Annotated in this window: 48 protein-coding genes, 1 other RNA gene and 3 pseudogenes (2 of these 52 running past the window's edge); 8 read left to right on the top strand and 44 right to left on the bottom strand. The window is 38.5% G+C overall.

Annotated elements, in window-relative coordinates; translation table 11 throughout:
- Window positions 1-245, top strand: the end of a protein-coding gene (locus ACDZ29_RS24110) for a hypothetical protein (RefSeq protein ID WP_370015104.1). It extends 397 nt beyond the left edge of the window; the window shows 245 of its 642 coding nt (coding positions 398-642); its start codon lies beyond the left edge, outside the window; it ends in the stop codon at window positions 243-245.
- Between the two features lie 54 nt (window positions 246-299).
- Here the strand turns inward: ACDZ29_RS24110 and ACDZ29_RS24115 are convergent, their stop codons facing one another.
- From ACDZ29_RS24115 to nirB (ACDZ29_RS24175), 13 genes are all read right to left on the bottom strand, one after another.
- A complete protein-coding gene (locus ACDZ29_RS24115; protein ID WP_289327317.1) occupies window positions 300-1,106 on the bottom strand; it encodes an ABC transporter permease in 807 nt (268 codons plus the stop codon).
- A complete protein-coding gene (locus ACDZ29_RS24120; RefSeq protein WP_289316363.1) occupies window positions 1,106-2,050 on the bottom strand; it encodes an ABC transporter permease in 945 nt (314 codons plus the stop codon). Before ACDZ29_RS24120 ends, ACDZ29_RS24115 begins: the two co-directional genes overlap by 1 nt.
- On the bottom strand, window positions 2,014-3,153 hold the full coding sequence (locus tag ACDZ29_RS24125) for an ABC transporter ATP-binding protein (protein WP_370017041.1): 1,140 nt from the start codon (window positions 3,151-3,153) through the stop codon (window positions 2,014-2,016). Before ACDZ29_RS24125 ends, ACDZ29_RS24120 begins: the two co-directional genes overlap by 37 nt.
- A 40-nt stretch (window positions 3,154-3,193) precedes the next feature.
- Window positions 3,194-4,300 carry an ABC transporter substrate-binding protein gene (locus ACDZ29_RS24130; RefSeq protein ID WP_289325129.1) on the bottom strand — a complete coding sequence of 369 codons (1,107 nt, stop codon included), beginning with the start codon at window positions 4,298-4,300 and terminating at the stop codon, window positions 3,194-3,196.
- Between the two features lie 13 nt (window positions 4,301-4,313).
- Window positions 4,314-5,321, bottom strand: a complete 1,008-nt coding sequence (locus ACDZ29_RS24135) for a TAXI family TRAP transporter solute-binding subunit (RefSeq protein WP_375088925.1) — start codon at window positions 5,319-5,321, stop codon at window positions 4,314-4,316.
- Between the two features lie 162 nt (window positions 5,322-5,483).
- Entirely contained in the window at window positions 5,484-6,860 is a 1,377-nt protein-coding gene (locus tag ACDZ29_RS24140) for a sigma-54-dependent transcriptional regulator (RefSeq protein ID WP_375088926.1), read from the bottom strand.
- 24 nt (window positions 6,861-6,884) lie between these two features.
- On the bottom strand, window positions 6,885-8,894 hold the full coding sequence (locus tag ACDZ29_RS24145) for a transporter substrate-binding domain-containing protein (protein ID WP_375088927.1): 2,010 nt from the start codon (window positions 8,892-8,894) through the stop codon (window positions 6,885-6,887).
- Between the two features lie 832 nt (window positions 8,895-9,726).
- Window positions 9,727-10,188 (bottom strand): hypothetical protein, encoded by a 462-nt coding sequence (locus ACDZ29_RS24150; RefSeq protein WP_375088928.1) that lies wholly within the window; start codon window positions 10,186-10,188, stop codon window positions 9,727-9,729.
- A 375-nt stretch (window positions 10,189-10,563) separates the two neighbouring features.
- On the bottom strand, window positions 10,564-10,884 hold the full coding sequence (locus tag ACDZ29_RS24155) for a hypothetical protein (RefSeq protein WP_375088929.1): 321 nt from the start codon (window positions 10,882-10,884) through the stop codon (window positions 10,564-10,566).
- Window positions 10,885-11,351: 467 nt separating this feature from the next.
- A complete protein-coding gene (locus ACDZ29_RS24160) occupies window positions 11,352-11,777 on the bottom strand; it encodes an OsmC family protein (RefSeq protein WP_289325135.1) in 426 nt (141 codons plus the stop codon).
- A gap of 312 nt (window positions 11,778-12,089) precedes the next feature.
- A complete protein-coding gene (locus tag ACDZ29_RS24165; protein WP_375088930.1) occupies window positions 12,090-13,709 on the bottom strand; it encodes a family 14 glycosylhydrolase in 1,620 nt (539 codons plus the stop codon).
- Between the two features lie 291 nt (window positions 13,710-14,000).
- Complete coding sequence (nirD, locus tag ACDZ29_RS24170; protein ID WP_289316353.1) at window positions 14,001-14,318, bottom strand: nitrite reductase small subunit NirD; 318 nt, start codon at window positions 14,316-14,318, stop codon at window positions 14,001-14,003.
- A 17-nt stretch (window positions 14,319-14,335) separates the two neighbouring features.
- Window positions 14,336-16,753 carry a nitrite reductase large subunit NirB gene (gene nirB / locus ACDZ29_RS24175; protein WP_375088931.1) on the bottom strand — a complete coding sequence of 806 codons (2,418 nt, stop codon included), beginning with the start codon at window positions 16,751-16,753 and terminating at the stop codon, window positions 14,336-14,338.
- Between the two features lie 195 nt (window positions 16,754-16,948).
- Here nirB (ACDZ29_RS24175) and ACDZ29_RS24180 point away from each other — a divergent pair, with 195 nt between their 5' ends.
- On the top strand, window positions 16,949-17,287 hold the full coding sequence (locus ACDZ29_RS24180; protein ID WP_289316351.1) for a MerR family transcriptional regulator: 339 nt from the start codon (window positions 16,949-16,951) through the stop codon (window positions 17,285-17,287).
- A gap of 271 nt (window positions 17,288-17,558) precedes the next feature.
- On the opposite strand, the gene cobA is transcribed toward ACDZ29_RS24180, so the two are convergent.
- The 4 genes from cobA to ACDZ29_RS24200 all read right to left on the bottom strand — a co-directional run bounded on the left by cobA (window position 17,559) and on the right by ACDZ29_RS24200 (window position 24,328).
- On the bottom strand, window positions 17,559-18,329 hold the full coding sequence (gene cobA, locus ACDZ29_RS24185) for a uroporphyrinogen-III C-methyltransferase (RefSeq protein ID WP_375088932.1): 771 nt from the start codon (window positions 18,327-18,329) through the stop codon (window positions 17,559-17,561).
- Window positions 18,330-18,480: 151 nt separating this feature from the next.
- Complete coding sequence (locus tag ACDZ29_RS24190) at window positions 18,481-20,631, bottom strand: molybdopterin oxidoreductase family protein (protein ID WP_375088933.1); 2,151 nt, start codon at window positions 20,629-20,631, stop codon at window positions 18,481-18,483.
- 112 nt (window positions 20,632-20,743) lie between these two features.
- Entirely contained in the window at window positions 20,744-23,065 is a 2,322-nt protein-coding gene (gene nirB / locus ACDZ29_RS24195) for a nitrite reductase large subunit NirB (RefSeq protein ID WP_375088934.1), read from the bottom strand.
- A gap of 57 nt (window positions 23,066-23,122) precedes the next feature.
- Window positions 23,123-24,328 (bottom strand): nitrate/nitrite transporter, encoded by a 1,206-nt coding sequence (locus ACDZ29_RS24200; RefSeq protein WP_375088935.1) that lies wholly within the window; start codon window positions 24,326-24,328, stop codon window positions 23,123-23,125.
- 578 nt (window positions 24,329-24,906) lie between these two features.
- Between ACDZ29_RS24200 and ACDZ29_RS24205 the strand changes: the two genes are divergently transcribed.
- On the top strand, window positions 24,907-25,449 hold the full coding sequence (locus ACDZ29_RS24205) for a ribonuclease H-like YkuK family protein (RefSeq protein ID WP_289325142.1): 543 nt from the start codon (window positions 24,907-24,909) through the stop codon (window positions 25,447-25,449).
- 162 nt (window positions 25,450-25,611) lie between these two features.
- On the opposite strand, the gene ssrS is transcribed toward ACDZ29_RS24205, so the two are convergent.
- The 5 genes from ssrS to ACDZ29_RS24230 form a co-directional block, all read right to left on the bottom strand.
- Window positions 25,612-25,798: non-coding RNA, 6S RNA (gene ssrS / locus ACDZ29_RS24210), on the bottom strand.
- Between the two features lie 114 nt (window positions 25,799-25,912).
- On the bottom strand, window positions 25,913-27,394 hold the full coding sequence (locus tag ACDZ29_RS24215) for a UDP-N-acetylmuramoyl-L-alanyl-D-glutamate--2,6-diaminopimelate ligase (protein ID WP_375088936.1): 1,482 nt from the start codon (window positions 27,392-27,394) through the stop codon (window positions 25,913-25,915).
- A gap of 342 nt (window positions 27,395-27,736) precedes the next feature.
- The gene (locus ACDZ29_RS24220) at window positions 27,737-28,987 is read right to left on the bottom strand and encodes an MFS transporter (protein ID WP_375088937.1); all 1,251 of its coding nucleotides are present in this window, start codon (window positions 28,985-28,987) and stop codon (window positions 27,737-27,739) included.
- 447 nt (window positions 28,988-29,434) lie between these two features.
- Window positions 29,435-30,316, bottom strand: coding sequence for a mechanosensitive ion channel family protein (locus ACDZ29_RS24225; protein WP_375088938.1), 882 nt, complete (start codon window positions 30,314-30,316; stop codon window positions 29,435-29,437).
- A gap of 20 nt (window positions 30,317-30,336) precedes the next feature.
- The gene (locus tag ACDZ29_RS24230) at window positions 30,337-30,729 is read right to left on the bottom strand and encodes a sporulation protein (protein WP_289335245.1); all 393 of its coding nucleotides are present in this window, start codon (window positions 30,727-30,729) and stop codon (window positions 30,337-30,339) included.
- A gap of 679 nt (window positions 30,730-31,408) precedes the next feature.
- Here ACDZ29_RS24230 and ACDZ29_RS24235 point away from each other — a divergent pair.
- On the top strand, window positions 31,409-31,942 hold the full coding sequence (locus ACDZ29_RS24235; protein ID WP_375088939.1) for an IseA DL-endopeptidase inhibitor family protein: 534 nt from the start codon (window positions 31,409-31,411) through the stop codon (window positions 31,940-31,942).
- Window positions 31,943-32,145: 203 nt separating this feature from the next.
- On the opposite strand, the gene ACDZ29_RS24240 is transcribed toward ACDZ29_RS24235, so the two are convergent.
- The 5 genes and pseudogenes from ACDZ29_RS24240 to ACDZ29_RS24260 form a co-directional block, all read right to left on the bottom strand.
- The gene (locus ACDZ29_RS24240) at window positions 32,146-33,150 is read right to left on the bottom strand and encodes a hypothetical protein (protein ID WP_375088940.1); all 1,005 of its coding nucleotides are present in this window, start codon (window positions 33,148-33,150) and stop codon (window positions 32,146-32,148) included.
- Window positions 33,137-33,484: a PadR family transcriptional regulator gene (locus tag ACDZ29_RS24245; RefSeq protein ID WP_375088941.1), complete on the bottom strand. Its 348-nt coding sequence runs from the start codon at window positions 33,482-33,484 to the stop codon at window positions 33,137-33,139. The genes ACDZ29_RS24240 and ACDZ29_RS24245 overlap by 14 nt, the downstream gene beginning before the upstream one ends.
- A gap of 157 nt (window positions 33,485-33,641) precedes the next feature.
- A complete protein-coding gene (locus ACDZ29_RS24250) occupies window positions 33,642-33,761 on the bottom strand; it encodes a hypothetical protein (RefSeq protein ID WP_375088942.1) in 120 nt (39 codons plus the stop codon).
- A 40-nt stretch (window positions 33,762-33,801) separates the two neighbouring features.
- Entirely contained in the window at window positions 33,802-34,314 is a 513-nt protein-coding gene (locus tag ACDZ29_RS24255; protein ID WP_375088943.1) for a glycerate kinase, read from the bottom strand.
- A pseudogene (locus ACDZ29_RS24260) lies at window positions 34,307-34,888 on the bottom strand (glycerate kinase). The gene ACDZ29_RS24255 and the pseudogene ACDZ29_RS24260 overlap by 8 nt, the downstream one beginning before the upstream one ends.
- Before the next feature lie 231 nt (window positions 34,889-35,119).
- On the opposite strand from ACDZ29_RS24260, the gene ACDZ29_RS24265 reads away from it, so the two are divergent.
- Both ACDZ29_RS24265 and ACDZ29_RS24270 read left to right on the top strand, forming a co-directional pair.
- Entirely contained in the window at window positions 35,120-35,242 is a 123-nt protein-coding gene (locus tag ACDZ29_RS24265; protein ID WP_375088944.1) for a helix-turn-helix domain-containing protein, read from the top strand.
- A gap of 126 nt (window positions 35,243-35,368) precedes the next feature.
- The gene (locus ACDZ29_RS24270; protein WP_375088945.1) at window positions 35,369-36,976 is read left to right on the top strand and encodes an FMN-binding glutamate synthase family protein; all 1,608 of its coding nucleotides are present in this window, start codon (window positions 35,369-35,371) and stop codon (window positions 36,974-36,976) included.
- A gap of 196 nt (window positions 36,977-37,172) precedes the next feature.
- Here ACDZ29_RS24270 and ACDZ29_RS24275 read toward each other — a convergent pair whose 3' ends face one another.
- Window positions 37,173-38,111 carry an MBL fold metallo-hydrolase gene (locus tag ACDZ29_RS24275; RefSeq protein WP_289325153.1) on the bottom strand — a complete coding sequence of 313 codons (939 nt, stop codon included), beginning with the start codon at window positions 38,109-38,111 and terminating at the stop codon, window positions 37,173-37,175.
- A gap of 234 nt (window positions 38,112-38,345) precedes the next feature.
- Window positions 38,346-38,939 carry a branched-chain amino acid aminotransferase gene (locus ACDZ29_RS24280; protein ID WP_375088946.1) on the bottom strand — a complete coding sequence of 198 codons (594 nt, stop codon included), beginning with the start codon at window positions 38,937-38,939 and terminating at the stop codon, window positions 38,346-38,348.
- Window positions 38,940-39,113: 174 nt separating this feature from the next.
- On the opposite strand from ACDZ29_RS24280, the gene ACDZ29_RS24285 reads away from it, so the two are divergent.
- The gene (locus ACDZ29_RS24285; protein ID WP_375091213.1) at window positions 39,114-40,232 is read left to right on the top strand and encodes an NAD(P)/FAD-dependent oxidoreductase; all 1,119 of its coding nucleotides are present in this window, start codon (window positions 39,114-39,116) and stop codon (window positions 40,230-40,232) included.
- Between the two features lie 210 nt (window positions 40,233-40,442).
- Here ACDZ29_RS24285 and ACDZ29_RS24290 read toward each other — a convergent pair whose 3' ends face one another.
- The 6 genes and pseudogenes from ACDZ29_RS24290 to ACDZ29_RS24315 form a co-directional block, all read right to left on the bottom strand.
- Window positions 40,443-40,937 carry a DinB family protein gene (locus tag ACDZ29_RS24290; protein WP_375088947.1) on the bottom strand — a complete coding sequence of 165 codons (495 nt, stop codon included), beginning with the start codon at window positions 40,935-40,937 and terminating at the stop codon, window positions 40,443-40,445.
- 150 nt (window positions 40,938-41,087) lie between these two features.
- Window positions 41,088-42,074, bottom strand: a pseudogene (locus ACDZ29_RS24295) (IS1595 family transposase).
- Window positions 42,075-42,260: 186 nt separating this feature from the next.
- The gene (gene glaH / locus ACDZ29_RS24300) at window positions 42,261-43,199 is read right to left on the bottom strand and encodes a glutarate dioxygenase GlaH (protein ID WP_375088948.1); all 939 of its coding nucleotides are present in this window, start codon (window positions 43,197-43,199) and stop codon (window positions 42,261-42,263) included.
- A gap of 328 nt (window positions 43,200-43,527) precedes the next feature.
- Entirely contained in the window at window positions 43,528-43,869 is a 342-nt protein-coding gene (locus tag ACDZ29_RS24305; protein WP_289325158.1) for a DUF3870 domain-containing protein, read from the bottom strand.
- A gap of 21 nt (window positions 43,870-43,890) precedes the next feature.
- Complete coding sequence (gene lhgO / locus ACDZ29_RS24310) at window positions 43,891-45,108, bottom strand: L-2-hydroxyglutarate oxidase (RefSeq protein ID WP_289325159.1); 1,218 nt, start codon at window positions 45,106-45,108, stop codon at window positions 43,891-43,893.
- A gap of 14 nt (window positions 45,109-45,122) precedes the next feature.
- Window positions 45,123-45,797: a GntR family transcriptional regulator gene (locus ACDZ29_RS24315; protein ID WP_370015130.1), complete on the bottom strand. Its 675-nt coding sequence runs from the start codon at window positions 45,795-45,797 to the stop codon at window positions 45,123-45,125.
- 323 nt (window positions 45,798-46,120) lie between these two features.
- Between ACDZ29_RS24315 and ACDZ29_RS24320 the strand changes: the two genes are divergently transcribed.
- Window positions 46,121-46,516, top strand: a complete 396-nt coding sequence (locus ACDZ29_RS24320; RefSeq protein ID WP_375088949.1) for a GyrI-like domain-containing protein — start codon at window positions 46,121-46,123, stop codon at window positions 46,514-46,516.
- 206 nt (window positions 46,517-46,722) lie between these two features.
- Here ACDZ29_RS24320 and ACDZ29_RS24325 read toward each other — a convergent pair whose 3' ends face one another.
- The 9 genes and pseudogenes from ACDZ29_RS24325 to fdhF form a co-directional block, all read right to left on the bottom strand.
- The gene (locus tag ACDZ29_RS24325; protein ID WP_375088950.1) at window positions 46,723-47,202 is read right to left on the bottom strand and encodes a DinB family protein; all 480 of its coding nucleotides are present in this window, start codon (window positions 47,200-47,202) and stop codon (window positions 46,723-46,725) included.
- Window positions 47,203-47,285: 83 nt separating this feature from the next.
- Window positions 47,286-47,858 carry a site-specific integrase gene (locus tag ACDZ29_RS24330; RefSeq protein ID WP_375088951.1) on the bottom strand — a complete coding sequence of 191 codons (573 nt, stop codon included), beginning with the start codon at window positions 47,856-47,858 and terminating at the stop codon, window positions 47,286-47,288.
- Window positions 47,859-48,339: 481 nt separating this feature from the next.
- Complete coding sequence (gene uvsE / locus ACDZ29_RS24335; protein WP_375088952.1) at window positions 48,340-49,311, bottom strand: UV DNA damage repair endonuclease UvsE; 972 nt, start codon at window positions 49,309-49,311, stop codon at window positions 48,340-48,342.
- Window positions 49,312-49,493: 182 nt separating this feature from the next.
- Window positions 49,494-49,997 (bottom strand): PCYCGC motif-containing (lipo)protein, encoded by a 504-nt coding sequence (locus ACDZ29_RS24340; RefSeq protein ID WP_289335226.1) that lies wholly within the window; start codon window positions 49,995-49,997, stop codon window positions 49,494-49,496.
- 420 nt (window positions 49,998-50,417) lie between these two features.
- On the bottom strand, window positions 50,418-51,521 hold the full coding sequence (locus ACDZ29_RS24345) for a GerAB/ArcD/ProY family transporter (RefSeq protein ID WP_375088953.1): 1,104 nt from the start codon (window positions 51,519-51,521) through the stop codon (window positions 50,418-50,420).
- Between the two features lie 23 nt (window positions 51,522-51,544).
- The gene (locus ACDZ29_RS24350) at window positions 51,545-52,735 is read right to left on the bottom strand and encodes a Ger(x)C family spore germination protein (RefSeq protein ID WP_375088954.1); all 1,191 of its coding nucleotides are present in this window, start codon (window positions 52,733-52,735) and stop codon (window positions 51,545-51,547) included.
- Between the two features lie 25 nt (window positions 52,736-52,760).
- Window positions 52,761-54,260: a spore germination protein gene (locus ACDZ29_RS24355; protein ID WP_375088955.1), complete on the bottom strand. Its 1,500-nt coding sequence runs from the start codon at window positions 54,258-54,260 to the stop codon at window positions 52,761-52,763.
- A gap of 458 nt (window positions 54,261-54,718) precedes the next feature.
- Window positions 54,719-55,240, bottom strand: a pseudogene (locus tag ACDZ29_RS24360) (DUF1641 domain-containing protein); the annotation flags it as partial.
- Window positions 55,233-57,671 carry the 3' portion of a formate dehydrogenase subunit alpha gene (gene fdhF, locus ACDZ29_RS24365; protein WP_375088956.1) on the bottom strand. It continues 525 nt past the right edge of the window, so only the last 2,439 of its 2,964 coding nucleotides appear in the window; the start codon falls outside the window, past its right edge; its stop codon occupies window positions 55,233-55,235. The gene fdhF and the pseudogene ACDZ29_RS24360, both read right to left, overlap by 8 nt.

The raw sequence follows: 57,671 nt of genomic DNA on the forward strand, positions 1-57,671 counted from the left end.
GTAAGATCGTATCTTTGGTGGATCCCGGGATCATCCATTTATTGTCTCAAGGAAGAAGAAAGGAGCATGACGATCGGGTTAAAAAGATGGTGAAACAATTAGATGGAAAGACAGAAGTGATTTTGCTTTCACAATATAGTATGGAGCATGTTGCAAAGCAAATTAATCCTTCTGTCCCTATCCTAACGGCCCCACTATTGTCTGCTAAAAGATGTTTGGATCACTTGAATGGAACGTTTAGATGAAATCAAAAACCGAGCTTAGACAGTATGATCCATTGGTCATATCCTTATATCCTTTTATCCGTTTGTATGATGGGAACCACCAAAAACTTTTCCGACACCTTGAATTTTTTCAAGTATGACGATTAGAAGAACTGATATGAATATAACCACGCTTGACACGGAAGCAACAATCGGATTGTAGGCATCCTGCATTTGCGAGAAAATCTCGATCGGCAACGTTCTCATTTCAGGTGATACCATAAAGAGTGAGACGGTTACATTATCAAATGATGTCAAAAATGCGAATAATCCCCCAGAGATTGCCGCGGACCCAATCAGCGGCAGTGTCACTTTCATGAATACTGTTAATGGATTGGCTCCAAGTATGGCCGCAGCCCGTTCAAGATTATAATCAAATCCACTAAGACCGGTTAATACCAGGCGCATTACATATGGTATGCAAATGACGATATGGGCAATCAAGAATCCGGCAGAAGTACCGGCTAGCATCATTGGTGTAAAGTACATTAACAGTGCAATCCCTAAGACTAATTGCGGTACACTTAATGGAGAAGTTAAAAGGGCCGTAATATATGATTTTCCCGGTATATCATACTTTGCGATGCCAAGGGCCCCCAAAGTTCCGAATATGACGGAGAATAGGGCAGCTAATGCTGCAAATTTCGCACTATTCAAAAATGCTTCCAAAAATTCTGGACGCTCCAAGATCTTGCCATACCATTGCAGTGAGAAACCATCTGCCGGAAAACTTGGATAATTGGCACTTGTAAAAGAAGCGGGAATAACGACAATGAGCGGGATCAAGATATAAATAATCGCCAACACGGCTACGGCAATCCGAAGGCCGCCAAACGTTTTCATCATCGGAATACCTCCTTGAATTTCCCTTTTTCAAACACTCTGGTAAAGACGGCTACTGATATGACGGTGGTGGCTAATAGAATATAAGAAAGAGCAGATCCGAATGTCCAATGCAGCAGGTTATTTATTTGATCATAGATGACAACAGGCATCACGGGCACATTGGCTCCTCCCATAAGTGCAGGCGTAACATAAGCACTCATTGACAAACTGAATACAAGAATGCAACCAGATACTATACCAGGGATACTTAGCGGCAATGTAATGGAAAAGAACCTTCTGAATGGGCTTGCCCCAAGTATGGCTCCTGCCTTATCCAGGGAAGGATCAATATTATATAGGCTGGCAACGATGGATAAGATCATGAAAGGTAGATATGCATTGGATAGTCCAATCACAACTCCGATTTCCGAAAACAATAGCTTCAATGGTGCATCTATTATGCCAAGGGCCATCAGGGTTTGATTAATCGTTCCATTAGGTAATAGCAAGAGGTACCAGCCAAAATTACGGACCACTATACTTACCAGGAGCGGTGACACGATCAAGAGTGTGATATACCCTCTGATCCGCGCTGAACTTTTGGCCATCGTCAAAGCTACCGGATATCCAAGAAATAAAGCAACCAAGACCGAATATAAGCTGATTTTCACTGTCAGCCACAAAGATGATAAGTAATAGCTATCTGAAAATAATTGTGTATAGTTTTTTAGGCTATAAACGGCATCCGCTCCTCCAAGATTATCAGTGGAGATGAAGCTTAAATATAAAATGTATAACATCGGTATGACGAAGAAACCAAATATGAAAAGTAGAATCGGCGTTAAAAGGAGTAATCCCGGCACCCAGACCTTCCTTTTCTTGATTTTAGGTTCCTTTTGCGGCTCAATCGGATTCTTTTCCCGTTCTATTTCTTGACTAGCATAACTTCTGATGGGCTCCATCCTATCAACACCTCACTTCCATTTTGCCATGATGAATCAAAAGCGGAAGTCAATACTTGTATACTTTTACTCTGTAATAGAACATTGATTTCCCATGAGGTACCAAGATAGTTAATTTGGCTAATCTTGGCACGATGGAAATCCAAATGTGATAAGGAGGTGTCATCCGCAGAAAAAATTTGCAGTTTTTCTGGTCTAATATAAAGCTTCACCTCATCTCCGGTTTTCAAATCATTATCATTTCCCATGATATTATCTGCGTCTACATGTGTGATATCAGAACCTATCTTGACTGACACTTTCCGCTTGTCCACAGCAGAGACATTCCCTTCAAAACAATTCGATTTACCGATGAATTGAAAGACGAATTCTGTCTTGGGATGATTGTAAATATCAGTCGGAGTACTGATTTGTTCAATTTTCCCTGCATTCATCACCACGACTCGATCAGACATGGAAAGTGCTTCTTCTTGATCATGGGTCACAAAAATGGTCGTTACGCCAATTTCCTTTTGTAATCGCTTTATCTCGGCCCTAAGTTCATGGCGCAGTTTTGCATCAAGGTTTGAAAGCGGTTCGTCCAGCAAAAGGAGCTCCGGTTCAACTACAAGTGCCCTGGAAATCGCAACACGCTGACGCTGACCTCCTGATAATTCTCTTGGATAACGATTCTCCAATCCTGACATTTTCACTAATTCAAGCGCTTTACTTATCTTCTTTTTTTGTTCAGCTTTACCGACCTTGCGCAGCTTCAAGCCAAAGCTTAAATTTTCATAGACTGTCATATGGGGAAAAAGTGAATACGTTTGAAAAACCATGCCTAAATCTCTCTTATAAGGAGGAACCTTCGTAACATTATTTCCTTTAATATGGACCTCTCCCCGGTCTGCATCGAGGAATCCTGCAATGAGGTTCAAGGTTGTGGACTTTCCGCACCCGGAAGGCCCAAGAAGAGTGAGTAACTCTCCTTGTTTCACCTCCAGATCAATACCATTCAGGACCACATTCGAGCCAAATTGTTTAAACGCTCCTTTTATCTCTACATCATTTTTATTTGACCCAACCCCCTGAACTGCCTCCAGGTGTTGTCTATTAATTTCCATATCTTTTTTTAATACTTCCATGTGATCAACACGCTCCTTATTATTTGAGTTTTTTCCCTAATTCAGGAGTAACCTCTTTCGCCCATCTGTCTGACACCTCAGCACGGATTTCTGCAAACTTGGCGAAATCAGGTTTGAATGTTTTATCACTTGCTTTAAGGCCGATTGACTCTTCATATTTCTCTGGGATTTTCATGCCTTCCACCGTCGGATAAAATCCTTTTTCGGAAATTAGTGCTTGTGCTTCTTCACTGACTACATAGTTGATGAATTCTAGGGCTTCTTTGCTATTAGGCGTATTCTTCACTAGACCAGCGCTGAAAGCTTGAAGCGGCACACCTTCTTTAGGCACCGCCATCTTAATAGGAATTCCTGAAACGGCTAGTTCACCTATGGAATAACTACCCATGACCGTTACGTCAGCAGCTCCCTGTTGGATAGCTGGCATCATTTGCGTTGAGTTTTTATAAAATGTATTGGAGTATCCTGCAAGATCTTTTGCCTTTTCAAGACCTGGTTCCATGTCTTCCGTGCTGCCGCCGTTTGCAATCGCCAGACCATTAAGGGTATTGAAACCCCAGTCATTCGTAATATCTGAAAATGCCGTTTTACCCTCGTAATCCGGGGAGACAAGATCATTCCATGATTCAATTGATTTTAACCCTTTCTTTTTAAAGGTTTCCGTATTATAAGCTGGTGCAATGACTAAGCCGAATGCTGGCGCGGCAGCATTTTCAATCGGAATGAATCGGGGATCCACCGATTTCATATTGGGAACATTGGACTCATCAATTGGTACGATCAGTTCCTTCTCCTTAGCGCGTATTACATCAACCGGTACAAAAAGGGCAACATCTATTTGCGGAGCGTTCTTCTGTAATTCCACTTTAGAAAGGATTTCACCTGATAAACCGGAAATATAATTAACAGTGATTCCCGTTTCTTCTTTGAACTTTGGAGCGATCACATCTCGGATGGCGCTTTCGATGACCCCGCCATTACCGGCTATCGTTATTTTTTTCTCCCCTTTTTCACCTGTACTCGTTTGAACAGATTCCCCCGGCTTTTGCGGAGTAGGATTACCACATCCCGCAAGTGCGATCAATGCGATTATCGATAAAAGACATATTAGTTTTTTCAAAGTCATTACCTCCCGTTTTTCATTGATTTTCAATCATTCCTTGTTCAGTAAAATAATTCATGGCCCCTGAATGAAAATCCATTGGAACTTGTTTGGTTGCTTCCTCTATTGAAATATCAGAAGCCGCCGGATGTGTTTGCTGCAGTTCAGGCAGATGTTCATATAATGTTTTCACAAGATTGTAAGCATGCGGGTCAGACATTTCCTTGTAGGTTACCAGGACATTTTTAATTGATATCGTTTGGACATTTTTTTTCATTCCCTTGTATGTATCTCTGGGAATTTCATTATGAGTATAACCTCCATATTGTTTTTGAAGACGTTCAATGATGTCCCCCGGTATTGGTATGAAAGTCAGTTCCGACTGATTGGATATGAAAGCGATTTCATTATTCGGGAGTCCCGAAGAAAAGAAAGCTGCATCAATGGTACCATTTCGTAATGCTTCTGCTGATTGAGAAAAAGAAAGATAGGATAAATTCAATTGATCGGTCGGCAAATCAGATTCTAACAGTATCCGTTCTGCAATAAGCCTTGTACCGCTTCCTGTCGTACCCACACTAATGCGTTTACCAACTAAATCTTCTAAGGAATCAATATCATTTTGTTTAGTAGTAACAATTTGAACATAATTGGAATATAGGGCCGTTAAAGCTCTTAACTTGGATTTATCCGTTTCAGGCAAATCAAGTACATCCACAGTGGTAAAACCAATTTCTGCCCGATGGCGGCTAACCAATTCAGTATTTTCGATGGAAGCATGGGTTACCTGGGTTCCTGAAACAGCTCCATTATATTTTTCATACATGTTTGACAATCTTTTTCCTAATGAAAAATAAACACCTGTCATATCTCCGGTTGCAATGATTAGCAGCCTATTATTTAAATCCTGTCCTTCAGAAGTTAATTGACTCTGAATCAAGGTAGTAGCAGGTTTGGGTATTTCCTGCTGCTCATTCATAAAAGAACATCCTGTCATGAAACAAAATAACAAAGCGACTTTTATAAAGAGTGCTCCATTTTTCATCGTGGCCCTCCTTTCTTAATGTACTTAGATGCAAATATCATGCCAAGTCGATTTTCTGCTTTAAAACGCAAATCCTGCCGATTTATTGTTTGGAATACCCGTTTAAACCGGCAATTTTTGCCGGTTCCCCAGAAAAAAATGCCGGTTCCCACTATAAGTCTTTTATTCTCCTTTTGAAATGAGCTTAATTTTATCCCGAAGGCTTCTTTCTGAAATTTTTAGAATTTGAGCTGTTTTTTGCCGATGATTTTTACAGTATTGAAGAGTGGCCGTTATAACTTTTTCCTCTATTTCTTTCATGGATATGCCAATAGGAATCCTGAAACTGTTAAAATCGTCGTCATTACCATCCGGCTGGAGAATGAACTTCTGTTCTTGAACATATTGCGGCAAATCGGTATCCTCCATGCTTTTCGAGTTTGATAGGGCAACAGCATATTCTATAATGTTACCAAGCTCACGGACATTCCCAGGGTAATGATAATCCAGTAGAATTCGACGTGCGGTTGCCGAGAACGTCTTATCTTCACGATTCATATCCCTAGCGTGCTTTTTTATAAAATAATCCATAAGGATCGGTAAATCTTCTTTTCTATCTCTTAAAGGCGGCATGGAGATGGGAATGACATTTAGCCTGAAATACAAATCCTCCCTAAATTCCCCTTCCATCACCATTTGTTCCAGGTTTTTATTGGCTGCACTTATAATACGGACATCCAGTGAGATTTTTGTATTGGATCCCAGAGGCGTCACTTCCCGTTCCTGTAATACCCGTAATAATTTGGCTTGAAGAGGAAGTGGCATTTCACTAATCTCATCCAGAAAAAGGATGCCTCCCTTAGCAGCAACGAATTTCCCTTCCTTCCTCTGAGTTGCACCGGAAAATGCTCCCTTCTCGTAACCGAACAATTCAGATTCCAGCAGCATCTCAGGAATTGCTGCACAATTGACAATCTGCATGGGGTTGTTTTTCCTTCTTCCTAGTGTATGGATGTTTCGGGCTACCAGCTCTTTTCCAGTTCCACTTTCACCCGTGATAAGAACACTTGAATCAATATCTTTCACTCTTTCGATCATTGAAAAAATACGCTGCATCGCCTTGCTGTTACCAAGAAAATTACCAAATCTCTTTTGAATCTCTAATTCTTCATGTAAAGTCTCCAATTGATTGGACATCTGTTTGAATTCGGCTGCCCTCATCAAGAGCAAAGAAAGTTCTTCTATATTAATTGGCTTTTCAATATAGTAGTAGGCCCCTTTTTTTATGGCCTCGATGGAAGTTTCTATGGATGAATAGGCAGTCATCATGATGATTGTCACGTTAGGTGCTATTTGTTTGATTTTCTGTAGGACATCAAGTCCACTTTTATTTCCTATTCTAAGATCAAGTAAAACAATATCAAAAGGCTGATTGTCGATCTTTCGAAGACCTTCATCCGGGTCCGTTGTTGTAACGACTTGATAAGAATCTTCCAAGGCAAAGCTAAGAGCGGTGCAAATAGCAGGTTCATCATCGATCACCAATACATGCATTTTCATATTACTCCTCCTCCTTCCAAGCTTCTATTCGATATATAAAGGTAGTAAAATGATGAATTTCGTTCCTGAATTAGGATAACTTTTCACATGGATATCTCCGTTATTTTCCTTAACTAGCCTATAAGATAACGTAAGCCCCAAACCGACTCCCTTTTCTTTATTTGTGAAAAAAGGTTCGAAAATATGGTTCAGTTCCTCCTGTTTCATCCCTTTCCCCGTATCGGATATGGTAATCCGCCCTGTCTTTTCGTTCTCTTTATCAATTGTGATTTTAATGTTCTTTTCCTCGGTTTCTTCAACAGCATGAATCGAATTTAACACCAAGTTTAAAAGAACCTGGTGAATTTGTTGTAAATCTATATAAAATATAAGGTCATCATCAATCGTCTGCTCGAAATTTATTTGTTTCTTTTCCATTATCACCTTATGAAAAGCAAGTAATGATATAAGTTCATGTGCGTAGCAATTCGTTATATTTGGCGGGCGCGGACGTGCATATTCAATTAAATCGGTAACGATCGCATTCAGTCGGTTTACTTCAGTAGGCAAGTGTTCCATTAGCACTTGTCGGAATTGGGGGTTATCATATTTACTCGGAAGTAAATCTATGAATGTTTTGATAGATGTTAAAGGATTCCTGATTTCATGTGCGACACCTGCAACTAGTTGTCCAAGAGCGTGCAGCTTTTCTTGTGTGACCAATTTTTTCTCCAATGTTTTCTTTTCAGTCTCATCATTCATGGAAAGTAAGTATCCGGTTTGCATTTCTTCAGAATTGAACATCTTATGCATCGAATAGGAAATCACCTTCTGTTCATTTTCCTCATTAAATACCAAGATCCGAAAAGTGCCCGTACGATTATCCTCATTCTGTTCTTGATTGAAAGCTTCGAAATTCTTCATTAATTGCGAATGATTCATAAGATTCAGAATCATTTCCTTGGAAATGTTGAGAATGTCCGAAGCCTTTGCATTGCAGCTGGTAATCATGAAATCGAGATCGAATGTTATGATTCCAGTATTGATATTGTTTAAGATTTGATCTTTGAACGCTTTACCATTTGCGATGTTTTGCCGTTGTTTCTCTAAATCCTTATTTAATAAATGTAATTTCAACGTCTGGTTATGAACGGATTTTTTTAGCTTCTGATTCCATATGTAAATGATTAGAAGGATAAGTGCTACCGCAGTTAAGATTATGATCAACCAGAATATGAATTGCTCCAGCCTGGCAATTTTTTGATTGGACTGTGGCATGACCCATTTATCGATTATCCCGTTGATATTTCGGTTTGCTTTAAGTTCTGTGAGTGTATTGTCCATCATGAAAAGAAGCGATTGATTCCCTTTTTTCACTGCTATCGTATAATCCGCGGGTTCAATGACTTCATCGAGAATGATGTAATTCTTTTCTTGGCGGAACTTTTTCAAATAGAAGCCTGCAGTCCATTTGTTTCCGATGAATACATCTGCACGGTTGTTCAATAATGTTAAAATACCCGAGTATTGATTCGAAACGGTCGTTAAATTTGTATTCCTCATATTGAGAAATGTACTGATTACTGGAGTGTTATGGTCAAGGACAACATGTGAATCACGTAAATCCGTTAACGTATGAATATCCTGTTTCCTTTTACTAGGAATGATTATTGATTGGGACATTGTAAAATAGGATTGAGTGAAATCAAGTTGGTTATCTTTTTCGGTATTATAGGTGCTTCCAACAATTGCATCAATTGTTCCATTACTTAAGGCTTTTTCCGCTTCTTGCATCCCCATCGGAATATATTTGAAATCTACGCCATTATATTTTGCTATTTCCTCCATTAAATCAATATTGATCCCTGTCAGCTCACCAGCTTCATTTTCAAATGAAAATGGAGCAAGAGCACTTTCTCCAGCAATTATAAATGTTTTTTGTTCAGCAAAAACAGCGGGAGACCATAATGTTTGAACAAAGAATATAAAGCAAAATATACTTAGTTTAAACAGCTGTTTTTTAATTAAGAGCCCTCCTTTTACGTTGAAATTCATGCAGTCAGTATTCCTCGGCTAAAAAACATCATGATAATAATACTTCTCCAATTACGACTTGAACCCTTTAAAATGTAAAAGTTTCTTAGGATAATCTGACACAATCCAACAATAACCAACAAAATGGGTATGTGTTTCTGAATGTATAACCTGTCCTAACCTGGATTTTGCATTGTTGGATTAAAATTAAAGTAGAGCTTCTTCTATTTCTTTTTCATGCTTAAAAACGCTACATTAGCTCCTTAACGAAATAAATATAAACCCAGCAACATTTGCTGGGTTTGCCAAAAAAAGAGCCAGTTGATTTCAGAAATACGCTCCCTTTCCGCCGACCGTCTGCCAAGTCAGTTATTCGGTAGGAGTGTCGCAAACCTCAATCCTATAAGGATTACAGTAAAAAAACATTAAGGGTTTTAAAATCATGGATCGGTGTGAGAGCATTCCGAACCTCCTTTTGTCTACAAACTAAAAAGTCACTATTTAGCGGCCTTTTTCAGTCTGTAGTTAGAAGAGCCAGTTGATTTCAGAAATACGCTCCCTTTCCGCCGACTGTCTGCCCAAGCCCTCCTCGCCGTAAGCGTCTTTGGGGTCTCGGCTAGCCAGTTATGGCAGGAGTGTCGCAAATTTCTTCAAAGTAAAAAACTTAAAGGATAAACTAGTCTTAAACAAGTTTCGAAATGAGACCAGCCTACAGTTTTTTCATTTAAAAAAAGTCCAGTCGATTGGAACGGAAAGCACGAGCCTCCACATGCGCAAAGAGCGCCGAGGGCGGACCGTCCGCGGAAAGAGGTGCCTGGAGAGTGGAGAGGAAATCATTTTCAAACCCTCAAGATTATTTTTCGTTTTCAAGGCTTTTTATCATTTGCCGTAACGCTCCCAGATGATAAGCAGAGTGGGCAATGGTCGCATTTACATTTGTCAGCCATTCCTCTAAATCGATTGAATCGATTTCTGCCAATAGAGTTACATATTCTTTATGTAATCCATCCCTGATTTCAACCCATTTCACCTCATCAACAGCAGCAATGGTCCAGCTTTCGCCCCAATCTTTTTCAAAGTCTGCGCCACTGATCATTGTGCGGATCACCCATAAATAATATCGTAGGTGGTCTGAGTGAGCAGCTATAGTCGATCCATTTATGGAAAGTGAAGCGTCTTTTGCGGTTAAACCATCAAGTGTCCCAAAAACCCCTGTATTCGGTCTTGATTCAGTATAATAGCTCCCATCATTTCCGGGTCCCTCAAACGTTTCTTTCAAAAGCGTTTTGATTGAACTCGCTAACGTTTCGCCCATCACAATTCCCCCTCAAGTGTTTTAATCAACTCCATTACTATAATACACTAAGACAAATCAATAATCGTTTTTATATTGTAAAATAAATCCAAACATTTCACGAATGAAAGAGTTACACGCTCACCGAAGCATTAGGAAGGTTAGGATTACAACGAACAAGAGAAAAACCTCACTTAAGTCTAATATTACTGGCTTGGATTAAAAAATATGATTAATTTTAATTATCGACAGCTTCCTTTTACTTTCGAGTACAGTTCAAACGCTAAGGGGAGGGTAATTATTAAATAACAAAAATAAGGCCATCTCCTAAATAATATGGACGGCCTTATTTTTATCAAATATGATTCATTCTTGAAAGCATGCCATGCAAAGCCATTAGTAGCTTTTCAAACGCTCCTCCAAGGACAAAATTCTAAACTTTAACTCTTGATTCGAGTCTAAGCCACCTATTACAATTTGGTTATCTTCCGTAATGGTGACATATCTGAAGGTCTCATCAGCGTGGATCTTTATTTTTGTTTCCAATGTCGTTTCCATTTTTGCAAAGACTTCATCTGTGTATTTAAGTGGAAGAAAATCATCTAATCCTTCGTCGGGGCTGCCGAGCCACTTAAACATGAAATCTTTCAATGAATATTGTTCAATCATCGATAAATGATTTTTAAAAATTAATTTGTCAATTGTTATCTCTTTCAACTTAACCACTCCTCAATAATATATAAAGTTTATATGGATAAACTCTTAACATCAAGGGTATTCCAATGACAAACGATTACATTTTGATTACTTGGTGACTAAATAAACCCATCTATTCCGATAAATGGTTCAGGACAATGGGATGTGAGCTTTCCTGAAAAACAATTTGAAGGTAAATATTTTCTTTACTGGAGAAAAGAGTTGATTATTTAATGTCCTAGGGAAATACGCCTTGTATTACCATTAAGAGGAATTGATTCTGCAGTTGTCACTTTTGTGCATAGCTTTTAATGTGACTTACTGAAATATTTTAATATTTGTTACCTCTTTACTGACTGTACAAACAAAAAGATTCATTCTATAAAACGTTCATTCCAGTCAAAAACAGCCTCCATTTCTTTAAGGAAATGAAGGCTGCTTTTCTTAAACGATAAATCTAATAACAATTTACTCATAAATGATAGTGCTTAAATTTCTTGTTTTCCTTTAACTCCATTTATTGAATAGCTCATTTTAATGTTGGCATTTAATGAGTGATATACTGAACAGTAGGTATTTTTCGACAATTGAATCGCACGGACCACTTTATCTTCAGGCAGTTCCCCCTCCAATAAATAGTGGATATTAAAATCGGTAAAACGTTTTGGATGGTTTTCTGCCCGTGACCCTTCTATTTCTATTTGAAAGGCCATTGTTTCAAATCGCATTTTTTTCAAAATCATTACAATATCTATTCCTGTGCACCCGGCAAGGGAATGTAACAGTAACTCTGTGGGTCTTGCTCCACTATTTTTTCCTCCTACTTCTTCGGCAGCATCGATCTTTATTTCATGTCCTGACGGAGTTGTGCCAGAAAAGGCCATTTCCCCTGTCCATGTAATCATTGTTTTCATTTGTATCAATTCCTCCCTTTCTTATTGTTTTGTCCTAAAAATAGTCCACATGTCTATTTAATGAAAGTACAGGTCAATTAAGTATTAAATAATATTTTCCCCATTATTTATCGAGGTTTTATTCATTTGGATAATTTGCTCAATTGGTACTTCTACATAGGAGATGGTTTTTGCATTGTAATCATTTCAAGAAATAGTAGAGATAACTTGTGATGAAAAGCTTTCAATACCTTATATTCTTCCCGCAATCCCTTCTTAGTTAGTCATATAAAACTTAAGACATCATTTCGACAGGATCCTATATATAACCATCTACCATGAAGTTTTATAGTTTCCTATTCCATTCAAAGGAGTTTTATAACTATTATTTTCTCCATCTTGCCAAGTAATATTGCCATTTTCATCTTTTATGACGAACTTGAATTCATAGTATCGATCTGCGGCTAAACGGAACGTTCCGTTCCAGCTGCCTTCTTTATTTTGTGTGAGTTTATATTCGTAATCTTCTGGATTCCATCGGCCTATTTCTCCTCTATCCCCAATTAAGTAGACTCCCTGTGTGGAAGGTACATTTTCAACTGTGAATGTAACTGGAATCGATTTGCCTTCCAATTTATCTGCCATCATCCTTAACTCATTTGTTGGATTTCCTTCATCATCGAATAAATATGACATCCTTAGCAAGGTAAAGCCCTCAAAATCATAGTTAAAAACCATTTCTGCTATATTGTCAAAGCCCCATTCATTATTGATCAGTGGGAGTGCGTTTTCCCCGTTTAATGAAATTCCTTTTTGATTGGCTAAAGTGGCAATATGTGTCACCAACGTTTTAGGAGCACTATATGATGGTGCATTATGTGCGTCTTGATCTCCCATTTCCAAACAGGTGAACGTGAGGGCCATATTGGATTTCTTAAACTGATTCAGTAGTTGGGAGTAGTTATAGTACCCTGCACTATATTCTGCTGAATGCGGCAGTACTGGATCGTTCATTTTCCAATGGACACCTGAGATTTTAGCTCCGATTGGTACGCCAAAGACTTCATCAAAATGTTTATGGGCAAATTTCGAGATTTTTGAAAGATGTTTTTCAAGTGCACCTTGATACCACTGCATGAAATCTTTTCCAAATTGTGTGTCGACTGCTCCTCCTCTTGTGAAAAATTCATCCCCGTTACCTGGCGGCTGAATCTCCCTCCAGTTTTTATAATTTTTGCCCCAAGCAGCATTTAATTTTTTTATCGTTGAATACTTCTCTCTCATGGTAAGCCTGAAATCCCGTTTCGCCCCTTCTGTATAAGCTTGAAGCTGTCCCCTTTCAGGATATTCCCAGCCATCTGCATTTTGATAGGAGGGATATCTTAGTTCCCCAGCTGGACCTGCACTTAGATATATTTTAGCTATTAAATCCTTCTCATCAGCAAAGTTTTTTGCAAAGGATTTGTACAATTCTTCGTATTGATCAGCTGTACCTTCCCACCAAGGAGCAAGTACCTCCTTATTCCAGAAACCACTTTCACTCTTGAATGCCATGTTTTCGGCAGAGTCTATATTCCAAAGCCAACTCGGGATGGGATAGTTACAATCATCTCCCACATTACCGCCGCATTGATGTGTAGATAAAATGGGCACCCATTTTAAACCGGAAGCTTTCACTGTCTCCCCATATTTTTTATAATAAGACCAATCAAATTGATTATCTTTTTTACTCTCGACCAATCCCCACCAGATATCTGTCGTTATTGCGTATACTCCATTTTCCTTCAACTGAATCAACTTTGCTTCAAATGCATCCCAATCTGTTATTTCACCCAATGGGGCCATCACATAAAGCTTGTAATCTGGTTTTACTTCTGCTGATCCGGGTGAAGTACTTGATAATGGAACGAAATACAGCATGAAGGTAAAAACGCCAATAGATAATTTTTTCATAAAAACGCCAACCTTTCCCCTATAACTTATTCAATTGTGGAAATTTTCGAACGTTATTGAAATCGCTTACTTGCATTCGGTCAATAAAGTCTATCCTTTACTAGAAAGTATATTTGTTTTGGAAATATTTATCAATTACTTTATGAGGAATACAGTCATTTGAAGTGAAAATTTAGTTCATAGCTCCTCAAAGAAAGAAAAATGGATAGTCCTATAAAAGACTATCCAGTAGCGGGTTATATTTATTCACTAATATTTCTCATTTTCTATACCAATGGTTTACATGCATTTTTATAGAACAATATATACATCCCCATTTTCTATTGCAACATTGAATGTCTTTACGCAGCCATTATCAGGTTTTTGGACTTCGCCATTCACGACACTGATTTTCCAGTCATGCATCGGGCAAAAGACGTGATCACCACTCACAATACCTTCCACCAGTACTCCACCTTTATGTGGGCAACGATTTTCAATAGCTCGGAATTCACCATTTGCTAAATGAAAAAGAGCAATTTCATGAGATCCTATCGTTACTGTTTTCCCCAGATTTTTTGGCATCTCATTTACTGTTGAAACCTTTATCTTTTGAAGAGTTTTCCCCATTTAGGATTCCCCCAAATTCATTTATTTGATATAACTGGAATTTTCACTTTTTGAAATAAATCGGTTTGGATCGCATTGCTCTCAATAATTTCTTTCCACGGTTCTTGCAATACCGATAAGGCCTCATTTAAACGTTGATTAAGCTCAATCCTTTTTTGCTTATCACCGATAACCGCTTTAATGGTATCGAACCCTACACGCTCAACCCAGACAGACGTTCTTTCTAAATAGTTGGCAGTCTCTCGATAATGTTGGATGTATGCACCTGTAATTTCGATTACCTCATCACTAGTTTTCACTTTGCATAATAATTCAGCAGCTCTTAAATGTGTTCCGCCGTTGCCGCCAATATAAATTTCCCACGCACCGTCAACACCGACAACACCAAGATCTTTGATACCGGATTCAGCACAATTACGGGGGCATGCCGACACAGCCATTTTAACCTTATGCGGTGTGCCTACACGTTCAAATTTCTTCTCCAGGGCAATGCCCAATCCAATCGAATCTTGAGTGCCAAAGCGGCAAAAGTTTTCACCGACGCATGTTTTCACTGTTCGAAGGGTTTTTCCATAAGCATATCCAGAAGGCATATCCAGATCGGCCCAAACGCTTGGAAGATCGTCTTTCTCTACGCCGAACAAATCTATTCTCTGCCCGCCTGTGACCTTTAGTAACTTAACATTATACTTATCGGCAACATTTGCTATTTTCCGTAATTGATCGGGATTAGTGACGCCGCCATACATTCTTGGCACAACAGAAAATGTACCATCCTTTTGAATATTTGCATGTAACCTTTCATTTACATAGCGGGACTCTTTTTCATCTTCATATTCAACAGGATGAATCATACCTAAGTAATAGTTCAATGCCGGTTTACACTTCGAACATCCATCACTTGTATTCCAGCCGAGAACATTCATGACTTCTCGAGTATGGGTCAAATTCTTTTCGCGTATTTCAGCAACAACCTCATCTCTAGTTAAAGTGGTGCAAGTGCATATGGATTCCTTTTGATTTGACTTGCTGAAATCATCGCCCAATGTAAGCTCCAGAATATCACCGACTAACGGCTTGCAACCCCCACATGATCTTGAAGCATTTGTGCAGCCTTTTACTTCATCAATACTTGTTAACCCTTTAGATTCGATAGCCGATACAATATCGCCCTTCGTTACACCATTACAGCCACAGATAATTTCTTCGTTTGACATCGCACTGACAAGACTAACACTGAGTTCTTCACTCGTTCCAGCTATTAAATATTCGGAAACTTCGGCATTTTTATTGATCATGCTCAAAAGGTTATTGCTTTCCTTTGTATCCCCAAATAATACCGCACCAGAAATTTTCCCATTTCGGATCATTACTTTTTTGTAAGTACCGTTCCATTCATTAAATTCCTTGATTGATTTGGCTTTTTCATCCTCGAAAATTTCCCCCGCCGAAAATACATCAACACCAGATACTTTTAACTTGGTAGACAGTACTGAACCCTCGTAAGCTTCGCCTTTAAGCCCGCAAATCCTTTTCGCTAACACTTTACCCTGTTCATAAAGAGGAGCGACCAATCCATACACCATCTCACGGTGTTCCGCACATTCACCAACGGCATAAATATTCGGGATTCCAGTCTCCATATAATCGTTCACAATAATTCCTCGATTGACAGGGATGCCGCTATTTTTGGCCAATTGAATATTTGGTTTGATTCCAACTGCCATGACCACTAAATCGGCGCTGATTTCCTCACCATCACTAAAGCGTAATCCTTTAACATCAGTCTCACCAAAAATCTCCTGCGTTTGTTTACCAAGATAAAAATTCATTCCCTGGCTTTCAAGTTCCTTTTGCAACATTTTTCCTGCTGTTGGATCGAGCTGCCTATCCATCAAATATTCCGCAAGATGAATGACATCAACCTGCATACCTAGATTCAAAAGGCCTCTAGCTGCTTCAAGACCCAATAACCCTCCACCAATGACTGCTGCCTTTTTATTATTTTTTGAATATTCAATCATTTTTTCACAATCTTCTATATTTCGAAAAGCTGTCACTCCTTTTTTATCCGCCCCATTTATCGGTAGAATGAAAGGAATTGATCCGGTAGCTAAAATTAACTGATCATATTCGACTTCACGATTTCCATCTGAGTATATGATTTGTTTAATTGTGTCGATATTCGTTACTTTTTCACCTGAAAACAGTGTAATATTGTTATCTTTGTACCAGTTCCAATCATTTATTGTAATATCATCTATCGACGTAGCACCTTGCAATACATTCGATAGTTGGATTCGATTGTAATTCGGATGTGGCTCACTTCCGAAGACAGTAACTTCATACCTTTCCGGTTGAATTTTCATAATTTCTTCTATACATCTAACTCCTGCCATACCATTCCCAATTAGTACCAATTTTTGCTTCGTCATGTACTGTCCTCCAATAAGATTTTTTTGAAAGGATTATGTATTTGATTATAGGTGACGGCAATATTTATAACAACAAGTGTGTTATATAATCTAACATGATTTTTGAAAATTAATAATTAATGTTAGTTTTTATTACAAATATTCAGAAAATTAGGATATAATATCATTATTGATCTAGCCTAAATCAAAAATGAGGTGATTTTCATCGTTCAGCCACAAAAAGATTCTTATATTGACAGAAAAGTAATTTCCATAGGAGTAGTAAGAGAATTAACCGGTCTATCAGATAGACAAATTCGGTATTACGAAGAAAGAAAACTCGTTTTCCCCGAAAGGTCTAAAGGAGGTAGCCGTAAATACTCCTTTTCCGATGTCAAGGCATTAGTGGAAATCGCAGATAAAATAGAGGATGGAGTACAAACCAATGAAATTAGACAGGAAAAAATAAAGGAAAATAGAAAAATCGAACAGGAAAAAATGCGAAAGAAAATGCTGCAAGGTCAATTAAATGCACACTTTGGCACACGTAATTGATTTATGCTAGCGCTCCGGAAATATTAGCCGATCCAATACGGTTTTTATAACCGTCAATAGTTAGACTTCCATAAACCCATACAGTACGACTGGACATGATATCATGTCCAGTTTTCAATTTTCATTGCAGTTGAACCATTCCCCTTTTTTGGATTAAAGAAGGGAAACTCAAACCCAAAAAAGGGACTATAAATACAGGACAGGAATCTCTTACAATTAAAGGGGAATTGACTAAATGCAAAATAACAAATATCCACTAATCATTCCACTTCTATGCAAACTCCTTATCTTCTTTCTTCTCTGAAAACCATGATAATTTATCGGATAACTTCACCACTTCTCCTATTACAATCATTGCGGGATTAGCGACCTGCTCTCGTTTAACAAGCTCCACAATTGTATCGATTGTGCCTATAACAGTTCGTTGAAAACCTGTCGTTCCCTGTTCAATGACAGCTATAGCAGTTTGAGGGTCCTTTCCGCAGGATCGTAATTGGTTACATATATAATGAAGGTTTTTAATACCCATATAAATAGCAATGGTGTCAACACCATTAGCCAAATGATTCCAGTGGATGTTATCAGGTTTGCCAGTCACGCAGTGTCCCGAGACAATTGCGAAGGTACTTCCCCAATCCCTATGAGTCACGGGAATTCCTGCATAAGCTGGAGCAGCAATTCCAGATGTGATACCAGGAACTATTTCAAATTGAATTCCGTGCTTTACTAGCTCTTCTGCCTCCTCGCCGCCTCGTCCAAAGATGAAAGGATCTCCCCCTTTTAGCCGAACGACCGTTTTTCCTTCCATTGATTTACTAATTAACATTTGGTGAATGTCCCCTTGAGAGACACAATGGTTTCCAGGTGCTTTACCACAATAAATGAATTCAGCTTCGGCCTTCCCGTATAACAGCAATTCACGATTTACCAATCGATCATACATGATAACGTCTGCTTGTTTGATACATTTGGTTGCTTTGACAGTAATTAATTCCGAATCACCGGGTCCAGCTCCAACAATATAGACCTTACCTTTTCCCATCCTTTTTCCCCTTTTTTGATAGTCATGAATAAGCGCCTTTTCCTTAAAACTTCATTGGTATGGAATACAGTCCGCTTAGGCTCTATCTTATTAGATTTTGATTAAACTAGATTTTGATAATTGATTATGTTGAATGGGAAGTAATCTCCCTTTAATTGGACATTATCTCAACTATGGGATTTACTTTTACGGCACTTACTTTAAAACCTGGCATTTTGCATGTCGGGTCTAACTCCTGTGAAACGAGGCGATTGACATTTTGTGAGTCTGCCCAATGAAAAGGAACGAATATAGTATCTTGACGAATAGTTTCTGACCATTTACTTCTTACAACGATACTTCCCCGTCTTGATTCAATTTTCACCAAGGTAGTATCTGGAATATGATATTTCTTGGCTGTTTCAGGATGAATTTCCATATATGATTCAAAATTTCTTGCTGCTAATGATGAGCTTTTTCTCGTTTGCACTCCTGTTAAATAATGTGACATGATTCTTCCTGTTGTTAAATAAAGTGGAAACTCCGTACATGGCTGTTCTTTTGGAACAATAGGCACATTATTAACCACAACCATATCTGCCTTTCCATCCGGGTGGGCAAAAGAAGTTTCGAACAACCTTTTTGTCCCATTATGGTCAAGGGTTGGGCATGGCCACAAAATGCCTCCTTCTTTTCTTAGACGATCATAGGTTATCCCATAATAATCAGCAGTTCCCCCGCGGCTTGCCACTCTTAATTCATTGAAAATCTCATTTGCAGATTGAAAGGAAAAATGCTCCCCTTTTCCAAGTGCTTTTGCTATATCACAAATTATTTGCCAATCATGCTTGACTTCACCGGGTTTTGAAAAACTTGCTTCCCGCAATGTTACCCGTCCCTCTAAATTTGTCATCGTTCCTTCATCCTCTAAATAAGACGATGTAGGTAAAATTAAATCAGCCAATCTAGCAGTTTCTGAAACAAGCATATCTACTGCTACAAGAAACTTTAATTTCTTCAAAGCCTTTTTGACAAAGTTTGCATTGGGATTGGAAACAACTGGATTAGAACACATTAAAAACATGCCGGTTATTTCACCTTCATTTATTTTCTCTATCATTTCGTATGCTGAGACACCTTTACGTGGCAAATCAGCCTCATCGATTCCCCATATTCGTGCAATATGTAATCTGTGTTCCTCATTTTCGATCATACGATAACCCGGTAGTTGGTCTGCCTTTTGCCCATGCTCTCTTGCCCCCTGCCCATTTCCCTGTCCAGTAATTGCTCCATAGCCCGAATTCACTTTTCCGATTTTACCTGTAGTGATGAGAATATTAAGAAAATTCCGAACGGCGGCAGAACCATCCGTTTGCTGCTCAACACCCCTTGCTGTAAAAATCATACCTGATTCTTCTTTCCCGAACATTGTAGCCGCTTTCCGGATTTGGTCGCTTGGAACCCCAGTCATCTCTGAAATTTCTTCCAACTCTAAAGATGAAACATACTCTTTAACTTCATCAAAGCCATTTGCACGTTCCCGAATAAATGTTTCATCAGTAAAACCCTCTTCGATAATTACTTTCAATAATCCGTTTGCCAAGGCGGCATCCATCCCTGGTTTTACTTTTAGATGTAAGTCAGCCAGTTTCGTTGTTGCTGTTTCTCGGGGATCCACAGCAATTATATACGCCCCGTTTTCTTTTGCTTTCTCAAAGTACGGCATGATTGTTGGCTGGCATTCCGCAATATTTGTGCCTGCCAAAATAATACACTTTGTGAACGGAACCTCTGACAAGCTGTTCGTTAGGCCCCTATCCATACCAAATGTTTGGCTTGCTGCCGAAGCAGCTGCGGACATGCACAAACGCCCATTATAATCTATATACTTTGTTTTTAAAGCTACTCTTGCAAATTTTCCAAGCAAGTATGCTTCTTCATTCGATATGGAGGCACTCCCGTAAACAGATAATGCATTTATACCATCCTCCGTTTGAATCTTAGCGAAATTCTCCTTAATGTGGTTTAATGCTTCCTCCCAAGAAATGCGAACAAATTCCCCATCTTTTTTTAATAATGGGTATTTAATTCGATCGTTATGCAAAGCATGTTGGTGTGCATTCATACCTTTAATGCATAAGCGCCCCTCTGAGGTTGGATTATCTTTTCCGATCGTCATATACTTTTTTCTTGTGACTATTGTTTGTTCCAAAAGCTGCATCTTACATTGCATGCTGCAAAATGGACATTGTGTATCATACCTTTTTTCTGATTGGACCTCCTGTTGCTTCATGCGGAAATACTTTAATAATATTTCAGTCAAGCTCCTCACCCTTTGCTCATGGATTTCTTTGGATCGTATTCATGTTACAAGCATTTACTCGTATCTCTTAGAAGCATCAAAAGGTACTTGCCACTTTAGTTCTTTCCCTGAGCTACGCCATTTCCAATCGTTGAGAAAGTTGCTGACTAAGTTCCTTATCAAACAATACTTCCCTTACATGAATTAAACCCACTCGTTCAATCCATTGCCAAGTCCTTTCTAAGTAATTAGCCGTTTCACGATAATATTGAATAAAGCCGATGATGATTTCAATTGCTTCTTCATTTGTCCCGGCTACACATAACAGTTCACCGGCACGCACATTACGCCCGCTGCTTCCCCCTACATAGATTTCCCAGCCCCTGTCAACACCCATAACACCTATATCTTTCGTTGTTGATCCTGCACCATTGTGCATACAAGCAGATATGCCCATCTTAATGCGGTAAGGTGTTAATAGATGCTCAAATCTTTTTTCCAGGTCTACAGCAAGTGAAAGGGATTGCTGTTTGTCACATTGGCAAACATGTTCCCCGATACATGTTTTGACGTTTTGAACGGTATTGCCATATTTCGAACTTAATGGCATGTCTAAATCAGCCCAAACACCTGGGAGATCTTCTTTTTTTACACCCATTAAATGAATCCTTTGTTCACTTGTTATTGCCACCTGCGATATATCATATTTATCAGCAACATTTGCAATTTTTCGCAAGTCTTTCGCATTCGTCATACCGCCGTACATTTGTGGGATAACAGAGTAATGGTTATCGCTTTGAACTGTTGCATTCTTTTGGTCGTTTATGAAAAGAGTTTGCTGTCTGGTCTCATACTCTGGATGAATCATTCCTAAATAATAGCTCAGGGCTGGCCTGCATATTGAACAACCTTCGTTATTTCCCCATTCCAGAACATCCATCACAGCTTGAACAGATGTTAAGTCTTGGAGCTGCATTTGATACACGACTTCATCTTCCGTTAATGTCGTACATGGGCACATTACCTTTTGTACATTAGCCTCATCAGAAAGATTACTTTGAATATATGCCAAAAGCTCGGTCACTGCCGGCTTACACCCACCGCAAGAACCGGAAGCCTTTGTACATTGTTTTACTTGTTCCACTGTTGTTAATCCTTTATTTTGAACGGTATCAATAATTGCCCCTTTTGAAACAGCGTTACAATTGCAAATGATATCATGATTTGCCATTGAAGCGATTAGTCCCTCAGTCGTACCAGGTGTTTGGAACAATGCACCCTTTTCCTCCGATGATACTTCTTGTCTCTTTAAAATCATATCAAGTAATCGTGTGCTGGCCTTTGTATCTCCATACAGCACAGCACCGATGATTTTTCTTCCTTGAAAGACCACCTTTTTATAAATACCATCTAATTCATCAAAGGTTGTGATTGATTTCGTTGTTTCATCACCTAGGAAATCTCCAACAGAGAATAACTCAACACCTGATACTTTCAACTGGGTCGAAAGAGCAGAACCTTGGTATCCCTGGCATTTCATCACACAAATGTGCTTTGCCAGCACTTCCCCCTGTTCATATAGAGGTTTCACCAGTCCATAGACAATGCCTTGATGTTCAGCACATTCACCAACCGCATAAATATTAGCGACGCTTGTTTCTAAATAGTCGTTTACAATAATGGCACGATTTATATCAATTCCGCTTTCTTTGGCCAACTGAATATTCGGTCTGACTCCCGCAGCCATAACGACTAAATCGGCTTCCAGCTCCGTTCCATCCTTAAAACGGACACGTTCTACACGCTCGTTACCGATTATCTCCTGTGTTTCCTTTTGTAAAAGAAAGTGCATTCCCTGGTTTTTCAACTCTTTTAGCAGTAAAATGGATGCCGTTGAATCAAGCTGCCTTTCCATTAAGTGTTCAGCAATATGAACAACATTCACTTCCATGCCAAGGTTTAACAGCCCTCTCGCTGCTTCTAAACCTAATAAACCGCCTCCAATGACGACTGCCTTTTTATACTTCCGTGAAGTTTCAATCATCTTTTGGCAATCTTCAATCGTCCGAAATGCAATAACCCCTTCTTTATCAACACCGGTAACAGGAAGAATAAATGGGACAGAACCTGTAGCAATTATGAGCTTATCGTAGTAAACTTCCCTTCTTTTGTCTGTTTTTATCTTTTGAGTCTCTTTATCGATTTTCACGACCGTTTCACCCGTGAACAATTGGATATTATGCTTCGTATACCAGTTTCGTTCATTTATCGCGATATCTTCAAACGAAGTGTTTCCTTGAAGCACAGTCGACAATAAGATTCGATTATAGTTAACGTGTGGTTCACTTCCGAAAATAGTAATCTCGAAAGCATTTGGATCATTCATTATGATCGCCTCAACGCATCGTAATCCCGCCATTCCGTTCCCAATTAAGACCAGTTTTTGTTTATACATTTTATCCCCCCAAAAAACAAGTAATGAAATAAGCCAATAAAAGTAGTAAACATGGTTCTAAATCTTAACTGAATTCTTTCCGAGTACCCAAGTTTTTCTCCATGAAAGCTGAGCTAGAACCAGGATTAGTAACGCCACGATTCCAATTACGGAAAATACTAAAAATCCTGTAGCGTATGTCCCAGTTATCTGTTTCAACGTTCCTAGTATGTTTGGAACCAAGAATCCGCCAACGCCTCCGGCAGCTCCTACAATTCCTGTAATGAAACCAATTTCTTTAGAAAATCGCTGTGGAACTAACTGAAAGACAGCCCCGTTACCCATACCGAGAAATAACATTCCGATAAACAGTAAAATCGTAACGGTAGAAAAAGAATAAAGAAAACTAATACCGAACATACATAATGTTAGTCCAATAAATAAAAACATTAGCAGTTTAATTCCACCTATTTTATCGGCAATAAAGCCTCCGACGGGACGAAAGAAACTTCCGGCGATGACACATAATGTAACAAATTCCCCTGCCCTTATTCGTGTTAACCCATATTCATCAACAAAAAAGATGCTTAAAAAGCTAGTGAACCCAACAAATCCCCCAAAAGTCACACTGTAGAGAATACAGAAATACCATGTATCTGCTATTTTAAATACTGTGAAATATTCCTTGAGCGGTTTTGCAGGCGGTTGAGATGGTGCGTCTTTTGCGATTAAAATATAAATGACAAACACGATGGTTAATGGAATCAAAGCTAACCCCATAACATTATGCCAGCCAATTGACTCTGCGATACGCGGTCCAAACAGGGTCGCAAACAGAGTTCCGCTGTTACCGGCTCCCGCAATGCCCATCGCAAGACCCTGCAAATGAGGGGGATACCAGCGACTAGCCATTGGAAGTGCTGCAGCAAAACTTGCACCAGCCACTCCTAGCAAAATCCCAATTAAATAGAGCTCCGCTAAACTTTCTCCGAATAACCATCCCCAAAAAAGTGGAATCATCGTAACAAGCATCCCGCCGATCGAGGTTTTCCGTGGACCGATGCGATCAGTCAAAAAACCAAGAACGAGCCGGAAAAACGAGCCTCCCAAAATCGGAATAGCTACAATCAAACCTTTTTCAGCTGGCGAAAGACCGAAATCCTTTGTAATATAGACACCGAGCGCACCTAATAATACCCAAATCATAAAACTAATATCAAAATAAAGGAATGAAGCTAATAATGACGGTGCATGACCGCTTTTTTTCAATTCAGTTATTTTCATTTTCATCTCTCCTATACTTTATTAATTGAATATTCGTTTATTTTACTCTTATAAAAGCGAGAATTCTTTGTTTATGTGAGAAAACATTACACACTTTTTTTGAAAGTTATAAAATTTGAGTACTTTATATTGGTTATTTGTTAAAATTTTAATAATTTCTATTAGGTTTTCTTCTATAAACATAACTCCGCCATAGGAATTGAATGATATTCGGGTCTCTAAGGTGATATAAAGTCACAAGCTTTAAGTATTTTCCAGTTAAAGACGAGATACACCAATCGAATACTCCAATAAGTTTTTTCGTAATATTCTCCTTACAAAAAAAGAGAAGCCTAATGCACAGGCTTCTCTTCGTTACAAACTCCTCATTCTTAAATCGCAAACATTACATATGTACAAGATTTAGCAATCATAAGCACATCTCATTGTTGAATTACCCTCAAATGATGACCGTCATCATTTAACGGCGGGTTCTTCCCACGGCACGAAACAAGGACCTCCTTCATATGATGTGTTATGAGCGGCATGTAGATATTTAATAATCAGATTATATCCGAGGAAAGGTTGGGTGCAATAATATGAAGCAAAATTCAATTCATAACATTCCATTTCAAAATCTTCAAGAAAAAAACATGTCATTCGAAGAGGTATTCGTTCATATTGTAGAATTCATGAAATTAAATCCATCCGGTAACTTTCGATTAATGGTTGGTACAGATTCGCAAGTACATAAAAAACATACGGTTTTCATTACAGGCATCGTAATACGGCAGGTCGGGAATGGTGTATGGGGTTGTATAAGGAAAGTGATGATCCCTAGAAGGATGCTGCATTTACATGAGCGAATTTCCAAAGAATTGTCGTTAACTGAGGAGATTGTATCCATGTTTACGGAGGAAAGGAAAAATCAGTTAATCGATATTGTCCTGCCTGCCGTATATCAAGGGGCAACGTTCATCATGGAAGGCCATATTGATATAGGGATTGGAAAGCGGAACAAAACCAGTGAGTTTGTAAATGAAATGGTAGCAAGGATGGAATCCATGGGAGTGGAACCGAAAATTAAGCCCAATGCCTTCGTTGCCTCAAGTTATGCCAACCGATATACAAAACAAGAGTGATGTCTCCAAAGAAGTAAATCTATGAACAATGGCATTTTCTTCAAAATACTTTTCGGTTTGGTTTTTCAGACTATAAAGCGGTACATGCAATTCATTTAGTGCATTAATTATTGGAAAAACCAAAAAACCGGCCTCGAAGCGAGACCGGTTTCAATATTAAAGATGTAAGCCGCCATTGCCGTACCCAGTAAGAAAGTTTTAAACCACCACTCCTCAAAGTGGGTGTTTGCAGAAACAATCCTGTTGTCCAAGTCAGTGACGAGGCATAACATTCCTGTTTCAATATAAAACTCCCTATTACAGCTTAAAGGTTAAAACTTTATTATCATTACGAACAGTGCAGCTTGTATTATTATATTACCGGAAATCCTCATATCATACAATGTTAATTATCACCATTAACTGGCCATTCAAATATAAAATGGCTTTCGAATGGGAAAGGAAAGCATTCGTTAGTATCAAATTATTGATCAAAATAACCGATAAAATCTCCTTGGTCTTTATTTTGTAGATATAATACCGTTTCTTTGTCAGAAATAGTAGGCAATCCGAAATTTTGTTCATACCTTTCTATACCTTTTCCTGTAATGATAATCCAATCCCCTTCCTTACCTGCGTGTATCGCCTCCTGGATGGCAAAAGTCCTATCTGGAATAACCTTCCCATTACCAGAAGAGTAATCGCTTTGCAGTTTATTGAGTGACGTTTCCATCACATCAATTCCCTCCGAATTCAAATCATCCATCGTCAAAATCGATACATCACTATGTTCCGATGATACTTTAACCATTTCTGCCCTTTTGGTTGTATCTCGACCACCCCGGAAACCAAAGATATGAAAAATCTTTTCCGCCCCGCATTCTTTGGCAGTTTGAAGCATGTGATGAATGGCATCAGCAGTATGAGCATAATCGATGACTATTGTCGGTCCATCTTCTTTCTTATACATTTCAAATCTTCCTGGCACACCAGAAAATTGTTTTAGTGACATGAGAATTTCCTCTTTTTTGATCGGAAACATCTTCGCTATGGAATACGCTGCGGTTGCGTTATATAAATTATGAAGTCCAGGTAATGGTAATTCAATTTTCACAAAGTCATGATGCTCATTCAATAAAATAAAGGGGGGCGTTGCGGTATTATAATTGGTGATCGTTAAATCGAAGCGATTGGATTTTCCAAATACATAGGTACTGACATTTTTCTCCCGTAAGTATTCTTGTAGTTTTTCTCCCCAGAAATCATCTCCATTAATAATCGCAAGACCATTGGGTTTCAATTTTTCAAAAAGCAGTAATTTAGCCAGGAAATAATCCTCCATCGTACCGTGGAAGTCGAGATGGTCATGATATAAATTCGTGAAGACACAGAAATCAAATTCAATTCCTTCTAAACGATATTGAGCTAAACCATGCGAAGACACTTCCATAATGACAACCATGTCCTTACTGACAGCCAGCAAGGAATTCAATTCCATGGTACCTGGAGTCGTATTATGGGAATCGACTTTGTTTCCATTGATAATATGCTGTATCGTACCAATGACGGAACAGGTTACCCCATTCTCTTCTAATATTTGTTGAAGCATATAGCTTGTTGTGGTTTTTCCGTTTGTACCCGTAATTCCTATCATTATTTTTTGATTGCTGGGATCCCCGTAAAACCTTTTCGCGATTGTTCCTAATGCTTTTCGACTGTTTCCCACACGTAGGTAAGGAACATCCAATCCCTTAATATCGCGTTCGCCTATTACAACCGATGCCCCTAGACGAATTGCATCTTTAATGTAATTATGACCATCGGCCTTATATCCGTTTACGGCAACAAAAAGGTATCCATTTTTTATTTCTTTAGAATTATCGGTTACCCCTGTGATAGATATATCTTCAATATCCTTCGGCAAATCCCAGTTTATTTCTTCTTTCATTATGTCTTTAAGGATCATTAACTTTTCTCCTTTATCATTTAAGCTATTCACCTATCTGTTGTTATAAATATGACCTTCAAAAATGCATAAGTAACAACAAGCCATTATTAGTATTTACCAGTAGTCTAAAAATAATTGTTTATCCAGAATTTGTTGTTGGTAAAAGTATCGCTCCGTTGAGTCTACCGGGATAGATTTTAACCTTGTCACAGAAAGAAAAATAGAAAAGCAGCCGGAATTGGCTGCTTTTTTTTGGTCCTATATGGATATAGCTAAGTTACACCCTTTTAAGTTGAATCGAGAATTTTTTTCTTTTATTCCCCAGTAATTCACTAGGTTACAACACTTTTTCCATGCCTATTAGTGAGTTTCCAGGGTTTGTGTTTCCGCCTTTTGATTGTACAATGGCAAAATGCAAACCATACCTAGAATAAAAAAGAATGCCGCGGTTTCAAAAATGGCGACGAGTGAAAATTGCTCCTTCAACACGCCTGCCGCACTCATAGTCAAAACCATCGAACCAGTGAATAATGGGCTTAAGATTCCATTGACCCTTCCAATGAACTCGCCTTCTGTCCTCTGCAATATCAATGTATTGATCCCTATTTGAATACAAGGCAGCATCAACCCATTAAAGAACTCGGCAGTAAGTGTTATCCAAAGATTTGTTGACAGCCCCATTACAGCCAATCCAATGGCATTCACAAGCATTCCTAAAGCTAATAATCTCTGAGGTGCCACCTTTTTAGCAAAAATCATCACACCAGCTCCGCCTAAAATCATACCGAACCCATTCACCATAAATAACCATTGTAGGTTTTCCTTAGGCAGGTGGAGTTGTTCGGTAACAAGGAATATCGAAAGCGGTTGAATGAAACCCAGTCCGAGCCCGGCGGCTAAAAAACATAAACCAAGCAGACTTAGTTCTTTTTTTCGCAACACGTAGCTCACTCCGCTTTTCATTTCTTGCCATAATGTTGTTTTTGCGGTTTCTACATCCAGTTCGCGATCTTTTGGAAGGAAAGCGAGTGCTCCAGCTGAAAGTAAAAACGCCAGGCCGGTGATTCCAATCGAGATATTGATTCCGAATGATTGGTAGGCAAATGTACCGAGAATCGGACCTAGAACCATAAATACTGCGAAGACGGTCTGATAAACTGACATCCCTGTCTGAATTTGACTTTCTGGTAAGTGCATCTTAAATAGCTTCATGCCTGATGGCTGAGAAAATTGAGAAAGTATCGCCGAAATCAACGTTGCAAAAAACACCATTTTCCAACTACCGAAAATAAGTGCGATAAGCACAGCAAAAACGGATATTGCACTTAAAATATCACACCAAACCATCGTTTTTTTCGGACTCCAGCGGTCAGCAAAAGTTCCACCAATAAATGAAAAAATGAAAATTGGTGCGAATTCCGCTACTGAAATCATTGAAATCGCAAAGGCATCACCGTTTGTCTTTTCCATGACGAATAACAAAACGGCAAAATTTCGTACCCAGATTCCTATTTGTAAAAACAAGCCTGAAAAGATAATGGCCTGAAAAACACGATTTTTAAATATGTTCTGTTCCTTATTACTTAATGGTAAAGATGTGTTTTTTTCCAATATAAAAACCTCCTGAGAAATTTCTGGACAGGAGGCAGTACAATACAAATTTAAAAAGGCAAAATATTCCTAATAGAAGGAACACAATGATCTTTGTTTGTATTTTAATGTACAGACTAATCCTATCCAGAAAAAAAGATCGTATTTATCACGCATTTTTTTCTTAAAGAATAGGATTAAATGATCATCGTTTCAAGGTCACCCTTCCATTTTATGTTAATTTCATAATAATCGATTTAATCTGATAAATCAAGGTAAAATCCATAAAAATAATACTTTTATTGGCGAGGCGTGTTCAATTTTTTGTACAAAAAAACGGACTTCCTTTAAAAGAAAGCCCTTTTATATCCTTAAGTTTTAAGGAAATGTAGCTGAGTAATGTTAGTGCCGTTTGTTACACTTCATGCTCATTATCTTCATGACCTCAAGCAAGTGTGATTCTTCTTTTCAGTTCCCCATCATACGTTCATGATTCTGATTTGCCTGTACAAGCAAATGGGATGATGGCATTAGAATTTGATGCTCATGTAAAGCAGTCATCATTTCAAACCTCACACTTCTTGCTGTTTCAAAGTAATGTTCAGGTTTAACAAGTCCGACTAAGCATAGTTCATATCCAACATATTTGAGATTCGGATTTAAATCCGTAATGCCAATGTATCTAAAATCCTCTTCAGGTGTACCATCCTCTAGCCTTAGCAGGGTTTCACCATACTTCTCATTGCAGATAATACATATATCTTCCAACAGCCGTTTTACCTTTTCAGGATTTTCTTGGTAACTTACTGTAATGCGCTCAATGATTCGCATTCTCCCTTTATTAAAATTTTGAATCGTCCTGATTTCACTGTGTGGGATTGTCAGTAATTTTCCTGACCATTCCCTGATCTGCATGAACCGGATACCGATTTCCTCTACGGTTCCGGAACTTGTCCCATTGAAAGTCACAAAATTCCCTACTCGGAATTCATTATCTGACAGCCTTACAAATCCCAATAAGATATCTTTAAGCATTTGTTGCGCCGCAAATCCGATAACGACCCCTACAATCCCAGCTCCAGCTAAAATTCCTTTTAGGTCTATGAACTGTCCAATAAGATAAATGAGGAAAATCGCAGCAATGCCATACCTAAGTGTAGAACGAGTAACCCCCTGTATCGTTTTTTCCACTTCTTCATCAAAAAAGGCGGACCTCTTAAAGAACCATTCGACCATTTTATTCAAAATATAATAAACCGCCATTAACAGTAATGCCAATATAAAAAGCCTCATTAATAAGAATTCTTCCAGGAAATCCAAAGCACGCTCAGTTATATTCAAGAAGTCCATGTTCCACCTACATTTCCACTTTATTCAGAATCGATTAAAAGCCAGTCGTCATCTTTGCCTATTATCCCTTTATCAAGTATGAGTCTCGTTTTAAGGCGATAGGAAACCCCTCGCTTATAAGGCTCCTCCAACGTAGGCAGACAAAAGTTAAAAGGAATTTCATTACTTTCCCCAGACTTAATCACACTTGAAGATAAAATGGTGCTCGTCTTAAGGGTATTTTCCATCCCTGTCGAATGAGTATCCATTATTAAATCACATTCAATTCTCCTTATTCTTTGCTCTTGTGTACCACCTTTAATCAAGAAATACCCATTTATACATTCACCAGATTTATACGTATTTTTCGGAAGGATTAAATCAATTTGTGCCGAACCTATCCCTAAAAGTAACAAAGATTTTCTAAGTATCAAAGAACACACTCCATTTATATTTATTTGTTTCTATTATCAACCCAAAAGTTCATACATTTCCTAAGTATGCATCACTACAAAAAAACCTTTACCCATTTTGGTAAAGGTTTACTAACATAAAATAGACCTTTACCCATAGGTAAGGTCTGGCTAACAACAATATGCTGCCAACAACACCGAGAGCTATGAACTCCGTAATGACGACATTGTTGTAAAAGCTACTCCCCTTAGGAGAATGTATTCAATTATATTGTTTATCATACGGTAAGATTAGAAAGGTTGTCAAACCTTTATTTTTTTATTTTAGGGTTCTAACCAGGAAATTTCAGTTCTTTGCACATATATTGATATAAATGAAAATATATTGAATTAACTTGTCCAGATATTGCAAAAGAATTAACTACTGGGTTTTAAATAGGCCAGTTAGTGGAATATGAAGTATGTAACAGCCGTTGTCCTTCCATATCACCATTTCATTTTACAACTGGATGAACGCTCCTTTCAAAAAGAATAAAGTGAACAATTTATGTATATTTAATGAAAACTAAAATTAAATTTAAAAATTAACAATATTTCTCTTTTACTTATGCTAATCATGTTGTAATATAAATGTAACAATTGTAATATTAATTAAACTTTCGTTACATAAGTATCCTATTAGGGATTGGGGAGATTAAGTATGAAAAAATTTTCAGGTATACTATTATCCATTATCATTCTATTTTTCACATTGAGTGCTCAAGTTACCGCACAAACCACATCACAGAATTTATCAAACGTAAATGCATTAAAGATAGCCGATAATGCCAGCAAACATTTTTGGAATGCATTACATGGGTACACTAATCGTTCATGTTCACAAAAAACATTCAATTATAAAGGGACAGAGTATTCATACCTTTGCCAAGAATTCAATACAAAAGCTAAATTGACTAACTACTTAGCAGAGACATTTACCAATAATGCAGTTGAAAAAGGCCTGAATAAATATAACTACATTACCCATAAAGGGAAATTAGCCCGTCCTATCGGAGACGGCGACAGCATGTTGGAGTGGAAAAAAGCAAAAATTAAATTAGTCTATCAAAAATTAAACGTAAGATCCTACAATTTAACTGTACCTACAGTCGACGGTGAATCAGTAAAAAGAACTGTAACATTTTATAAGTCCGGATCTAAGTGGAAAGTTAATCAGTTCGATGCAGTTCAATAAAAAAATGGGTTAAATGCCACACCTCATATGCCGTATAGTTAGCTATAAACTATATAACATATGAGGTTTTTTTGTTTCCCGCTAGTACTTGAGAAATACCCAGTAGTGCCTTCGTATCAGCTCACAGCCTTGAATTATCTCCCTCCCTTCCCCACTTACCAATTAAACCCTCATACAAAAAAACACAGCAAGGATGCTGTGCCTTAACGGATTTTTGCTTTTCGAAAGCCTTGATAGGAATCGTAGGCGGCAAAAAAGATTGTGATGAATATAAGCCCCCAGTAAATCGAGTTTTTCCATTCATCAATTGAATCATCAATTGAAAACAGTGTCATTTCGTATGCAATGAATTCCGGATTCAATAAATTCGGATTACTGATGATGATGATGAAAGTCAGAGTGGATAGCAGCTGGTAAATGGCATGGAAAAAAGCAAGTTTCAGAGTCCACTGTCTCAAGAATAATTTGTATATGGCCAAGATCACTCCAAAGATTACGACGCAAGAAACCTGCAGCCAATAGGAATTCAATATCTCTTGATTGAAAGAAGGTGTCACAAAAATGAGACTGCCATTTCTTTTTTCATAGACGCCAAGGAGGTTTGCTGCATTGAAATAAAGGGCCGCAAATACAGAAAGACCTAACAAACTTGCAAAGACCTCGATCATATGAATGGCCTTTTTCTTTGAAATGTTCGGAATATCTTTTAGGTTTTCCGGTGTCCATGGTTTCAAATCTTTCGTTAAAGGAGACTGGTCTTTTGAAGTATCCATGCGTTCTAAAATGGCAAATGAAAGCGTTAGCCAGAAAAACACTTGGATACCTGTACTGATGATACCTGCTATCGCTTTCCCGATTATGGTGAGAACCGCGTCCATAACCGTATTATCCCCCATATCCCGAAACGGATTATCCCCTACTAACCCGATTAGTGATATAACTGCAGCGATAGGCAAAATCATTTTCAACAGACTGATATATACATCATAATAACGTGGTCCAATCAGATGCATCGGACGATCGCGATAACCACTAGCCAGTGTAACAGGATCTCCTAATTTTAATAGAACCGCTTTTACATCTTGCTCCGTATGATTCTCCGGAAGCATATCTTCGATTGTTGACTGAAGCTCAAGCGCAATATCCTCCCGACTTTTTTCTGGCAGCCTGCGAGTCACTTCCTGAATATAAAGTTCAATCAGCTCCATCTTCTTCCTCTCCTTTTAATAATATATAAAGTTCTTGTGACGTTTTTTCCCATTCGTGCTTTAACTGAATGAAAATTTCTCCCCCATAATCACTTAAAGAATAATACTTGCGCGGTCTACTTTCAGAAGTATCCCAGCTGCTGGTCACCAATTCTTGTTTTTCCAGGCGGCGAAGCAAAGGATATAAAGTACTTTGATCAATGGTAATTCCCGACTTCTCTAAACGCTGGACAAGCGAGTACCCATACTGAGGGGTTTTGAGCTGACTTAGAACAGCTAGCGTTAAAGTGCCTCTGCGCAGCTCAGTTGTTAATGAATTCAGTAAATTGCTCATCCAATCACCTCTTCTCTATACTATGTGACGTACACCATACCTTATACTATGCATCATACACTATTTTAGTTCTTACACCAACATAAAAATGAAAATATAATTTATTGAAAGCATAAAAAAGAGAAGCGTTTTACGCCTCTCCGTTTGTCCATTATTACTATGTTCCGATTATTGTACCGAAAACGATTACAAGTCCAATGCTTGTCATCAGTCTGCCAAAACCGCCGTTAATTTTCTCCACAATCTGATTTAGAGGCATTCCAGAGGCAAAACTCACAAATAAAGTGCCTAGAAGTAACGATAAGAACGGATGAAGCTTACATTTGTTGTCGCCCGAACACGCAATAACCAAAACTATTCGCTGCCAAAAAGGTCCGCATTACTTGTTCAGCTGAAAATTCCAAAAATTCAGCTCCTCTTTCCATAGCTTCCTTTAAAGGTATTGGAGCTTTCACCAGACTATGAACACTTGTTATTCCATGATCATATAAAGCTTCAATACCAGTTCCGATTGATCCAGCCAAAACGAATACGGGAATACCATGCTTTTTCGCTTCTTGTGCAACTCCCATCGGTGTTTTTTCTGAAGCTGTTAGGTAATCGATTAGGTCCTCACCGGTAAAGACACAATCAGCATCGTATAGTTTTTCACCCAGTTTCGTATATTCCATAACAATATCTACGCCCCTTTTTGTTTCCGCATTGAAAAAAGCTTGAAAGGCACTACCGATTCCACATGCAGCACCAGCTTTATCATGCAAGTGAATGCCTGTCTTGACTTCCACTAAATCAGCCCATGATGTTAAAGCCTTATCTAGCATCTCAACCATGGCAGGAGTCGCCCCTTTTTGGGGATCCGAATACACTTGATGCCCCTTCCGGCCCGACTAACGGATTTTGAACATCCGAGGCAATCAAAAACTCGGAATCTGCTATTCTTGGATCAAAATCCTCCGTATTTATTTCTGATATGCGCGACAATTCGGCTCCACCGAATCCCAGCGGATTACCAACTGCATCAAATGCCCTCATTCCCAAAGCCTGGAGCATTCCAACGCCGGCGTCGTTGGTAGCGCTACCCCCCAATTGCTAAAATGAACTTTCGACAGCCATCATCCAATGCTTTTTGAATGAGTCTCCTGTACCGTATGTAGTAGTGATCAATGGGTTCAACTCTTCTGGATTGACTAGGCATAAACCGGATGCACTAGCCATTTCAATCACACATATTTCTTGATCCCCCAAGATTCCATATGCTGCCGGTATGTCTTCAAATAAAGGTCCTTTAACGGTCACTTCAACTTTTCGCCCGTTTGTAACTGTCACAAGGCTATCCATCGTACCTTCACCACCATCCGCTACAGGAACCAATTCTGTCTTGGCATCCGGCAGAGCCTTCCTCACCCCTCGCTCGCTTGCTTTCGAAAGCCTCTAATGCTGACAAACTTCCCTTATAAGAATCTGGTGCAATGACAATTTTCATTCTCAGGCCCCCTTTGAATTTATTTTAATATTTATTTAATTATAATCTTAGGGAATATGTTAATCATCGCCCAAACTAAATGAAAATTAGTATGACATAATGTATTTAATTTTTTAGCTATAATAAAATAATGGTCCCTCACCCTCCATGGTTTGAAACTCTGCACCATTTTCCTAAGTAACTTAAATATCGGGGAATGTGCAAAAAGAATGCATATAAATCGTAATTCCTTTATATACCGATTAAAAAAATCGTTGAAGGAAATTGTGAAATAAGACTGCTCATTTAAATTTTTTTCGTTTCTATCCCTATTAAGACCTTACATTGGAATTCTGTATAATTGATCGAGGTACCGAGTAGATTAACATTACATGATTTTTTTCCATATCAGGAGGGATTGGATGAGTGGTATCGCAAATATTTTAATAATCCTTGGATTTTCCATTATCTTCATCATCATCATTGTCTTGTTTTTCCTATTACTTTATATGATTTTCTTTGACCGCATGCAGAAGCATCATGCAATTTTAAGGAATTACCCAGTGCTTGGGAGGATACGTTACTTTCTGGAAAAAATCGGCCCTGAAATGCGGCAATATTGGTTTAACAGTGATAATGAAGGAAAACCCTTTTCCCGGGATGACTATGAACATATGGTGAAAAGTTCAAAATATTTACGAGATGTCATTGGTTTTGGTTCAAAACGGGACTTTGATGAAGAAGGTTTTTTTGTTAATAATAGCATGTTCCCAAAATTGGCCGAAGAAGAAAAATACGATAGAGAAACAAAAGTAACGACTAAAAGATACATTCTTTTGAAAGACCCGCTTTTCTCACAGCGAGAAGAACAATGGGGAGATGAAGAATCCTCTGCATTCTTATTGGATGATGAAGATGCCGTGATCATCGGCCCAAACACTAAGAATCCCTTTCGATTAAAAGGTCTTATCGGCATGTCCGCCATGAGTTATGGCTCTTTGGGGAAAAATGCAATCACTGCCCTGTCTGAGGGATTGGCCGCCGCAAAAGGCACATGGATGAATACAGGGGAAGGTGGACTTTCTCCTTATCATTTAATTGGGGGCGTCGATATTATCATGCAAATCGGTCCAGCCATGTTTGGGGTTCGTGATAGTATCGGCGAAATGGATTGGGATGAGTTAAAAAGAAAAAGTGAAATACCAGAAATCAAAGCATTTGAAATCAAATTGGCTCAAGGTGCCAAAACTCGTGGAGGACATATTGATGCTGAAAAAGTTAATCCCGAAATCGCTGAAATCCGTAAGGTCGTACCGTACAAAGCTATCGATAGTCCGAATCGGTTTCATCAATTCAATGACGTAGAATCCATGTGCGATTTTATCGAAAAAATCAGGGACCATACAGGCATCCCGGTCGGTATCAAAATGGTCATCGGTGGCAATGAAAGTGTTGAAGAGCTAGCTAGCTATATGAAAGAAACCGGGAAAGGTCCGGATTTCATTTCATTGGATGGCGGTGAAGGCGGCACGGGTGCATCTTATCAGGAATTGATCGATAGCGTAGGATTACCGATAAAATCCGCTTTGCCGATTTTAGTATCGACCCTGGAAAAGTACGGTGTCCGCAATCGGGTAAAAATCATCGCCTCCGGTAAATTGTTCACGCCTGATAGAATAGCGATAGCTCTTGCCATGGGGGCCGACCTTGTTAACATAGCTCGAGGTTTCATGATTGCCATTGGATGTATACAGACGATGAAATGTCAATCCAATGCTTGCCCTGTCGGGGTAGCAACCACCGATCCAGAATTGCAAAAGGCACTTGTCATCGATGAAAAGAAATACCGCGTGGTCAACTTTCTTGTTACCCTTAGAAAAGGATTATATCGAATCTCAGCCGCTGCTGGTTTGGATTCGCCCATTCATTTTCAACCGAAGCACATTAGCTATAAGGACGATAAAGGAATAGTCACATCCCTTGAAGATATCATGAAAGAAGTTAAGGGACTAATAGGAGCTAGACAATGAAAAAACCGCCGCCCAAATTGTGATGGGCGGTTTTTTCTTTATCAATTAAGGTAGCGCATGTAGCTGTATAATTTACAATATGATGTAAACCAGACCTCTTACTATAATAAATCAATTAGAATATGGGACAGTTTGACATTCGTTGTTAAATCAAAAAAAGCTCATATGATATGAGCTAGATTCAATGTTCAATATATCAAATGGATTGATAATACCATTTGCCATCACGTTTAAACTTTCTGCATTGGTCATTCAAAAGAAGGTATTCAAGGTGAGCCAATGTTTCACCAACAGCAAACCTAGTTTCGTGAATGGGTAGATTTCCAAATAAGATATTGCATGCACTTTTAACAGTAATCGGCTCTTTCATGTTTTCATGAATTACATGCAACCGGTCCTGATGGTGATCCAATAATTCAACAATTCTTTTATTGGCATTTTGAAATGGTTTCCCATGTGAAGGGATGACATATTCTACGTCCAACTTTTGAATTTTTTTTAAAGAAGTAAAAAACTCTTCCAATGGGTTGCTTAAACCCTTAAACCAATAAGAAATATTAGGAGATACCCTGGGCAATATATGATCTGTTGAGAAAAGAACACTATTTTCCTTATTGTATAAGGAAATCAGGCCATCTGAATGCCCCGGCGTGAAGATCACTTCATACTCATATTTGCCAAAACGTAGCTTCAATCCTTCGTCAAGATGATGATTAACAGTAGGATAGGGTTTTACTTGTGGCATAAAGCTGCTTTCGTCACTGGATAAGGCGACAGCTATTTCGTCTTTCATCCCGCATGCCTCATAATTTTCTTTAAGCTTATTCAGAGAATCCGCTTCCCAATACGTAGTTCCCGCATGTTCATCCACTTTTGTCATCCAAACATCTGCACTGGTTAATTGTTGTAAAGCTCCTGCATACCCGAAATGGTCTGGGTGATAGTGGGTGATGATAATATCGGTAATATCATGTTTTTCAATAATGGGGTTCCATATATCCCTTGTAGTGTTATTATTTAATCCCGTATCAATGATTGTCCACCCTTTTTCACCTTCTGCCAGGAAACAATGGACATGGTCCAGCCTAAAAGGCATTGGAATGGTAACTTGAGTAACTTTCAATTCATTCAGCAAGTATAACTTCTCCTTCCGATGTAACTATCATTTTCATAAATTCGAAATGAACAGATAGGTTTGTTAAATAAAGGTATATTATTAATCAATTCGACGAATTATTTGCAGTTCCTCTAATCATCATCTACATTTATGGCCAATTGGATAAATCTAAGAAGATTAACCAGTGGCTAAGGGCATGTATAAAGCTAAAGAAATAAAAAAACCGCCATCAATTGATGGCGGTTCCTCGTTTTACATATCTTCCTCGATTGTTTGAACAAGGATAAATAGAAAATGATAAATTAAATTGAAAGCTTGTTCCAGTGACATGTCCTCACGAAAACCTTTTACGTTATCCAAGGCAAAATTCACATCCCATAGCCCGTCACCCTGGTTAAACATTAAACTGAATGATCCAATGCCTTCTTGAAGTTCCTTTGTTAAATAGGTTTTTAAAACCTCTCCCATTTTTTTCTGGAATTTCAATCCGAACATCGCGTTATAAGTACCGAAAACATCATCCACTTCCAACGAAAGTGCCTCAACACCGATTAATTCAAACCATTTGGATTCAAAGTAAAGGAATTCTTCTTTATTATTTTTCAAATACCCGATCGGTTGTGATAAAAATGCAGAGTTCTCTTCAGAAATCAATTCTTCGCTCTCTTTATTACTACGCTCGATATAAGCATCAGTAAAACGGAATGCATTTTCTTTTTCCACTATTATGATATCATCTGCGATTAATTTATGCTTTTCTGCATAATCCCTTTCTTCTTTGAACAACTCAACCTTGTTTTCGATTACGGATTTCGATATGTATGATTCCATTTGTTTTTTTAGCATGTTATGTCCTCCTAATATCTTTTCAAGCTTTCGCAATTTCAATCATAGCATATTCAATACAGATAAAATAACTTTGTGAAAGAAATTACAATATCGGCTGTGGCAATCGTTTCGTGTCTTCGATATAGTAATGGTAAGCGTTTATATATATAAGAGAGAAATGAGATGTTAAATATGCAAAAAATCATTGTAGTTGGTGCAGGGATTCTGGGAGCTTCTACTGCCTATCAGCTGGCAAAAAGTGGAGCTGAGGTTATCATAATAGACCGCCAAGATGATGGACAGGCAACTTCTGCAGCTGCAGGAATCGTGTGCCCATGGATTTCGCAAAGGCGCAATCAAGCTTGGTATCTCCTTGCTAAAAATGGAGCTGCTTTCTATCCGGGTTTAATTGAAGAACTTGAACAGGATGGGGAAACGGAGACTGGTTATGCCCAAGTCGGGGCCATAAGTTTACATACAGATGAAGAAAAACTGATTGCCATGAAGAACCGAGCGGAAAAGCGGAAAGAAGATGCACCGGAGATCGGGACGATCACATTACTTTCTGCAGAGAAAACAAATGCCTTATTCCCGCCTCTTTCCAGTGAATATGCAGCAGTTCACGTGAGTGGGGCCGCTCGGGTCGATGGACGAGCGCTACGTGATTCCTTATTGAGGGCATCACAAAAAAACGGTGCGAAACTTATGTATGGTGAGGCTATACTTTCATATAATGGTGCACATGTTACAGGTGTAACACTTGAAGATGAAATCATACCTGCTGATAAAGTGATTGTTTGTGCTGGAGCTTGGGCACCGGAATTACTGAAACCACTGGGCCTGAATTTTCAAGTCAGCTTCCAAAAGGCTCAAATCATTCATCTGGAAGCACCAAATACAAATACGAATAACTGGCCTGTGGTCATACCTCCCAGTGATCAATATCTTTTGGCTTTCGATAATAATAAGATCGTTGCTGGGGCGACTCATGAAAACACGGACGTCTTCGATAACCGAATGACTGCAGGAGGGCTGCAGGAAGTTTTCAATAAGGCCCTGCATACCGCTCCAGGCTTGTCGGATAGTACGTTTGTTGAAGCGCGGGTCGGATTTCGTCCATTCACGCCTGGATTCCTTCCGGTTATTGGTCCTTTACCTAATTGGGAAGGAATTATCATAGCCAATGGTCTTGGAGCTTCCGGTTTAACTATGGGCCCCTATATAGGCTCCCAATTGGCAAACCTCGCACTTGATAGAAAAATCGATATCGATTTAGAAAAGTATGATGTAAGAGGTGCGCTTTTAACATAACTGCCAAAACATTACCTATCTGGCTAATGAACGTATTAAATCAACTGACCCTGGAACTTTCCTAGGTCAGTTTTTTTTAAAAAAAGGCTTTGTTAAGTAGTATTGTTGTTTTTTAGGTATAAAATATGGGAACGTCCGTTTTGGACGTTCCCGTTCTTATTCCATTAAAGCCCCCTATAATGGAATAACTGTAAAGCTAATGAAGCTTTTTTAAAAGCTGCGTTTCCCTACCCAAGCTCCTTGCATTTTACTAAGGAATACAATTTGCCCAATATGATATGCGTCGTGCATTGCTAAACTCTTCAGTTCAAGCACTAATGAATTATCTTCTCCAGGGATCTGTCTATACAAATCTTCATGTTCTGATTTTGCTAGTATTTTTCCAAGTTCACGATGAACATAAAAGTATTCTTGTTTTGTTTCCTTCCAATTTTCTAACGTCTCAGTTGGTAATCGAAATGTAGATTCATTATTTTCTGCCTGTGGTTCATTCGCTGTTTCACCAAGAAATCGCATCAGAAATCTCTTTTCATAGAAAAGTAAATGACAAACTAATTCCCAAATGGAATTCATTGCCCCATCAGCAGGTTTCCAAAGTGCCTGTTCAAAAGTGATATCCTGTAGTACTTTTTCAAGTGGTGGAAACCAGTCTTCTTCATCTAAGCAGCTTGCCCATTGTTGTAACAAAAGTGTCTTTACATCCATTTTCTATTCCCTCCAATTTAATCCCTTTAATAGATAATCCCTTTGGTCAAAATTCATTTGCGGCGTGTTGTAGATAGCTCACTAATTAAGGTGTCATGCCATTTCCTTGTTCAATTAAACTGGCCCTTTAACGGAACAATGAACGTTCCGTTATTTGGAAAATTCTGATAACCTTAGTTTATCATAAGTTGTGTTAACTGAGAAAGAACAACTGTCTAAAACCATTTTGGTTATCGTAAAGTTATCTTTTATATGTTTGATGGTGTCTAAGAATGGGAACCAGCTCAAATAATGGTCTAGATATTTAGTCGCTACACCATTAAAACGCTCCATCCAGCTCTTTAAACGGCTGTGATAACTATTCTGGATGTGAAAAATCCCTTTAACTCGCTCCCTACCATTTACTTTAAAGCGATGACGCTCAATTCCTTTTTCTTTGGCATAAGTCATAAACGCCCGCCAAGCATCCGTACATAGAACATTTTGTATTGATAGCTTGGAACCTAACGCTTCGTCCAAACTCTTTTTTATAATACGCCCTTTTCCTATTGTTTTGGAAAACGTTCTCTTTTGGCGGTCTCTGGCTACAAGAACGCATACTTGGTCCTTACTTATTCCTCTAAACTCCGAACTACCACCGCGTAACCTTGGTTTTCGACCTTGGATATACCGTTTTTCTTTCTCGGAATAGAGGAAATAGGTTTCATCCATTTCTACTATGCCTTCGAAAAGAAAAAGCGTCACATAATGAGCACCATTGAGTTAAGCTGATTTCCGAAGGGAATACCTTTCAATCATACATTCGATGAACTGAAGCCATTTACTAGGCATATGAGTTCTGTGAAGAGGAGTGTTCGTCATATCTGTGAATGTTTTACCGCACTCTTTGCAGCGGTATCATTGATGTTCAATGGTATTGATTGTAGTTTTTACCTGATATTTACCGAAGCGAATGACATTAGTGGATGGAAAATGGGTGCAGGTGTAGCCGTCTTTGTGTTTCTGTTCTGATACATCAGTGAATACAGACTCTGTTTATCCCGCACTCCCTAATGAGTTTGTGAAGAACTCCTTCAATCGCTGCTGGTCTCTTTGGCTAAGATTTCTGATTTGGTTAATTATGTCCGCTAACGCCATTAAAACTCACTCGCTCTCAGTAATTTTATTTCATTGTAGAACGAACGTTCGAGCAAATCAAATAACAACATTATTCTTTAACAAAGCAAAAAAAAGATAAATTCCTTTCCAACCAAAGGGTTGAAAGGAATTTATCTTAAAAATGTTATTTGGGGATGAAAAAACATTTTGGTTTACAAAATGAAACTATTGATTGAATCTTCCGCGCTGGCGAAGTAATTCACGGTTCAGGTTTGGATCTTTTTCAAATGCAGCGCGGCCGTGAAGCCAAAATATATTGTTGACGACAACTAAATCTCCAACAGGCAGTTCCAGTTCAAGTACACTTTCATCGTTTTCTAATGAATTGGATAAATCGCGTAAGTATTTGGCTTGTTCGATTGATTCAGGATAAACAAATTGATCGATAAAACATACACCAGGTTTGTTATTATGATTGAAGAAAGTCAATCTTTCAATTTCCTGATCAATGTTCTTGCTTTTTGGAGACTTATACGTGAATTTTTGGCTAGATAATGGATGATTAACATACGTATCAAGCTCTTTCCAATCGTCTAGGTGCAATAAACGTGATTCGCCACCGCGGGCATTTTGTTCGATCATCTTCATCATTAGTAACCAGTCAGTTGGTTCATCTACAAATGTTCCGTCCGTATGAAGTGTAAATAAACGATAGGCCTGACGCAAATATGAATCACTGCTATCCGTATCTTGAACACTAAAGCGGGCATAATATTTTCCTGACATGGCATCATGGTTTGGAGTCCCCAGCAAGTATGAAATGACCGTCGCAAAAATGACATATTCTTCTGTATTTTCCGTGACACCCTCCAAGCCGAGGGTGAAGCCGCCAGATTCCCGGTCATGAACGATGTTCCGAAGCACTTCACCAAAGTCTTCCCCCACTTGATCCAATAGATATGATGCAACGATGAGTCGTGCATATGGTGTATATTCCAGATGTTGAACAGACTGATTATCCTTCGATACGGTTTCTAAAAAAGCGGCAATTGCCTCTTTTGAAATTTCAATATGATATAATCGGCTGGTTTGAGGGTGAACTTTCACCTCGTATTTTTCTGTTTTCCTTTCAAACTTCGCTCTCTTTTTTTCTGCAATGCTCATGAATAATTCCTCCTGTTATTTGTAATATAGGTGACAAAGTTAACGGGAAATATAAAAAGCCAGTCGCACATGGTCCCCAAATAAAATAGGAATCCAACTGTACAACTGGCTTATATTCACTTCACTGCTCTATGTAAATAGAGTCACAGCGAATATGCAGTTTATGTATGATTTATTTTTCCTGTTTCCAATTATTAAGATCTTTACACGATTCTGAAATGGAGTTTTCCAAAAGGTGTTAATGTCATAATATTGGCTTAATTCCATTAAAACGTTTTTTCGCAAAATTGTCAACACTTTTTTCATATTATTCTGATAAATAAAATTGCTAACTTGGTAGTTTCGTTTTTTCTCCAGCTTTAATTTGCTGAAAATGGAGATCAAGGTCCTTCAAGGCCGCAATCAATGCATTAGCTGCTTTCCCACGATAATAAGATTGAATCATTTCTAGCAAGTCATCAACACCATCATTTAAACTGGCCCCTTTTAACAAACGCCCAATAAATTCCCGGCCATGTTCTGTTGCCAGTGTGCAAGAAGCTTCCAGGACAACCCCATATTTAGCATCTACTTCTGCAGTAATGGTCAATGTTTCAAATACACTTTTCGCTGCCATCCCCTGAGGTAAACGGGCATGACCAGCAATAAAAATTGTTTTACCATTAAACATGAGGCTTCTTCCTCTCGAATTTTATTTTGTTAATATGGCTTCCAATAAGTGTGATTGTTCCGGAATGCGGTTTACAACCTCTTTTCCAATTTCAATCGAAGCTGTTGCAGCAGGTGATGGTGCATTACATACATGAATGGTCCGTTTTCCCATGATAATATGAAAATCATCCACCATATTACCATCATCTTGTAACGCCTGGGCCCGGACTCCAGCAGGTGCAGGGATTAAATCATCCGCTTGAATTTCCGGAATTAATTCCTGCAGGCTTTTCGTGAATTGCTTTTTACTAAATGAACGGACATATTCATCCATCCCTTCCTTCATGAATTTACTGGCCAGCTTCCAAAAACCTTTATAGCTTAAAACTTCAGTCAAATCTTTCGCATTGAAGTCGGTCTTTTTATATCCTTCCCGTTTGAAACTTAGTACTGCATTGGGACCAGCATCTACTTCTCCGCTAATCATCCGCGTAAAATGAACCCCCAGAAATGGGAATTTCGGGTTAGGTACCGGATATATTAAATGATTGACAAGGAAGCGTTTATCAGGCTTCAATTTAAAATACTCACCGCGAAACGGGACAATTTTCATATCAGTTTTATACCCTGCAGCTGCTGCGATTCGATCACTATGCAACCCTGCGCAATTAATGACCATCCTTGCCTTTATGGTACCGTTGTTTGTGTCGATGATGACATCATCAAAATCCTCGTCAATCTTCTCCACCTTTGTATTCAGCTTAATTTCACCGCCGTTGCCTCGGATGATATCCGCCATCTTTTCACTTACCTGACGATAATTGACGATGCCGGCTTGCGGGACGCGAATTGCACCTAGTCCATTAACATGCGGTTCGATTTCCTTTAACTCACCCACACCGATTTTTTGTATAGCTAGTTCATTTTGCAAACCGCGTGAATATAAATCATCCAGTAGGGGCATCTCTTCTGGCTTTGTTGCAACAATGACTTTCCCGCAAATATCATGTTCAATTCCATGCATCCGGCAGAATTCCGTCATTGATTTGCTTCCTTGACGGGCAAACCGTGCCTTGAAACTGCCTGGTTTATAATAAATTCCTGAATGGATGACGCCGCTGTTATGCCCCGTTTGATGATCTGCAACAACAGCCTCTTTTTCAATGACTACCACTTTAGCATTAGGAAAACGCTGATAAAGTGCCATTCCCGTCGATAATCCTACAATTCCCCCACCAACAATTGCGAAATCATACACAATTAACACTCCTTTTATTGATGATTTTTAGTATTCAGCAACTCCATATACGAAATTAAATTGTTCTTAGTCCGTAAGATGTGAAATTCTACTGCTGCCCTTAGTTCTGCAGGATCCCCTCTTAGTGCCGCTTCATATATCATCCGGTGTTCCCGTTGCGTTTCTGGGTAATGGTCAATCAGCAAATTCGGCGCAATGGGTGAGATCCCTAGTGTTTCTACCATTTTTTGAACCCTTGGCCATGGGCAACCTTTTCGGAGGGTTTCATGAAAAGCCGCATTCAAAATGATATAATGCTCATTGGTTTCATCAGATAACTGAATTCCTTCCATTTCAATCAAAATTCCCTTTAATTTTTCTTTATCCTCCTTTGTTAAATAAGGAAGCGATTTTTCCACGGCAAGGCCTTCAAGTAGAGACCTTGTATGATAAATTTCTTCAATATCATCCCGGGTAATCGGTGTTACAATTGCTCCTTTATGAGGAACCATTTCCACCAACCCTTCCATTTGAAGCTGTGTAAGGGCTTCGCGAATGGGCATTCTGCTTACTTCCAGGCGATCAGCCCATTCCTCTTGGATGAGTCGCTCCCCCTTTTTCAACGTCCCATTCAAAATCGCTTTCCTGAGGCTTTTTGTCACATTTTTAACAATTGTTGATTTATCTTTATTCGAATTAGCTTTATCCAATTCAGCGTCCACCTTTCAATATTGGATACAATTTTAACTATATCAACTAAATAAAGCGATTACAATACTGAAAATTAAATATATTGTATCCAATTACAAAACTACTGGATACAATACATTAGGTAAACTTCACATATGAACATAAATCTCATTTTCCATTCCTCGAAATAATTTGATACTGTGAAATCAGAATCAACTATATAAATAACTTTGCATTTTTTTAAAGACCATTAAAATTCACAAGTTTTTAATTGGTCATCTTTTGTGATTATGATATCATTGATGCAATAACCAAATTTATACAAATGAGGGGTTGCTAGTTTATGAGTAATGAAGTCTATCTGATTGGCGAAATACGGACTAATAATTTCTCGGATAAGGATCTTTTCGAGAAAATTAGATCGTTGTGGGGCAAAACAAATGATTATCCAATTGATAATGATATGAAATATGGGATTTATCATCAGTACGTAAGCAACTATCGAGGAGATTATACTTTATCTATAGCTACCGAAACCCCTGTATCGAATGAAAAATTGATCATTCCAGATCATGAATACGAAGTGTTTGAATGTCTACAAGATGAACATTCCATAGGTGAAACGTGGAAAAAGATATGGCGGTTGGAAGATGGAAAAAAATTGAACAGGGATTATAGTCTGGATTTCGAAAAATATTATCCTGATGGAAAAGTGGAAATACATATTGCGATTAAATAAGCTATAAAAAGAACCCTATCTTAACGATAGGGTTCTTTTATGTTTACAGTTGATGACACCCTAGTTACCATAATAATATTATGGTAACTAAGAGCTGTTACATCACAAATGCTTCTAATATAATGTGTTGATAATTATCCCTCTAGAAAATGAGTCTATTTTTCTCAACAAAAAAAAGACTATACAATAGTCTTTTTTTGAGGAAGTCATTCGGATGAGATAAGTCCCCGTCCAATAAGGTTTGCAGAAACAGGCTTTTTCCCTGCTTCTCTTGCCCAAACTGATATTTGTCCTACATGGTGAATTTCGTGAGCAATGACATGCCGCATTATCTCACCCCAAGTATCTGTTACGATTTTTCCATCTGGCATAGTATCATGAAATAATTTATTTTCCATAACCACATTCCAATTGTATACAAAGTCATTCACTTCCGTCCGAAAAACAGCATCCAATTTCATGACCTGATCCAAACTCTTATATTTTTCAAAACTCTCAGTGAAGTCTTTTTTACCTTGTAAAAGGCGTATCCAACTCCACTCTACATCAACTATATGGAAGAGTGTTTGCAAAATGCTCCCCACTCCGCCAGTTCTGGAACGAAGAAATTCTTCTTCGTTCACCTCACCACACCAACGATACCAGTCTTCTCTAACCATCCAGTTATATCGAAATAATGTTTGCACTGGAATCCCCCCCATTGTAGGACTATGGTGATCATTAAAAAAATACTAAGTAATACATGAGAGCTGTAACTCGTCCCGTTCAGTTAATAATAGAAATCCATCAATGTTTCGTCCATTAAATCCTGTGTGAGTCCTATGTAAATCATCGTATCTTTTGGATTGGAGTGATTAAGGATTTGCTGCAGTAACGCAATATCCTTGAACTTTTGGTAATGTAAATAGCCGAAAGTTTTTCGAAGGGTATGTGTACCTACATCCGGAATGTCTGCCATTTCAGCTGCTTTGTTCAAGACCCTGTAGGCCTGTACCCTAGTGATTGGACCATTCCCTTTTCGACTTGGAAATAAATACTGTTCATTTTTCAAGTTCATCTTCCGGACATATTTCCTTACTTCCTTACGAAGTTGAGGATTGACCAGGAACCGCTTAATTTTATCTGTCTTTTGCTCCACAATGACTATATGCGTACCCTCAAGGATATCTTTCACTCGCAATTGCAATAGATCCCCAATACGTAACCCGATGTTTATCCCGATGGAAAACATCATATAATCCCTATAGCTGCAATATTTTAATAGTGACTTTTTCATCTTATCTATGTGATCCAGCCGACGTATCGGCTGAACATTTTTTATTCTTTGAGAGGTTGCTTGCATGAATGGCTCATTCCCCTTTCCCCTTCTTTCATTGTACGTGAACAGGCGAAAAAAAGGCAAGTTTTATAAATTTCAATCCCCTTATAAACCTTGATTTAACGCGTTTTCGAATGTATCAATAGAGGTCCTTTGTTACATTCGGAATATTCTTGTAAATACTTCTGTGAAACCCCTATAATCTATTAACCGCCATTAAACGCTTATATAGGCTCATAGAGCGATTTTAATTCAATCTGGAATAAAGACTCTATGTATTTCAAACAATAGCTTTAAAACTCAAATATGAAGGTCGTTTTTTTGTCATTATTAAGACTTTTGTAAAATAATGTATAAAATATTAATCATCCTATCAATATCAATAATGACATCCCTTTCCATTTATGAAGCATCCAATATGTTAACGATAATTATGTTATGTAAACATTTGCATTTGATAAAGAGAAACTTATGCATAACCTCTTTATCAAATCCTACCGATTGATTAATGAATATAAAAACTGGCACCATCAATGATTTCTATTTCTTTGTAACTTTTCAGTTCATCCATCAACTGGAAAAGTGCTCCATCCTTTTGTTTAGCTTCAATCATGCAATCCAATTGTGGTAAGCTTCCCTTTATTTGTTGCAAAAAATCAATGAACATTCCTGTATCCACAAAGTCAGCGTGTGCTCGAAATTCTTTATCGGACCTTGGACTTGAAATATGCATTTTAGGAGGTAGTTTGGAATTGCTCCACGTATGTAAGACCCTGTCCCAATGATCTTTCCAATTTTCACTTGGTAACTGATGTGCGAGGTAATGGTGATAATCAAAAACCATGGGAATCCCCAATTTCTCACATAAGTAAAGGGTTTCCGACAAAGTGTAGGTGGTATCATCATTCTCAAGTATGACCATCCTTTGAATCGATTCGGGAATCAACCCCCAATTATGGATAAACTGCTCCAAAGCCTGTACATGTTCGCCATAACCGCCACCAACATGCAGAACACAGCGATGCTCGGGGTCCACCCCCATTTTTTTCAATAAAGTATAATGCATCCTTAATGTTTTTAATGATGTCTTCAGTATATCGATATTTGAACTATTCAAGATGACGAAATGATCTGGGTGAAAATCTATCCTTATTTTTGGGTGATCAGTAATGAATATTTTTAATTTAGCAAGTTCTTCTGCAATAGGATCAATGTAATCCCATTCTGGAATTTCTGGATGATTGGCTAAAGGGATAAGTTTAGAAGAAAGTCTAAAAAACTGAATATTATTAGCTTCGTTATGGATCAGTAAACGCCAACAATTATGAAGATTGGAAATTGAAATACGTTCAAGCTTCCTTATCGCTGCATCTCTGTCCTTAATTTTCGAAAACTGAGCAAAAGTCATCGTTTGGGATGGTGAACAGTTTGGCACATGATTACTCATGGCTACATAACCTAGGCGAATTAATGTCAAATGGTTACCTCCTTTAAGATTTAATGGTTAATGGAAGTATTCCCCTTAGTGACCAATATTATATATGTGAAAGAATCCATCACTCCAAGAAAATAAAAAAATGGCATTTTCCGAATGAATATCGGGCAAAAGCCATTTTCCTAATTATCTTTCACGGTAGAATTTCATTTCTTTTTTAGTTCTTACACTTCAGGGGTTGGTGTTGGTTTTGCATATCCACTTTTATATTTTTCATCGACTTTATTCCGGATATCTTTGATGCTCATACCATCATTCAAGTCCAGTATGGATTGTGCAGCTATTTCTAAACAAACTCCACATCTAGTCCCGTGGTCATCCCAGACCACTTCACCATTTTTTTTATTTTCATGGATGAAACAATCATAATTGTTTTTATGGTTAGCTGATTCCCCGCAACCGCAGTAACAAGGTATTTTTTCTAGTAAATCTTTATTTTGAGCAACAGCTAAATATATTGTCTTCATGTCTTCTGGTTTTTCTGCTAAGAAATCCGGCGCTATTTCCTTACTGCTGGTCTCTTCCTGAAGATCTCCGGATACCGTATGTTCGGAATGTCCTTCATGACTGCTTTCTTTTTGTACAACGCTTTTCTCTTCACTTGAACACCCAGAAAGTATTAAAGATGAACAGACACCTAAAGTAATGGTCATTAATTTTAGCTTCATTTTTACACTCCTTGACAATCTTGATACTCCCATTTTATGGCCTGGAAAGAAATTCTACAAGCATAAAGGTTACAACACTTTAAGGATTAAAAAATGACAAGTATCCATAATATATATACTATATGCCTATTTGTTACGACTTCGTACATATTTTTAGAGTATTAACCACACTTTAAGAAATAAGAATGAGGTGATATTGTCGTGAGGGCGCTTCCATCATTGTTAATTTTGTTAGGAACGTATTTACTTATTTTACTCCTTGACAACTTACAGGGCTTGAGTATATTGCACTCTTTCTATAGTATCAAACTATATTTGATAGTAGCTCGTGGAGAAGATTACTTTCTGCTCTTGTTATTCACTATAATTTTTCTATATTTGATTGTATTCTCAGCAATCAAAAACCGGCAGCCTCCATCTTCATGAAACTGCTGGTTTTAATTTTTGTTTTATATATGAGGTAAGCAATAATAGAATGGGGATTCCAATGAGCAAAGGTAGATGCAAAAGGTAAGGAACGACTTTTAACCCTTCATTTATATGTGCCTGATAGCTAGGAGCAATCATAATCGAAGAGATGAAAATAACACCGCCAACCAGATAAATGAATATAGAAGATGGTTTCATTTGAAATAAGTCCGCTGAGCCAATAATGGCACAAAAGAAAAATATCGAAATCTTAATGAAGCCTAAAATGATCATTAAAACAAGAATGAACGAATCCAGTCTTTCAATAAAATCAGCGATATTTATATAACTCACAGCTCTAAGAGCAGGGAAATTAGACCTTAATACCGCCTCTGGACCTAATACGGACAAAAGAATGATCGAATTAAGAGTTAAAGAAACTCCACCTATAATTATCGCAAAGAGGCCAACTTTAAAAGCGGAACTCTTTTTATTCAAATACGGAAGGATCATCGTAAACGTAATCAATTCTCCAAAAGGTACGGTGATACCTGTAGGAATCAACTCTTTCCATACCATTCCCCATCCGTTGCCTAATACAGGTTGAAGGTTTTCCAATTTTGTATATCCTCCTAATACAAACATAATGTTCAGAATCAAAAGGGCCACGATAATAATGGCAAAGCATAAGCATGCAACACGTGCAAATGCTTCCAAACCTAGATGAACTCCATAAATCAAAACAAGTATCATGCATATCCCCAGCGTTATAATGGAAGTGCGTCTATAAGTGGAGCTAATTAATAATTCTTCAAAATCGCGTAATATTCTTGAAGCCAGATAAACAAAATAGATGATATAGGTAAAACTCAATACGCTGCCGATATATTTACCCCAAATTTTCCGGACATAACCGGTCATCGGTAAGTCAGGGTATTTTTTGTATAATGAAATATACACGAAATACAGTAAACAACCAAAAAGGGTTGATAAGAGATTCACAATCCAGACATCCTGCTTGGCCCCCTTACCTATATTAAGCAGTAGATTACTGCCAAACATAAAAATGATCATCATACAAAATAACTGAAATCCATCAATTTTTATTTTAGGCAATGCATCCTCACCTCCTCATTCTTTTATTTCGGCTCATAAGGTTCCATTAGCAATCCGGAATTGATAATCTCTACATTAACTTTCAATGATATCTGCGCATCTGAATATAGGTTATCCCAATTTTTTTTGTTCTGGCGCCAATAAACGGGATTTGTTCGAGACAAGGCATCACCAAAACCGAAAATATCTGACTTTTCTTTTTGAGTGATGCTAATCGTCCTTTTAATTTGCTTTTTAATTTCTTTCACCATTTTTTTTTCGAATTCTTTTAACACTCTGGGATCGCTTAAATTAAGCTCACATGATGTTTCCAACAGCTCTCCCATTACGTTGATATTAGTATGAATGACAGGTTTTTCATGATGGATTTCGGTTAACATTTTACTTTTTACACCGATTGTGTTGATTGTCACATTGCCTCTTTCACAAGGTAACACAACGGGGGTATTTTTCACTTTCGATGTAACGAATTGAGCGGCTCGGGCCGTTTCTCCATCCAACCATCTCACCAATTTACCTTTTCTGAAAATGGCTAATCCCTTAACCTTAATAGTAGTCGGGTTTGTCGTCTCTAAATTTCCTGTTTGCTTCCCCTTCTGGGAAGCATTGCTTATACTGATTCCAGGAAGTGATGCATCTTTACCTTCACTCAACAGTGAAGAAATGATTTCATAAGCTAACACCTCACTAGATGATCCATACAACTTTTGATTATTTTGTGTTGTACTGATAATATTTTTACCTGGAGTATTCTCAAGAGGTTCAATTACCCCAAGTACATCCTTAGCAGTCTTCCCACGCGCAATAAAGATCGGGATACTTACCCGTGAATATTTTCCTCTATCGAGACCATCAAAGATTAAATCCAGATCATTTCGAGCTAACTTCTCACCAATAATAATGAGCGAGAGATGTGTTGTGTTATTTTCCCTCGGAATAACGGAAGCTGATTTTCCCAAAGTTTCCAAAAACGTTTTTCCTGTTACCGTATAGTTGATGACAGCGAGGCCTTGACCTCCTGTTGTGCTGGTTTGGGATAGGCCGCTAGGATTTATGACTTGATATGTTACTCGGTACGGTTGTTTTGGATCGTCATTTTGGTCAACTCCCATAGCTATTATGACACCTAGCTCGTTTAATTCCCGGTAATTTGAACAACCTGAAATCAGTAAGCAAATGGCTGCCATCCATAATAGTGAAATATTCATTTTCATTTTTCGTCCCCCGTAATTGCCAGTTTTATTTTCTTGATGGTTTTTTCAATAGTGATGAAAGCGGGAAACGAAAAAAACCATCTCTTTGCTCCTTTAAACGAAATGGAGCAAATGGAGCGAAATATGGTACACCAAAAGATCTAAGGCTGCTCATATGAAGCCAGATACATAAAGTGAAAAGCAATATGCCATATAAGCCTATGAATGCTGAAATAAAAATCAACATAAATCGAATTCCACGAGTCACATTAACTAAACTGGTATTCGGCAGTGTAAAACTGCTGATGGCAGAAATGGCTACAATAATAACCACTGCCGCTCCCACAAATCCCGCTTCAACAGCTGCTTGTCCTAAAATGAGTGCTCCTACAATTGATACAGCCGGCCCAATCGCTCTTGGCATCCGAACTCCTGCCTCACGCAAAACCTCAAAGGCCATTTCCATTACCAGTATTTCGACAATTGCTGGAAAAGGAACAGTTTCCCTTTGGGCCATTAGACTGACGATTAACGTTGTAGGAATAAGCCCTTGGTGATGTGTAATCAGTGCCAAATAGATAGCGGAGGCATACGTAGCAAGAAAAAAGGCTCCTAATCTTAACAACCTTAAAAAGGAACTGATATATTGATTTTGATAATAGTCTTCCGGAGATTGAAAAAATTGAGAGAAAACAGCCGGGACGATTAAAACAAAAGGTGTTCCTTGTATGATGATGGCAATTCTACCCTCTAATAAATTTCCTACAACCGCATCAGGTCGTTCCGAATTTAAAAGAAGCGGAAAAATGGTTGTTCCATCATCCCGAATTAATTCCTCAATGTAATTCGATTCAAGAACCCCATCAATATCAATGCCCTTTACTCGTTCTTTGACTTCCTTCACGATACTCTCATCCGCGATTCCCTGAATGTACATGATTCCAATATCCGTTTGAGTGACGCTTCCGACTTTCAAGCTTTCTAAGCGTACATCAGGATTTTGAATCCTAGTACGAATTAATGACGTATTGGTTCTTAAATTCTCTGTAAAACTATCTTTTGGTCCTCTAATGACCGTTTGGCTTGTCGGTTCAGTTATTGCCCGTGACGGCTGTTTTTTCGTACTGGCGATGACTGCTTTTGTACTGCCATTCAGCAATACTGCCGTATCTCCTGTCAAAACCGCTGACACGAGTTCCTGCCAACTTTCTTTAATGGTCAATTGAGATACTGTTAAAATATGGCTTGCTCGTTCTTCTATCCCTATCAATTTTTGATTATTTTCATTAAACGACTGTATTAATGGATCCACTATGTTCTCGTTAATGATGTTATCATCAGCCATTCCGTCAAGGTGGATTACAGCTGCTTGTACCGATTTATGGTGCGGAGATTCAATCATTCGAACAGACAAATCAGAACTGTGTCCAAGCTCGTTCATTAATCTCACTACATTTTCATTCACCTCGTCGGATAAGGTATTTACTTGTATATGATTTGTTGTAGGTTTTTCTTTAGACCTTTTAAGAGAACGTCCTATTCGCACTTCCCCGCCACCTTTTGATTAAGTGTATGTGTATTTGTTCGTTTCACTAATGATTGATTTTATTATTTGTATCTAATTTAAATATATGTAATAAAAGGCTAGTGAGAAAAATTTTGTTAGTAATTTTATTACCGCATTCAACAAGTCAAAAAAAGCCGACGATTCCCTATAAGGGAATCATCGGCTTTAATATTTTGGTGGGTAATCGACACCATCATACAAGACAAAGTCAATATCGTTCACGAATTTACTTGCGTTTCAAATTTCCAATATGAAAATAACAAGTTTTTTTACTTCTTACTTTTCGATAAAGTTAGCGGAATGGTTACGAGCGAAACTCCTGCTGCAATCCATAACCAGCTGGTGTTTCGTTTTTTTTCGCTACCGCCTTTACTGGGTATACTTGATCCGTATGACTTTCTCGAGTTGGGCCGTTCTATGTCAGCTGTTTCATTCGCTTTATGCAAATGCTGATTCTCTGGTAATTGGGTGGTTCTTTCTAAATCGCTTGTATCTTCTCCCATTCCTTTAAGGAAGGTCATCAGGTAAGTCATAGCTTGTTTGACTTCATGGTCATTCAAGGATCGCAGCAAGGCTAAATAGCTTGGCTTTTCTGGCTTTCCATCAGGCTCGGCTACACGGGCAATCCCTGAATTGACTTTGAGGATAAGCGGTTCAAGCTGTTGAACATTCAGTGTACCTAACGTACCAAGTATGAGAAGGAGATTTTTTAGGGTATTTGCGGTTTCGGGGGTGTCTGCTGTCTTGACAAGAATGTTCAGCACCTTGTCCCCTTCCTTCAACAAACTGTTAACCATTGATAAAATCCCACGAACCTGCATACCTTTCATGACTTCAAACGTTTCTTTAATCACTTCTTTATTTTCCAAAAGGGTACGCTCGATATCCTCGAGTTCAATTCTTCTTCTTTCTTCCTCGCTAATGGTGATTCGGTTGATCACTTTCGTTGCTTTAGCCACGGTTCCTCTCCTCCTTTTTGATTTTCAAGAGGTCACCAGGGAAAATATAATCTTCGCGGGCCCATTTTTTTTGTACTTGTACACCTATCTGCGGTTGTGGATTACCATTACGATGGTTGATGCTTGGTAATGGGTTGTCTCCTTTGATCCTGAGAACTTCCATTTTTGCCTGAACTTCCTTATAAGCAGGGGTATCAGTATCTTTATCTGAATGGCTGCTTGTCAATTGGTTTATTGCTCCGTCACCTGAATCGTTCATCGGCAGATAAACCTCTTTACCTTTTACACGATCTGTAATCAGGCATTGCACTTTTGCATTACCATATGGGGAAGAAAGCCGAACAAGAGTGCCATTCTCCAGTCCCCTTTCTTTCGCCAATTCCCGGGACACCTCAAGGAATACATTCGGCGTTTTGGATGTGATGCCGTTTGATTTATAGGTCATGTTCCCTTCATGGAAATGTTCCAATAAACGGCCGTTATTCACATGGATATCAAACTCCTCCCCAAAGTCAATCGGTTTGGTCCATTCGACTGGAAATAATCTTGCTTTTCCATCGGGGAATGGAAAATCCTCCGTGAATAAAAGCGGCGTATCTGTGCCATCTGGTGCTACCGGCCATTGAAGACTTTTATAACCTTCCAACCGTTCGTAACTTACTCCAGCATATAATGGTGATAGTTTAGCTGCTTCGTCCATGATTTCACTTGGATGCTCATAATTCCAGCCTGCTCCTAACGAATTAGCCACGTTCATGATGATTTGCCAATCAGGCTTAGATTCACCTAATGGTTCAATGACTTGATAAAGACGTTGAATACGGCGCTCGGTATTCGTGAAAGTACCTTCTTTTTCAAAGCTTGGGCTTGCTGGAAGGACGACATCCGCGAATTCAGCGGTTCTTGATAAGATGATATCTTGGACCACAAAGAAGTCCAGTTTTTCAAATGCTTCATGGACATGATTGATATTCGAATCGACCAGACCCATATCTTCACCTTTTAAGTACATTGCTCTGAGGGTACCTGCATGAATCCCTTCGACCATTTCATGGTTATTAAGGCCAGGGTTTTCTGGTAATTTGGCACCCCAGACGTTTTCATATTTCGTGCGGACCTTTTTATCCGTTACTTTTTCATAACCTGGCATGCGATCCGGCATACTGCCAAAGTCACTGGCTCCTTGTACATTATTATGTCCGCGTAAAGGATAAGTACCTGTTCCAGGTTTACCGTAGTTGCCTGTTATGAGCATTAGATTGGAAATTGCCGTACTCGTATCGCTTCCTCCGCCATGCTGCGTAACGCCCATGGCCCAAAGCGATGCAACGCTCCCCGCTTCATGAATGGCTTCTGCAAGCGTAATTAAATCTTCTTTAGCTACGCCAGTTACTTTTTCCGCATATTCCATTGTGTAAGGTTCTAAAGTCTTGATGTATTCCTCCATCCCATTTACACGATTTTTAATGAAGTCTTTATCTGCCCTACCTTGGTCGACGATATATTTAGTCACGGCCGACAGCCATATGATATCCGATCCCGGAGCAGGTTGGATAAAGAGGTCGGAACGTTCGGCCATTTCATGCTTTCTAATGTCCGCCACTATCAGCTTCTGTTTACCTAGTTTATGGGAACGTTTGATTCTCGTAGCCAAAACTGGATGTGATTCGGATGTATTGGAGCCTATGATCAATACAAGTTCGGACTTTTCGATATCCTTTATGCCCCCTGTATCTCCGCCATATCCAACCGTTCTGAACAGTCCCAAAGTAGCCGGTGTCTGACAATACCGGGAGCAGTTATCCACATTATTGGTGCCAATGATTCCCCTTGCCAGCTTTTGCATTAAATAGGACTCTTCATTGGTGCATTTGGATGACGTTATGAAAGCCATCGAATCGGGACCGTGATCGTCTTTTATTTCGGTGAATTTACGGGAAATCAATTCAAGGGCTTCTTCCCATTCAGCTTCTCTGAATGCATCCCCTTCTCTAATTAAAGGTTTTGTAAGCCTTTCTTCACTATTTACGAAATCCCATCCGAATTTCCCTTTCACACAAGTCGAAATTCCATTTGCAGGTGCCTCAACTTGCGGTTCAACCTTAAGGATTTTACGGTCTTTGGTCCAGACGTCAAAGCTGCATCCTACACCGCAGTATGTACAAACCGTTTTCGTCTTTTTGATCCTTGCATCCCTCATGGCGGATTCCATATCTGAAATTGCTAAAATCGAACCATAACCGGTTTCAACATTTTTAGTGATTTCTATCATAGGTCGAAGGGTTTGTTTAGCAATGCCGGTTAAAAACCCGGCTTCACCTTCCATTCCTTTTTCCATCATCGCATTACACGGGCAAACTGTGGAACAATGACCACATGAAACACATGAAGATTCATTGATTGGAACATTATTATCCCAAATGACACGTGG

The organism is Peribacillus sp. RS7, from assembly GCF_041956845.1.
Lineage (GTDB): Bacteria > Bacillota > Bacilli > Bacillales > DSM-1321 > Peribacillus.

Excerpts from the sequence above, each read along its gene's own strand:
- ACDZ29_RS24115 (WP_289327317.1), bottom strand. The coding sequence starts at position 1,106 with ATGAAAACGTTTGGCGGCCTTCGGATTGCCGTAGCCGTGTTGGCGATT.
- ACDZ29_RS24120 (WP_289316363.1), bottom strand. The coding sequence starts at position 2,050 with ATGGAGCCCATCAGAAGTTATGCTAGTCAAGAAATAGAACGGGAAAAG.
- ACDZ29_RS24125 (WP_370017041.1), bottom strand. The coding sequence starts at position 3,153 with ATGGAAATTAATAGACAACACCTGGAGGCAGTTCAGGGGGTTGGGTCA.
- ACDZ29_RS24130 (WP_289325129.1), bottom strand. The coding sequence starts at position 4,300 with ATGACTTTGAAAAAACTAATATGTCTTTTATCGATAATCGCATTGATC.
- ACDZ29_RS24135 (WP_375088925.1), bottom strand. The coding sequence starts at position 5,321 with ATGAAAAATGGAGCACTCTTTATAAAAGTCGCTTTGTTATTTTGTTTC.
- ACDZ29_RS24140 (WP_375088926.1), bottom strand. The coding sequence starts at position 6,860 with ATGAAAATGCATGTATTGGTGATCGATGATGAACCTGCTATTTGCACC.
- ACDZ29_RS24145 (WP_375088927.1), bottom strand. The coding sequence starts at position 8,894 with ATGAATTTCAACGTAAAAGGAGGGCTCTTAATTAAAAAACAGCTGTTT.
- ACDZ29_RS24150 (WP_375088928.1), bottom strand. The coding sequence starts at position 10,188 with ATGGGCGAAACGTTAGCGAGTTCAATCAAAACGCTTTTGAAAGAAACG.
- ACDZ29_RS24160 (WP_289325135.1), bottom strand. The coding sequence starts at position 11,777 with ATGAAAACAATGATTACATGGACAGGGGAAATGGCCTTTTCTGGCACA.
- ACDZ29_RS24165 (WP_375088930.1), bottom strand. The coding sequence starts at position 13,709 with ATGAAAAAATTATCTATTGGCGTTTTTACCTTCATGCTGTATTTCGTT.
- nirD (WP_289316353.1), bottom strand. The coding sequence starts at position 14,318 with ATGGGGAAAACTCTTCAAAAGATAAAGGTTTCAACAGTAAATGAGATG.
- nirB (WP_375088931.1), bottom strand. The coding sequence starts at position 16,753 with ATGACGAAGCAAAAATTGGTACTAATTGGGAATGGTATGGCAGGAGTT.
- cobA (WP_375088932.1), bottom strand. The coding sequence starts at position 18,329 with ATGGGAAAAGGTAAGGTCTATATTGTTGGAGCTGGACCCGGTGATTCG.
- nirB (WP_375088934.1), bottom strand. The coding sequence starts at position 23,065 with ATGTATAAACAAAAACTGGTCTTAATTGGGAACGGAATGGCGGGATTA.
- ACDZ29_RS24200 (WP_375088935.1), bottom strand. The coding sequence starts at position 24,328 with ATGAAAATAACTGAATTGAAAAAAAGCGGTCATGCACCGTCATTATTA.
- ACDZ29_RS24205 (WP_289325142.1), top strand. The coding sequence starts at position 24,907 with ATGAAGCAAAATTCAATTCATAACATTCCATTTCAAAATCTTCAAGAA.
- ACDZ29_RS24215 (WP_375088936.1), bottom strand. The coding sequence starts at position 27,394 with ATGATCCTTAAAGACATAATGAAAGAAGAAATAAACTGGGATTTGCCG.
- ACDZ29_RS24225 (WP_375088938.1), bottom strand. The coding sequence starts at position 30,316 with ATGGACTTCTTGAATATAACTGAGCGTGCTTTGGATTTCCTGGAAGAA.
- ACDZ29_RS24235 (WP_375088939.1), top strand. The coding sequence starts at position 31,409 with ATGAAAAAATTTTCAGGTATACTATTATCCATTATCATTCTATTTTTC.
- ACDZ29_RS24240 (WP_375088940.1), bottom strand. The coding sequence starts at position 33,150 with ATGGAGCTGATTGAACTTTATATTCAGGAAGTGACTCGCAGGCTGCCA.
- ACDZ29_RS24245 (WP_375088941.1), bottom strand. The coding sequence starts at position 33,484 with ATGAGCAATTTACTGAATTCATTAACAACTGAGCTGCGCAGAGGCACT.
- ACDZ29_RS24255 (WP_375088943.1), bottom strand. The coding sequence starts at position 34,314 with ATGGTTGAGATGCTAGATAAGGCTTTAACATCATGGGCTGATTTAGTG.
- ACDZ29_RS24270 (WP_375088945.1), top strand. The coding sequence starts at position 35,369 with ATGAGTGGTATCGCAAATATTTTAATAATCCTTGGATTTTCCATTATC.
- ACDZ29_RS24280 (WP_375088946.1), bottom strand. The coding sequence starts at position 38,939 with ATGCTAAAAAAACAAATGGAATCATACATATCGAAATCCGTAATCGAA.
- ACDZ29_RS24285 (WP_375091213.1), top strand. The coding sequence starts at position 39,114 with ATGCAAAAAATCATTGTAGTTGGTGCAGGGATTCTGGGAGCTTCTACT.
- ACDZ29_RS24290 (WP_375088947.1), bottom strand. The coding sequence starts at position 40,937 with ATGGATGTAAAGACACTTTTGTTACAACAATGGGCAAGCTGCTTAGAT.
- glaH (WP_375088948.1), bottom strand. The coding sequence starts at position 43,199 with ATGAGCATTGCAGAAAAAAAGAGAGCGAAGTTTGAAAGGAAAACAGAA.
- ACDZ29_RS24305 (WP_289325158.1), bottom strand. The coding sequence starts at position 43,869 with ATGTTTAATGGTAAAACAATTTTTATTGCTGGTCATGCCCGTTTACCT.
- ACDZ29_RS24320 (WP_375088949.1), top strand. The coding sequence starts at position 46,121 with ATGAGTAATGAAGTCTATCTGATTGGCGAAATACGGACTAATAATTTC.
- ACDZ29_RS24330 (WP_375088951.1), bottom strand. The coding sequence starts at position 47,858 with ATGCAAGCAACCTCTCAAAGAATAAAAAATGTTCAGCCGATACGTCGG.
- ACDZ29_RS24340 (WP_289335226.1), bottom strand. The coding sequence starts at position 49,997 with ATGAAGCTAAAATTAATGACCATTACTTTAGGTGTCTGTTCATCTTTA.
- ACDZ29_RS24350 (WP_375088954.1), bottom strand. The coding sequence starts at position 52,735 with ATGAAAATGAATATTTCACTATTATGGATGGCAGCCATTTGCTTACTG.